The following is a 57,671-nucleotide window of genomic DNA, read 5'->3' on the forward strand; positions in this document are numbered from 1 at the left end:
TTCCAATAGACCGCTCTGATTCTGCGTCTTGCCCATTCGTCCGTTTTCTGGAGAAGTTTCTTCATGTCTGCAAGTCTAAAATATTCTACCCATCCTCGCACATACTCTTGATACTTCTTTTCTCGCACTTCATTGCTTATCCCTTTGTTCCTGTCAGTAAGTTCTCTGATTCTATTCTTCATCTTTGCTACTGACTTCGGGTGTACTCTAAATCTGCATTTACCTTTATGTCTATAAAAGCTATATCCGAGGTATTTGACTGTGCTGATATGAGCCACCTCTGTTTTCTTCCGATTTACTTTAAGAAATAGTTTCTTTTCAATAAATGGAATGATGTTCTTCAAGGTTCTTTCTGCGCTTTTTCTGCTCTTGCAGAAAATCATACAATCGTCTGCGTATCGGACAAATCTATGTCCTCTATTCTCCAGTTCCTTATCCAACTCATTTAGCATTACATTACTAAGCAATGGGCTAAGCGGACCGCCTTGTGGCATTCCAACCTCTGTACGTTCAAACATTCCTTTTGCGATTACTCCCGCATTCAGATATTTGTGTATTAAGGATATAACTCTGCCATCTTTGATGGTTCTTGACAATACTTCTATCAGCTTATTCTGGCATACTGTGGCGAAGAACCTTTCCAAGTCCATATCTACCACATATACATAGCCATCATTTACGTTCTTTTGGCATTGTCTGAGAGCATCGTGTGCTCCTCGCTTTGGTCTGAAACCGAAACTATTTTCTGAGAATTGCTCCTCATAGATTGGCGATAATTCCTGTGCTATTGCCTGTTGAATAACTCTATCAACAACAGTAGGAACTCCTAACTTTCGAAATTCGCCTTTTGTTTCCTTGGGTATTTCTACCCTTCGAACTGGGTTAGGCTTATACTTTCCTTCCCTTATCTCTTGGATTAAGGAATCTTGGTTTTCTCTAAGGAAGGGCAGAAGTTCATCCACCTGCATACCATCGATTCCACCTTTTCCTTTGTTTTTCTTGACTTGTTTATAGGCATTGTTTAGATTGCCTTTTCGCAAAATCAAATCCAAAAGATTGTTCGTCCAATAGTCTGTGATGACACCGCTCTTTTCAGCAATCTTAGAGTAGTCGAACACTTCTGCATACTCTTTCTGTTCCGCAGATACCATTTGCAGATAGCCTTCCATATGAAGTTGTCTGTTCTTAAATCTACTTTCAGTTACATTCATTGCTTGTGTCTCCTAAAGTTCAGCCCTTCGCCAGTGTTTGCAACCACTGGTTTACTATGGCTTCTGCTGACTTCTCGCCATTCGTTGTTACTGACGGATTTCATACTCTGTTTTCATCCGCTGACGAGACCTCCCTTGGTACCACACGTTTCTTTCTCTCCATATATCTGCCACATTTACTACTGTTAATTCCGGGTAGTTATTGGACTTTAGTTTGTCGTGCAACCTTATCCTTAACTGTAGCCTGATGTGATTTCTGTTCGTCAGACCAGAGATTTGCCTCCACCTTCCTTCAGATTCCCCTCACGTTAATCATAGCAACTCTATGAATAGGACACCCTTGGTCTTGGCTATATCCTTCCCACTACTAGGGTGGATTAGGGACTTTCACCCATTAGAAACGTGCGCCGCAAGGCGCACACGAAAAAAAGAACACACAACACTCTGTATGTTCTCTTTCTGTATGTGAAGTCCAATATTATACTTTGAAGTAGCTATCCAATCCTTTGAACTCTTCCGCTTTCATTTCTTTTGTAACATCAGCATAGATGTTCAGTGTAGTTCCTATCATTACTGCAAAGACCGGATACCAGTGTTCATATACAGGGTGGGTTTTCAGGAAATGTACTTCTGCTAAACTGTTATTCATAGCCAAACCTCAACCTCCTTGTGCTTAGAGTAGTAGTAATGTCTATCAAAAGGCTTTTACATATTAGATAAAAGCATGTAAAATTTCTTTTACATAGCTTAATTGCGGTCTATTTAGCTTGTTTCTTGACTACTCAGGAAAAATATTTCTACCCTCGCCCCACCTGTATTTTCAGAATTTGAAAGTTTAATACCTCCACCATATTTTTCAGCCACAGTTTTTGCAAAAAATAGTCCCATCCCATAATGGGCTTCGCCATTTCTACTTGTATCATCCATAAAAAACTGCTCTGTGCCATGCAATAATGCTTCTTTTGTAAATCCTGATCCGCTATCCTCCACAATGAATGTCAGCCGGCCATCCTGCTCCTTTGCGTCAATATAAATGATTCCATTTTCTTTTGTATGCTCCACTGCATTCTGAATCACATTCATTACGGCTCGGAACATTGGATCATAAGCAATCGTTACCTTTTTATCACTTTGTTCCGCCTTCCAATCTATCTTCTGGTGATAGCTTTCTACCAGTCCGAGTGCCTGTTCCTTTATATCTGCGAAAAAATCTTCTAACCTCACCGTTGTATAGGTAACATCACTGCAATTCCATGATTTTGTGACATCTATCAACTGTTTTACATAACTTTGTATCTGTGTTGTGCCGTTCAAAACATAAGTGATATTTTTCTTCTGTTCTGTGGTCAGTTCAGTCTCTGAAAGTAGTTCTGCATTTCCCCGTACAATCGTAAGAGGTGTTTTAATATCATGCGCCAAAGCAGACATCTGCTGTTTCTTTTCCTGCTCTGTTTTCCACTGCTTTTCTAAAGATTCTCGCAATGCATCTCGCATATCATCGATTGCCGATAAACAGTCATCAAACTCTTTGATACCAGAACAGGATGTCTCATATTCCAGATTTTGATCCTTTATTTGTCCGATTGCGTCTAATACAGGCTGCATCTGCTTTTTGATTCTTTTTCCAAAACGTATGGACGGAATGATGATAATCGCTACCGCTCCAATCACAGACATAATAATCATCACATTCTGTGGTCCTATAAAATGCTCCCTCAAAAAAGCTGAATGATATTGAGGTGTCAGGCGATATTGCAATACAACATATTCATTTTCCCTTACAATTACTTTATAAAAATATTTCCCGGATGCGTTTCCGTACTTTGCAACATTCCATGCTATCTGTTCGTATTGTTCTGACAGATCTCCACCTATTTTCTCTCCATTCTCTGAAAAGATTACATAATCACAAAGTGCGGGAATCATCTCAGCAGTCACTTTATCTGCACGTAGAATCGTATCATATGCTTCATTAATCTTTTGCTCTGCATAATTTGCCGGATAAATACAGCCCACACTAATCAAAAGGTACAGCAGCAGATAAGCAACAATCACCAAACCAACTAATGATCCAAGCATGACCAGTACATATCTCATAAAAATCCTGCTGAGTGCATTGCTTCTCTTTACTCTTCCCATTTATATCCAATCCCCCAGACTGTTTTTATCGGTGTATAATCATAATCCGCAAATTTTGCTCTTATATTTTTGATATGCGTGATTATAGTACTGTCATTACTCTCATTGTCAAAGCCAAAGACCGCTTCCAATATCTGTTCCTTCGAGAAAACCTGTCCTCTGTTTTTAGCTAGAAATTCACAGATTTCGTACTCCGCTTTCGTAAGAGGAAGTTCCTTATCATCAACCAATAGTTTCTTTTGAGATATTTGAATACAGACCCTCCCCAAAACCATCCGGACAGAATGTTCCCTGTGCTCTCTTCTAAGATGTGCATTGATCCTTGCCCGAAGTTCCATCACTCCAAATGGCTTTGAAATATAATCATCTGCTCCTAAAGAAAGTCCGTTTACCAGACTGTTTTCCTCCGTTTTTGCCGTAAGAAACAAAATCGGACAATCCACAAGTGCCCTGATTCTTTTGCATAATTCGAAGCCATCAATTCCAGGCATCATAATGTCCAGTAAAATCAGGTCATAACGATGTAATTCTTCCATATTAATTTTTAGTGGATTACTTACTTTGGTAACCAGATGTCCATCCTTATTCAAAATGCTTTCTATCATTTCCAAAATTGCCGGTTCATCATCAACTGCCAGTATTTTTGCCATAGTTTCCCTCGATTCTATTCCGATATTCTGTTTCCTTCCCAGTGGTTTACCCACCAAAAATAGTATACCATACTAATCCCTGTAAATATTAAGCAACCTGGTATGAATGACAACCATTCACCTACATTAGTTTCTCCCAATACAGATTGCAGATAAGTATATGGTACTCTACCCGTCCAGCAGACAAATACATATTTCCACACATAATCTCCAAGTCCGGTAAGCATCAATGCACTAATTAGTCCTGATATAATCCCTGCTCCAATGGATACCCCTTTTCCAAACTGAAAAGCCAGAATCAGCTGCCACAGATAAAGTGGAACACTGCTTCCCCACAGCAGCAATGCTGCAAATATACATCCTTTCATGATTTCGATATCGCTTGATGCGATTCTTCCAAATCCAATTCCGAATATGATTGCTGTCAATAGGATAGAGCACAGACACAAAACCAGTAGCATCAACAGTTTCGATAAAAATGCTGCAGGTTTATCCGGTAAAGACAACAGATTTTGAAAATCACCTGCATTTTGTTCCTGTTCCATCACACTTGCTGTAAAAATTCCAATAAGTACCGGAAGTCCTGCTCCTATTGCCTGATAAAATGCAATCACTTTCATATTTTCATTCCATGGTGAAAAAAAGTAATATATTAAAAATATAACGCTGGTTATAATCGGAATCAGTAAGTGTGCCAGAATCACAGATGTTCCTTTCATCTTTCGCAAGTCTGCATTAAGAGATCTTCCAATCATCTTATTTCACCTCTCTTCTCTCAAACCATTTCAAAAACAGAACCGTTACAAAAACAAACCAGATGATTGAGAGACACATTCCCGGAACAATGACTCCCGTATCCAAAAGAGGATTCCCTGCTTCTGCGGCAAGTCCATTTGGTAAAACATGAAGCAACGGGCACATCATTCGCATAGGGATTGCAGAAACAAGTACATACCAGATTCTGGTTTGTGATATTACCACACCGCTGACGGTAATAAATAGGCAGACGAACAGGTTTACAATCATTCCAAATCGTTCACTTAAAAATAAAGCTACCGGAATCTCCCATAACTCAGAAACCGTCAGAAACAATACTGCAATCAACGCTCCTCCAACTGGAACATGTGTCGTTAGAAGAAAGCCTCCAAGCGTTGCTCCTGCAAACACAATCACATTAGAAAACAAAATCATGTACCCAATATAAATAATTTTCCCCAGCAACAATTTTCTTCTGTCTGTGGGAATAGTCATTAAATGATAGTATTTTATCTTTTTCTCCTGCGCCACAGAAAGATAACAAAATAGAGCAATCATCCCCGGCAGCAAAAGTGTATTCCACCAGTTCCAAACACTTTCCGCATAAGCATTTGTCATCCCAAGAGTAAATATAAATGCCATGACAAATGTAAGAAGAGGAAATCCCCAGATAAACTTTTTTCGCATGGTTCTTTTGGCTTTTTGATGTTCTGCTTTTATAATATTAACCATGGATTTCACCTGCTTTCTGGTTTTTTCTTACCACATTCATAAACAAATCTTCAAGATTATCTCCCTGCTTTAATGCTCCTTCGTATCCTAAGATTCCACCTGAAATAATCCCGACTTTATCTGCAAGTAACTGTACCTCTGAGAGAATATGACTGGAGAGAATTACAGTGATTCCCTGTTCCGGAAAAGACCGGATCAGCTCTCGTAATTCCTCGATGCCTATTGGATCTAATCCATTCGTAGGTTCATCCAATATCAAAAGTTCCGGTTCTCCAAGCAATGCCATTGCAATGCCTAGTCTTTGCTTCATCCCCAAAGAAAACTGTCCTGCTTTCTTCTTTCCGGTGTTTGTAAGTGATACAATCTGCAAGACCTCATCAATTCTGTTTTCATCTGTACCAAGCAATAATTGTCTTACCTTCAAATTCTCTCTGGCGGAAAGATTTTCATAAATAGGCGGATTTTCAATTAACGCTCCTATTTTTGATAAATCTTTCCTATCCAAAAGTTTTCCATCAAAGTAAATCTTTCCTGCAGTTGGTTTCATCATACCGGTCAGCATTTTCAATGTGGTAGATTTACCAGCGCCATTCGGTCCAAGCAGTCCATAAATCTGTCCCTTTTCGATATTAAGTGAAACATTATTTACCGCTTTCTGTTTTCTAAAATATTTACATAGATTTTGTGTCTGTAACATCATTTCCATCTTTACTATCCTTCCTTCTATATTTCATTTCTTACTGAAATATAACCTAACAGAAAAAAATAAAGATTTGATGAAGATTTATTCCCGTATGGAATAAACCATCAATTGAATATCATTATCAGAACTCGGCTTTCCACTGAAATCAGCAAAGCTGTTACAAATACGAAGTCCTAATTTACAGAATATCTCCGTGATTTCATCCAAACTATATAACTATTATAAAAAAAGTAGCAGGCATTAATTGTCTGCTACTTTTAACTAAACGTGTTCTCTTTAAATCAATGATTTTATTTTTCTGAATTTTGATATCTTTTAATTCTAGTATAACTTTGCGCCTGCCGGAATGTGATTATCAACCATAATAAGATGCAGTTCTTCATCCTCTGAATCTTTCAGATTATTCACTGCTGAAAGCAACATACCACAAGATTCAATTCCCATCATTTTTCTCGGTGGCAGGTTAGTGATCGCAATAAGTGTCTTTCCAACTAATTCTTCTGGTTCGTAATATGCATGAATACCAGAAAGGATTGTTCTATCAATACCTGTTCCGTCATCCAGTGTGAACTGAAGGAGCTTCTTGCTCTTCGGAACTGCTGCACACTCTTTAACCTTTACGGCACGGAAATCAGATTTGCTGAATGTATCGAAATCAACCTCTTCTTCAAATAAAGGCTCAACCTTTACGTTGGAGAAGTCAATCTTCGCGTTGTCTTTGAAGAATCCGTTGTTGTCGTTTGCAGTTGCTTCTTCTACTGCTCCGGATTTTCCTGCTTTTTTGTCAGAGTCAAGACTCTTCATTGTCGGGAACAGTAATACATCTCTGATTGCCTCTGCTCCTGTCAGCAGCATACACATTCTGTCGATACCGAATCCGATACCACCTGTAGGCGGCATACCGATCTCCAGTGCGTTCATGAAGTCTTCATCTGTTGTGTTGGCTTCATCATCTCCCTGTGCAAGCAGTTCTTCCTGCGCTTTGAAACGCTCTCTCTGATCGATCGGGTCATTCAGCTCGGAGTAAGCATTTGCCATCTCCCATCCATTCATGAAGAACTCGAAGCGCTCTACATATTCTGGATTCTCTGGTTTCTTCTTTGTCAGTGGAGAGATCTCAACCGGGTGATCCATAACGAATGTCGGCTGAAGCAGATGCTCCTCTACGAACTCCTCGAAGAAGAGGTTGAGGATGTCACCTTTCTTATGTCTCTCTTCAAATTCTACATTATGCTCTTTTGCAAGTTCTCTTGCCTGCTCCAGAGTCTCAACTTCATTCCAGTCAACGCCTGCATATTTCTTAACTGCGTCAACCATTGTGATACGCTCGAACGGTTTACCGAGATCCATCGGGATTCCTTTGTAAACGATCTGTGTTGTTCCAAGGACTTCCTGAGCAACAAAGCGGTACATGTTCTCTGTCAGATCCATCATGCCGTGGTAATCTGTGTATGCCTGGTAAAGCTCCATCAGAGTGAACTCTGGGTTATGTCTTGTATCTAGACCTTCGTTACGGAATACACGTCCGATCTCGTATACTTTCTCAAGTCCACCAACGATCAGTCTCTTCAGGTACAGCTCAAGTGAAATACGAAGCTTCAGATCCTCATTCAGTGCGTTGAAATGTGTCTCGAACGGTCTTGCAGCTGCTCCACCAGCATTTGCTACAAGCATCGGAGTCTCAACTTCCATGAATCCTTCTCCGCTTAAGTACTTACGGACTGCTGCAAGGATCTTGGAACGTTTGATAAATGTATCTTTAGAGTCTGCATTCATGATCAGGTCTACGTATCTCTGACGATAACGTGTGTCTGTATCTGTCAGGCCGTGGAACTTCTCCGGAAGCATCTGTAAGCTCTTGGAGAGAAGTGTCATCTTCTCAGCATGGATAGAGATTTCTCCTGTTCTTGTTCTGAAAGCGAATCCTTCAAGTCCGAAGATATCACCGATATCAGATTTCTTGAAATCAGCGTAAGCATCTGTTCCGATTGCATCTCTTGCTACGTATACCTGGATATTTCCCTGTAAATCCTGAATGTTACAGAAAGAAGCTTTTCCCATAACTCTCTTGAACATCATACGTCCTGCGATTGCTACGTGGATCGGGCTTGCATCCATGATGCTTCTTCTCTCTTCGTAATCATTCTTGAGAGCCTCTTTTGCCTGCTCTTCATCCATACCTTCTACGTTCGGCTGCTGGTGATCTTTTAAAATCTCAGCCTCATGTGCCTCATAGAGATCTTTTACTTCGAGTGAATGGTGTGTCTGGTTAAACTTTGTAATCTGGAAAGGGTCTCTTCCGTTCTGCTGCAGTTCTGCAAGTTTCTCACGGCGAACCTTTCTCAGCTGATTCATATCTGGTTCCTGTGTGTTCTTCTGATTCTGTCCCACTGTCTGTTCTCCTTCCGTTTCTATCTGCTTCCGCATTGATTTTTACATAAATCACTACAGAAATAGTCACTTTTTATATTGTCTTTTTAAGCGAATTCAGACCTCTTAATAGTAAGAGGTCTGTCCTAAGCTGATTATGAACGTTTGATATCAAGTACTTTGTACTGGATAACTCCTGCCTGTGTCTCAACGTCAACGACATCATTGATTTTCTTTCCGATCAGTGCGTGACCTACCGGAGACTCATTGGAGATCTTTCCTTCCAGACTGTTCGCCTCTGTAGAACCAACAATCTTGAACTCCATCTCTTCATCAAATGTGATGTCGTAAACCTTTACTGCACATCCAACATTGATCTTATTAAGATCAACTTCATCCTCTACTACAACTTCTGCATTCTTCAGGATTGCCTCAAGCTCCTCGATACGGGCTTCGATATCTCTCTGCTCGTCTTTCGCTGCATCATACTCAGCGTTCTCGGAAAGGTCTCCCTGCTCTCTTGCCTCTTTGATCTTACCTGCAACTTCTTTTCTCTTTACTACTTTCAGATTCTCAAGTTCATCCTCAATTGCCTTTAATCCGGCATAAGTAAGTAATCTTTTTTTTGCCTCTGCCATTGTTCCTGCTTCCTTTCTACTTCCTTACCGTCACTGCCTGTTGCAATAACGTTTCGTTTCCTACAACATTTACAGATTCTCTGCAAATCATTTTCTGTCTATACTTTTCATGCATTCAAAGTTCCTTCTCTATATTTTGTCTACAAATATTATAATGTGAGTTTTAAAATGCATGTCTGCTGTCTTTTTCTCCTGGGCGCCAATCGTTGTATCAGCGTCCGTCCGCAATTTCAATATTATACTCAAACTCGCGCTTTCTGTCAAGCAATTTCACTCTCACAGGTCACTTCTACGCAGTGTATGAAAAGCCTTTAAAACCGCCTTTTTCCGAACTTTTTCCATTCTGTTTTCCAACTGTTTTCCGAAGTCCCGGAGCTTCTTTTCCTATAGTCTCTGAAAGAGCAGTTCTTCCAGTTCCTGATAGGACTCTACGCGATTGATTTCTTCACGCAATTTTGCAGAACCTTTCAATCCCTTTGTATACCATGCCACATGTTTTCTCATCTCGCGGATACCAATGAATTCACCTTTGTATTTCAACTGTAATCTGGCATGACGAAGCATCATATCTCGAACTTCTTCTTTTCCCGGACGTTCTGGTAATGTGCCTGTCTCTTCATATGTGATCATCTCGGAGAAGATCCATGGATTCCCCTGTGCTCCTCTTGCGATCATGATTCCGTCACACCCTGTCTGTTTTACCAGCTCCTCTGCTTTCTGTGGGCTTGTCACATCTCCGTTTCCAATTACCGGAATAGAGACAGCTTCTTTTACCTGACGGATGATATCCCAATCTGCCTGTCCGCTGTAATACTGTTCTCTTGTCCTTCCGTGCACGGCTACAGCTGCTGCCCCGGCCTCCTCAATGATCTTCGCGATCTCAACCGCATTAATGCAGCTGTCATCAAATCCTTTTCTTATCTTCACAGTAACCGGCTTATCAATTGCCTTTACCATTGCACTGACGATTTCATAAACCAGCTTCGGATTCTTCATAAGTGCAGAGCCTTCTCCGTTACGTACAACCTTCGGCACCGGACATCCCATATTAATATCCATAATATCAAATGGACGCTCTTCCACACGTTTTGCCATCTCACTCATAATCTTCGGATCTGATCCAAAAAACTGCAGTGACACCGGCTGTTCATCCGGGTGGATCTCCAGAAGTGATTCTGTATTCTTATTATTATATAAAATCGCTTTTGCGCTGACCATCTCCATACACAAAAGACCTGCTCCCTGTTCTTTACACAACACACGGAATGGAAGATCTGTCACTCCGGCCATCGGTCCTAAGATGTAACGGTTTGGCAGCGTCACATTTCCTATTTTCAACTGTTTCATCATATTCTATTCTTTCTAATCTATAACTATTCTTCTTATTTGACTTTAGTATCATAGTAAATAACTGCCGAAAAGTCAACGTACACGATCTGTTCTTTCGCATTCACACAAAAAAGTCTGAATAAATCCGGCAATCACAAAGCTTTTGCAATCCTCCATTTATTCAGACTTTTTTATCTGTCTTTTAATATCTCTTGATTTTTCTTGAAGCTGTCTTCTCAAATTCTTTCTCGCGAATGATCAGACTATAAATCTTTTTATATGCCGGTGCACCCTGATTGTATTCATCAATCAGTTTTTGGAGTTCTACACGGACTTCCTCTTTTCTTTCAAGTCCCTGCTTTTTTGCGTACTCTTCATCCGGATATATTTCTGCCTCGATCACTCCTTTTGCTTCTCTTACTAATACTTCCTGTACGAGTCTTGAAGAACTTAATTTATTCTCCAGTTCTTCCGGTGAGACATTTTCTCCATTCTTTGTAATGATCAGGTTTTTCTTTCGTCCTGTCAGATAGATAAACCTTTCTTCATCTACATATCCGAGATCCCCTGTGCAAAGCCATCCATCTTTCAGTGCGGTTTTTGTTTCTTCCGGCATCTTGTAATATCCTTGCATTACACTGCTTCCGCGAACCCACAGTTCTCCATCTACGGTCTTTGCCTCGCAGTTTGGAAGAAGTTGTCCTACTGAATTCTTTTTTACATTCCATGCAACAGTTGTACTGATGACCGGTGAACATTCTGTCATTCCATATCCCTGGAGAATCTGGATTCCAAAACGTTCGAACAGCTCAATATAATCCGGGTTCAGGTATGCACCTCCACTGCAGATCGTATGGAACTGAGATCCAAATACTGCTTCTTTTACCACTTTTTCCGGAAGGTCTTTTACATCTTCTAACTTTTTTGCAAAAGTTTCAATCATAAGCGGTACCATCAGAATCATATTCGGCTTAAATAATTTGATATTTTTTGCTACACGCATCAAAGAGTCATTGATACAGATAATTGCACCGAGAGAAATTCCTTTCAGGATATCCATACTCAGGCAGTATGCGTGATGAATCGGTAAAACTGACAGGATCACATTTCTCTCTGGGAGCTTCATATCCAGACATGTCGCGTTCTCAACGAGATTTCTGTGTGTCAGCATCACACCTTTGCTCTTTCCTGTTGTCCCTGATGTGAACATGATCGTACAGAGTTGATCCGGAGTAATCTCTGTTTTTTCTACTCCTGTGTCCTCATCTATCGTTTGTTCCATCATTGATTTTGTAAGAGAAAGTATATTACCCTCATTCGCTTCCTTCTGCATAGAAAGGATGTACTTCAGTTTTGTACACTTTTCTTTCGCTGCTTCAATCACATCTTTACGGATCTCATCCACAATCAGGATTGTTACATCTGCACGGTCGATAAGTTCACACAGTTCTTCTGCCGGAAGTGACACATCCAATGGTACTGCAACATTTCCGCCGTCCACAATTCCAAAATAGGAAGCAATCCATAGATAAGAAGTCGCACCGATCAATGCGATATGACTTTTTGGATCTCCCAATTTTTTCAATAATGCTGTTATTCTCTCACTGTCTTCTCTCAACTGTGTGTATGTCTTTGCCGCAATTTCATTTTTTCCTATTTTGTAACGGATTGCGTCTTCATTTCCAAAACATTTTTCTGCATTTGTAAGAATATCGCGAATTGTTCTATATTCCATTTTCTTTTCCCTCTACTTCAAAGACTCAAGATACGCTACAGCTTCTCCGACTGTTCGGATATCTGCTGCCTTGTCCTGTTCAATCTCCACATCCATCTCGTCTTCTATTTCACCAAGCATGCTCATAAAATCAAAGGATGTGAATCCAAGATCTTCCATAAAACGTGATTCCGGCTTGATGTCTTCCTGTTCAATTTCTACATAATTACAAATAATATCTACTAACTGCTCAAACATGATTTTTTCCTTTCCATTCTGTCCTGATCGTGATTCTCAACATGATCCGGATCATCTTTCTTTTATACAAGCTTTATAATTTCTCCAATTGTAAGTTCAGGATTTTCTGCTCCCTTGAACATAATTTTACATAAATAGTAATACAGATATTCCAACTCTTCTCTTGAGATTGCTTTTTTCTGATGTTCAAAGTTGAAATCCAATCCATTATCCTCCGGTCGGTGCATGACTGTCAGATACATTGCCTGTGTTGTCATTCCATTCGGATACCATTTTGTCTTATATTGAATTCCTCCAAGATCTTCCAGTCCTTTCTCCTGCAATGTCATAGGCTGGTAAGTCAAAGACATCGGCTCATACGTCAGTCCATTCTGTGGCTGTGGATATGTCCTGGAGCGATATGCGAAATATTCTGTCGGATCATAATTTGCATGACGGAATAATTCATTCTGCTTATCACGGATTTCATATACTGCATCGATAAACTTCACATCTTCTGAAAATACGGTACGAAACGGGAAAGAATGAATTCTTGTTCCACCGGATTTCTTTTCTTTTAATGTAGCCCTTCTGGCAATCGCATTATTGATCGATACATCCTCCTGTCCATTCATTTTCTGGAAATAAGTACGTAATCCCATCAATAAAAGACATGCCAGGGATACCCGGTACTTTTCGCAGAAATCCATCAGACGTTTGGTCGGTTCTGCTTCCAAATGAAAGATATCCAATGCAGAACTCACATCATCTGTCGCATTAAATGCGGAACGAAGCTTTGGATTTTTAAACATTTCCCTCGCTGCATCCAGCTTATCTGTTCCATTAACACCGTTATAAACCGGCTCTGATGCTTCAATCAGTTCCCTGAAAAATTCTCTGTCTCGCTGCTGTGCTTTACTTCCAGCTTCATATGCGAGATCCTTCTTTACCTGATCTATGTAAGAACACATATCCTTTGGATATGGGACACCTTCATATTTTGCATTACAGTACAGCTCAATAATATCCTTCAGAAATGTGATCAGCGACTGAGCATCTACCACCATATGATGTCCGAGGAAATACACTCCGTTGAATCCATCTGAAGTGCGGATCATTTTAATTTTCGTCATCAGTGAATCCTCGAATGGAAATGGGACAGTTGTCCATTTCTGCATCGTATCAGCTGCCTCTTCCATAGTCACATTGGAGAAATCAACGAACTCTATCTCCCGTTCTTTTCTGTCCTGCTCTGCACTTACAACATACTGATATACATTCCCCTCTTTGTCCTTTGCAAAGCGTATCCGCATCCCTTCATTTCTCTCATATGCTTTGTAAATGGACTCTCGGAGTACATCCCAATCCAGATCTGTGCCAATTGTCAGGCTTGTGCCAATATTCAGTACTGCCGCATTCGGACAAAATGGCAGATAATACAAATGAAATTTTTGCGCTACCGTCAGTGGGTATACAGGATATCCTTTTCTTGTTTTCATCATTCTATGATTCCTCCTATAAATGAATCCATTGCTCCTTCATAAGCTTCTCTGTCTTTATAATAACTTTCGCAGTGTCCTGCCCCGTGGATGATCAGCTTCTGTTTTGGAGATTTACAATTTTTATAAATTTCTTCAGACATACTGCATGGAACAAATGTATCTGCGTCTCCATGGATCAAAAGGACAGGAACTTTTGCTTTTCTGACTTCACGGGCAGAATTGCACTCATCCAGTCCATATCCTGCCTGTTTTTTATTCACCGCATCCGCAATCTGTATTATTGGAAACGCCGGAAGATGATACATACTGTGAAGTACATGTGTAAACACTGCCTTGGGCGAAGTAAACGGACAATCTGCAATAATTCCTTTTACCTGCTGCGGCAAATCAAGCCCGCTTGCCATCAATACTGTGGCGCCTCCCATAGAATTACCATGCAGGAGAATCTGAACATTTTCTCCTTCCTGTCCGATCACCCATTCAATCCATCGATATGCATCATAACGGTCCTTACATCCGAATCCAATGTATTTCCCTTCACTTTGTCCATGTGATCTCTGATCAACAAGAAGAACGTTATAACCACGCTTCAAATAATAATTTGAAATACTTCCATAATCTGCAAGCCCCTGGCTCGTGTAGCCATGAAAACAGATCACTGCTTTTTTGCATTTCTTTTCTTCGACATTTCCTGATCCCCGGAAATACGTTCCATGAAGCTTCAAACTGTCTTCCGACCGGATCCAGACATCTTCATGAGGCTGCTCCATCATCCACTCCCTGCATTCCTTCATCTTTGAGAAATACTGTTCCCAGTCTACCCCGGACATCTTCATCGTGCGTTCTGTCTTTGCGTTATAACGCATCATTGTTCTTCTGTAAAAGTATGCACTTCCACCTGCCTCTGCTGATACGATTCCCACCAGACCTGCAAGTGCAAGAAGTTTTCCGTAATGCATCATCTTTTTCACCTTTGCTTCCTTTTTACAGTTATTTCTGTTTCTGTGTTTTCTTTATTGCATTCTGTTCTGCTTTTCTGCTATCAATCAGTTTTTTCAGATACAAAGCTTTATCAATGTTGCCTTCTACTTTCAATTTTCCCAGTGTTACTGCCAGAACCGGATCCAGCTTTCCCTCATTGATCTTAAATAATGTCTCTGCCGAACAAGTAAAAATCGCATCTCTGTCATAATACTCGTATGGTTCCACATACAGCTTTCCTTCTTTTACCTCTGCATAAAAGATTCCCTCTGCTTCTCCTGTTACATTGAACTGATATGCAAGATGTTCATTCACAGTACTTACGTCTGCTTCCATCATCATCCCTTTTACTTTTGAAAACATGTCTGCGTATGTCATTCTTCTCTCCCTCTCCTTTTCAGCTTTTCTTCTTTCGACCGGTGGTCGATTCTCTATGTTTTTAATCTATCACTTTTTCGACCCGTGGTCAATTATCTATTTCAGACAATCTTTTGTTTTAAAGTGTCCTTTTTTTGTCCTCTTTTTTATTTCTATTTTATTGGTTCTTCCGACTTTATTGTGCTATACTTAAAAGGATATCGGTCAATTCCCGTAATCTGGAACTGGCCAAATATACTTACGAATATACGAGGCGGACTTCTATGCCAAAACAATTAAAATACGATAAGATTCTGGATGCTCTTCAAAAGCTTCTGGAAACCAAAGAACTTTCTAATATCTCTGTCAGTGAGATTGCTCAGACTGCTGAAATTGGAAAAGGAAGTATTTATTATTATTTTTCTTCCAAAGATGCAATTCTTGAAGCACTGGTAGAACGCAATTATGAAGTTCCAATAACAACAGCAAGACATCTTGCAGAGCAAAGAGAGATTTCACCTTTCACACGCATGGCTCTGATCTTTCAGGCCTGCCGAAATTCCTCTGCGGCTTTTTTAAAAACACAGCCATCAACTACAAAGGCTGCACCGGAGCGGGCTTTTCTTCATCAAAAGTACATGAATCATCTCATCGTTTCACTCAAGCCGGTTCTTGCTTCCATTATTGAACAAGGGATTGCACAGGATTTAATCCTCTGTGCTGACCCTGTTTCTCTTGCTGAGATCGTACTGATTGTACTGACTGTTAAGATGGATAACACCTTAGTACCTTCAACAGCAGATGAGATTGAACAGACAATCTCTGCTCTTGTCTCTCTTTTGGAAAAAGGAACTGAGAATCCTGCGGGATCGCTAAACTTTCTGATGGCACAGCTGTAAGCAGTTTTCTGTTCGCGGCACCTGCATTATACAACATATCCCACCATTTTGAATCGCTGACGGTGATATGATAAATCATGAGACGAAAGGAGTGTTTTTATGATTATTCGTCCTGTTTTTAATATATTATTACTCCCTGATATCACTTATTTTTTTAAACGTGATTTCTTTCCGGGGGCTGCTGCAGACCAGATTGAGGTCGGTACAGATATTCTGTTTCCATTTTTGAAAAATGAAGTGGATGAGACTACTGTTACTATAGATGATATTTACCCGGTCGGTATGTCTGCGAGAGTCGAATCCATCGGTGATGATGACAGCATCCAGATTCGTACATTAGAACGTGTCAGTCTTGATGATATTGAGCTGGATGAGAACGGACAGATTACAGCTACAGCTTCCATCCGTCCGGAGGTAGATGATCTTCCTTTAGAAGAAGAGAAGCAGACTTTCACAAACCTGCGGAACTCGCTTCTGAAATTTGTTCAGAATTATCAATGGGGGATCTGGGCAAGAAGCTACATTATCCAGAGAAAGAATATCTATGACCTCGGTTCTGCTCTTTCAGATTATCTGAACATTACTTCCGAAGAAAAATATGCAATTGTTGAGACAGATTCCCGCCGTGAGCGCTGTGAACTGATTGAGAATGCGATCAAAGAATTCATGGAAGTTGCCAAAGTTTCTTCTGAAGCACAGGAGGCACAGAAAGGTGACCAGGAGCAGCTTTACAGAGAGGTTGCAATTAAGAAGCAGATCGATTACCTTCAGAAAGAATTAGATGAGATGCACCCGGAAAACATTTCCGATGTCCGCGCTTTTGAAAAAAAGATCCAGGAATCCGGCATGAATGAAGATGCCCGTAAGGAAGCGGACAAAGTCCTGAATCGTATGAAGCAGGAAGGAAAAGACAGCCATGAATATGGGCTTCTCTATGACTATCTTGATTTTGTCACCAGTCTTTCCTGGAAGCATCCGGAATTTACACCGATTGATTTAAACCGGGCAGAAGAGATTCTTGATGAAGATCATTATGGACTTAAGAAAGTCAAAGAACGTATCATCCAGCAGATTGCTGTTATGGCACTGAACCGGAAACAGTATGGTTCCATCCTCCTTTTTGTCGGTGCGCCTGGTACCGGTAAGACAAGTATCGGACAGAGTATTGCCCGTGCGTTAAACCGCGAATATGTCCGCATCAGTCTCGGCGGTATCCGAGATGAAGCTGAGATCCGCGGTCATAGAAGAACTTATATCGGCGCTATGCCGGGACGGATCATGGAAGGGATTAAACGCAGCGGCGTTTCCAATCCTGTTGTAGTTCTTGATGAAGTAGATAAGCTTGCGAAAGATTATGGCGGAGATCCGGCAAGTGCATTGCTTGAGGTGCTTGACCCGGAGCAGAACAGTACATTTACAGACCATTATATGAATGTTCCATATGACTTATCCAATGTTCTGTTCGTCTGCACAGCGAATTCTACAGATACGATTCCTGAACCGCTTCTGAACCGTATGGAAGTGATCGATTTTCCAGGATATACGGCGGTGGAAAAATTCCATATTGCCAGAAAGCACTTACTTCCAAAAGCAATGGACGCTATGGGAATCCAGAAGAAAATGTTAAAGATAACGGATGGTGCATTGCGCAAGGTCATTGAAGATTATACGATGGAATCCGGAGTCCGTGGACTTAAGAAACAGATTGATATGCTTTGTCGTTCCGCTGCTGTGCGTCTTGTAAAAGAAGAGGGGCAGACTCTGACAGTAAATAAATCGAATCTGAAAGACTATCTCGGCCGTAAGAAACTGCATCATGACCAGAAATTAACTTCCACACAGCCTGGTGTTGTCACCGGACTTGCATGGACACAGGCAGGCGGTGAGATTCTGTTTATAGAGACAAAGCTGACAGAAGGGGAAGGAAAGGTGATCATCACCGGACAGCTTGGAGATGTCATGAAAGAATCTGTACAGATTGCACTGACACTTGTGAAGTCTCTTTATCCTAAAGAAAGCAAGGTTTTCCAGGATCATGATCTGCACATTCATGTGCCGGAAGGAGCTGTTCCAAAAGACGGTCCATCTGCCGGCATTACATTAACCACAGCACTTGCTTCCCTTGTTACCGGAAAGGCTGTCAGCCCGGATTATGCCATGACCGGTGAAGTTTCCCTCCGCGGAGGTATACTTCCGATCGGTGGGCTTCCTGAGAAACTGATGGCTGCCCAGAGGGCCGGTATTACAAAAATACTGATTCCTTTTGACAACGCAGATGATCTCGAAGATGTAGCTGCTGAAGTAAAGGATAAGCTGAAAATCACTCCGGTGAAAAAGGTCAGCGACGTTCTGAAGTTATTGCTCGGATAAAAAGTGACCTATCGTTAAACGGAAACTATGAGAAACAAAAGCCCATAGCAGGAATTCTGATAAGTTCAACAAACTTACCATTCAGATTCCGCCATGGGCTTTTTTATAGTTTTAAAATTCGACAGATAAACCGTAATCTATTTATCTGACTATTTATTCCTCTGTCTCTTCTCCAAGATAGAATACTTTGTAAAACATTTCAAGAGACTTGAAAAGCTCTTCCTTTGTGTCCTGCAGCTCTTTGATCTTCAGTACACTTCCGATCTCATCGAATGAGAAATCACCCTCGTTGTGCTCTACTTTCAACTCAAGGTTTCCATTCTCATCAAACACCAACAGGAGAACTCCTCCAACATCCGCTGTATACAACACACACATGATCTGCAATTCCTGTTTCACTGCTTCCGGAAGAGATTCAAATTCCGGGTTCAGATAATATTTCTGCTCATAGGAGCTGGCCGCACACAATACCATTTCTTCATCCATAATTTTTACACCTTATATCACTGCCCACAGTTTCTGTAAACAGTACTTACCTTTCCATATTTTCCACATTCACTGCATAATCCCGATGACTTATTCACATTCCGTAGGTCTTATCCACCTGGTTATACATATCCATATACGCCGCGCACCGAAACTTCTCCGGCATACACCGCCTCTTCGGTTCCATCTTCTTTCCGAACGATCAATTCTCCTGTCTGATTGATTCCAAGTGCGTAAGCATTGTACTGTTCTTTCGCGCCAAGAATCCGGACCTCACGGTCTTTATTAACCAGTAATTCGCTGTAACGTTCTTTCAGACCGGACAGATCTCCATGTTCAAGGAAAACCGTGTAATTCTGTTCAAAGCGTTTCATCACTGCTGCGATCAACGGTGCTCTCTTTACCACATGTCCACATTCCAGTCTGAGTGATGTCGCTGTCTCACGGATCTCCTCAGGGAACTCTGTCAGGTTCACATTGATCCCTACACCAATCGTTACATGATTAATGTAATCGATCTGAGTGCTCATCTCTGTCAGGATTCCGACGAGCTTCTTTCCATTAATGATAATATCATTTGGCCACTTGATCTTTACATCTGGGTTTCCACAGGAATCTCCGCAATCCATGATTCCCTCTGCTACACTTAATGCCATCACAAGCGTCAGCATCGGCGCCTGATCCGGTTCAATCTTCGGACGAAGCAACAAGGACATGTAAATGCTTGAACCTGACGGTGAATCCCAGGAACGGCCCCTTCTCCCTCTTCCGGCTGTCTGCTTATCTGCTACCGCAAGTGTACCTTCCGGTGCACCTTCATCTCCCATCTGCTTGATCCTCAGATTTGTAGAATCTACCGAATCGTAATAAACGATGTTTCTTCCGGCCCACTGCGTATCCATCAGGCTATCGAGCTCTTCTTTCGTCATCACATCCGGACTATCTACAATATGATAACCTTTATTCCGCACAGCTTCAACCTGATATCCTTCTTCCTGCAGCTGACGGATCACCTTCCAGACTGCAGTTCTTGACACCCCGAACTTTTCACAAAGCTGCTGGCCTGACACATATCCGTCCGCTTCCCTCAATAATTTTAATATTTCAGCTTTCATTTTAATTCCACCTCTCATCAGACCTATATAGGAAAGTATTGTCCTAATAAGAAAGGTGTCTGTCCCATCTCTGGAATAACAGACACCTTCTGCTCTTTCTTATTTTCCACAGAAGCCGGTCTGATCTTTAACTCATTTATCATACCAAACTTCTGCTGATTTCTCAAGTTCATCAAATACATTGCGCGTTACTGTTCACACGATGTGCGATTACGTTCTCTTAGAACTCGCCAAGTGTTGCAACCATTACCGCCTTGATCGTATGCATTCTGTTCTCTGCCTCATCGAATACTTTGGACTGTGCAGACTCGAATACTTCGTCTGTTACTTCCATATCTTCGATTCCGAAACGCTGTCCCATCTCTGCTCCGATCTTTGTCTTCAGGTCATGGAATGCCGGCAGGCAATGCAGGAAAATAGCTGTATCTTTTGCATTTGCCATAACTTCTTTTGTTACCTTATATGGTGAAAGTTCTTTGATTCTCTTCTCCCATACTTCATCCGGCTCGCCCATGGATACCCATACATCTGTATAGATAACATCTGCGTCCTTTGTTCCTTCTTTTACATCTTCAGTCAGAGTAATTGTTGCTCCGGACTGTGCAGCATAACCTTTGCAAGTTTCAACAAGCTCTTCGTTTGGGAAATATTCTTTCGTTGTACATGCTACGAAATGCATTCCAAGCTTAGAGCATGCGATCATCAGGGAGTTGCCCATGTTAAACCTTGCATCTCCCATGTATACAAGCTTGCGGCCTTTGAGTTCTCCGAAATTCTCACGGATTGTCAGCATATCTGCCAGCATCTGTGTCGGATGATATTCATTTGTCAGACCGTTCCATACCGGTACTCCTGCATATTTTGCAAGATCTTCTACGATTTCCTGACCGAATCCACGATATTCGATTCCGTCATACATTCTTCCAAGTACACGGGCTGTATCTTCGATGCTCTCTTTCTTTCCAATCTGAGAACCTGATGGATCAAGATAAGTTGTTCCCATTCCCATATCATGCGCTGCCACTTCGAATGCACAACGTGTTCTTGTACTTGTCTTCTCAAAGATCAGTGCAATGTTCTTGCCATGATAATGATCCACCGGTACTCCGCTTTTCTTCTTCTCTTTGAGGTCTGCTGCCAGGTCAAGCAGGTATGTAATCTCCTCTGGTGTAAAATCCTTCAGTGTCAGAAAATTTCTTCCTTTTAAATCCATTGTTCTCGTCCTTTCTATTCTATAACTATATGAATCAGAACCCTCTCTGTCCTTCTCTTCTTCATATCTTTGAACCTACATTGTAACCGATGAATTTAGTATACTACATCCATGTATAAAAATGCAACTAAAACTTTATTTTACTCTGTTTTATACATATTCATTCAGCGTTTATACATTCTTTTATGCATTTTTATTATTTCTTCTCTGTCTTCCTGCTTCGAACATCAGGACCGCCGCTGCCACTGCCGCATTTAGAGATTCTGCCTCGCCTTCCATTGGGATACGGATGAGACAATCCGCGCAGTCTGCAACTTCATCACGAAGTCCGTTTCCCTCATTTCCGATCAGAAATGCACAACCAGTTGTATAATCTTCCTCGTCGTATGCATTTTCTCCACGCAAATGTGCTGCGTAAGTTTTAATGCCCTCCTTCTGCAGCTCTTTGATCTTCTCCGGAAGATCTTCCACATAGAGGAACGGCATACGGAATACAGCCCCCATCGTGGAACGAATCACCTTTGGATTGTAGACGTCCACGCAATCTTTGCTCAATAAGATTCCGGTTACACCTGCTGCCTCAGCTGTTCTGAAAATAGTTCCGAGATTTCCCGGATCCTGCAGATTATCCAACACAACCAAGTGCGGTGCCTTCTGATTTTTCATCTGCATCAGGTCATTCATCGTATAATTGAGTCTCTTCACAATCGCCAGAATTCCCTGCGGTGTCTTTGTATCTGACACGTAAGCGAACACAGTATCTGTCAGAAGCTCGACCGGCGCCTGTAATTTCTCTAAAAATTCTTTATTCTTCTTTGCAAAGCTTTCTGAAGCATATACTTTCTCAATTCGTTCCGCCGGAATCTCTTCTGTCATTCTTGGTCCTTCCACGAGAAAGATTCCTTTTTCATCTCTTAAGCGGCTCTTCTTCTGCAGCTTCGCCAGTTCTTTGATCTGTGCATTCGATGTACTTGTTATCATAATCTATTTCTCCAATTTTCCAATTTTTTCGAGTACTTTATTTGCTCCAACCAAAATCAATAGTGCATTCTCCGGAAGCGGCATCTGTGGATTAAACTCTACATTAACATTTCCGTCCTGCATGATTCCTACAACTGTAACTCCATATTTCGTACGTATACCCAGTTCTGCCATACTGTGATTGATCCACGGTTTTGGAACAGCGATCTCAACCATACTGTAATCATTTGACAGTTCAATCCAGTCTGTGAATTCTGTTGCCAGAAGGCTTTTGGCAACCCGGCTGCCCATCTCAATCTCAGGATATACAACAGTATCTGCCCCTACTTTCTTCAATATAGTTCCCTGTAACTTATTCTTTGCTTTGGCAACAACCATTGGAATTCCTATTTCTTTACAAAGCAGAGTCGCCATGATCCCTGCTTCAAGATTCTCCGCAACTCCAATAATTGCTCCGTCCAAATTCCTTGTTCCCAGTGCACTCAGAGCTTCTTTCTCTGTGATATCTGCCGTAATAGCATAAGTTACTCTGTCCGAGATCTCCTGAATTGTCTCCTGTGATTTATCTACAACAATCACATCACATCCCATACTCTCAAGTGTCAGGGCCACACTCCGTCCAAAGCTTCCAAGCCCCAGAACTGCAAACTGCTTTCTCATCGTTTTCTCCTTCTCATATACTGTTCCTTGTTTTTATCGCGTATCTCTTGTTTTCTCTTTTATCTTTTCTTAGCCAACCATAATCTTCGCTTCCGGCAAAGTACGGAACTGATTCTTCTTATCCACATGACCGGAAAATATAAGTGCCATCGTCATTGGTCCGATTCGTCCAATATACATCATGAGCATCAGAACGACATGACTGATATCACTAAGCACTGGCGTCAGATCCGCTGTCAGACCAACCGTTGCCATCGCAGATGTCGCCTCAAACATCAGATCAAGGACTTTCTGCTGTGGCTCGATCACTGTCATCACCGTCACCCCAAACAGCCAGAAGACAAATGTCACAAGTGTGATTGTTATCCCTACTCTTATAATTTCGAATGTAATTTTTCTTCCATAACATTCCGTATCTTTGTTTCCTCTCAAGACAGAAATTGCTGTAAGCAAGAGAACAGCAACTGTTGTTGTCTTGATACCACCTGCAGTTCCTGCCGGTGAACCACCGATGATCATCAGCATGCTGGCCAGCAGCTTCGAACCATTCGTAAGACCTGACTGAGATATGCTGGCAAATCCTGCCGTTCTCGTCGTCACAGACTGGAAAAAAGCCGCCTGGAATTTCCCTGCAGCGTTCAATGTTCCCATCGTTGCCGGATTATGATGCTCCAACAGATAGAATCCCAAAGTTCCCAAAGTAAGAAGGAACAACGTCATTGTCAGAACAATTTTACTCTGCAGGCTCAGTCTTGTGATCGTTCTTCCGACTGGCCGTTTTCCCTTGGACTGTATTGTCATCTTTATATTCTTCGCAAGATCGATCCATACCGGATAACCAAGACCGCTGAGAATGACAAGCATTGTTGTCGTAATTGTGATCACTGGTGTATTGACATATCTCGTAAAGCTTGAATCTCCAAGAATATCTACACCCGCATTACAAAATGCAGAGATTGAGTGAAACACGGAATAGAAGATTCCCTTCGCAACACCATACTCCGGAATAAACTGAAATGAATATCCGATTGCGCCAATTCCTTCTACAAGAAATGTTCCCCACAATACTCTTTCAATAAACCGGATCATTCCTTGAAGTGTGGACAGACCATAGGCTTCTTGAATGACAACTCGTTCCTTCATATTTATTCTTTTTCCAACCAGAATTAAAAATGCAGTTGTACATGCAATGATTCCAAGTCCGCCGATCTGGATCAGAATAAGCAGAATCACTTTTCCTGCCACTGTAAATTGCGCAGCCGGCACAACTGTCACCAATCCTGTCACGCAGACACATGTTACAGCTGTAAACAGTGCATCGATATAACGAATCGGCTGATGATTTGAAAATGGAAGCCATAAGAGCAGACTGCCAAGCAGAATCACGCCAAAGAATCCGATTGATATGATCCTCACTGTATTCCATTTTGCTCTTCGTGCTTTTCTCCTGTCTTCATCTATATAAAATCCATACATGTCTATCTTTCCTCGCTCTCACATGACAATTATTAACCCCCATGTTACCACTCCCTTTAATCATCTGCAAGTAAAAGCTGATAAAACGAAAGATACGCCACTCTGATTCGTCCTCAGAACAGCGTATCCTTCGTTTTAAATTATAGTAACTGTTCAGAGCCAACCTCCAAAATGCTACGCATTTCGTCGGTGTGGCGTATCCGCCAAATAAAATTTCAAAAACAGTCTTAAAAATGCAAGCATTTTACATCTGTTTTTTGAAATTTTGCTTGGCTCTGAACAGTTACAAATTATTAATTTTGAAACATATTTAGTGATCTGTAGACTCGATTTCTCCATCGAATCCCGCATCTTTTATCATTTTCATTGTGTCATCGATTCCCTGGCCTCCGGCTGTCAGATAACCTGATGCAAAGATAGAATCAACAACTTTGAAAAGTTCCGGTTCCAATCCCTTGAAGTAAACTTCTCTTCCTGCTGCACAGCGGATATCGGACTTTGGAATCATCAGTCTTGCCAGACAAAGAACTTTCAAGCAATACTCCGGTGTCAGCTCTGAGATATCACGATCTGCCAGTCTTGTTCCCGGAATCGGAAGTAAGAAATTGATCGGAACCGATTCCGGATTGATCTCGCGAAGATCCATCAGCATATCAACGATATCTTCCTTACTCTCACCCATTCCAACAATTCCACCACTGCAGATCTCAAATCCAAGACTCTGAAGCATCTTGATATTATTCACACGCTGATCATAAGTATGTGTTGTACAAATCTCCGGATAGAAAGAACGGCTGCTGTTCAGATTATGGTTGATACGGTCCAATCCGGCATCTTTCAGGATTCTCGCCTGCTTCTCTGTCAGGAAGCCGATGGAGCAGCAGATCTGTGTATCTTTCTTCTTCATCTCGCGGATACGGTCTGCAAGATCTTCAATCTCCTCGTCTGAGAATCCGATTCCACTTAATCCGATACAATGTCTTGCAAGATGTTTCTCATCTACCAGATCATTATCACCATAAAGCTTTTCATCTGATACTCTCTTGTACTTCTCAATCTCTGCCTGAGAATCCTTAGACTGTGCACAATAAGCGCAGTTCTGTGTACAGTTTCCACTACGAACATTTGTCAGAAGCTGAACGCTTACTTTCTTCCCTTTGTATTTTGTACGAAGTGCATAAGCACACTCCATCAGACTGTCCATCTCCTCCTCTGGAAGATTCAGCACTTCAACTGCTTCTTCTCTTGTAAGCGGACATTCTTCATCCCAGCTTTTCAGTAATGTATGAATTGATCTGTTTGACATGGTATATTTCCCTTTCTTCTGTTTCTATGATATGAGTCTCAAAAGTAATTTTTGCCATTCACTGATGCAACCGGATTACTCCATTGCTATGTAATTCCCGCAATCCTCAAATATCTCCAATGCATCTTCTGCATTATTATTCTGTTGATCTTATTTACAACATATGAAAATAGTATAGCCATGTCTTTTTCGATTGTCAACCTTTTCTTTATTCGAGTTGACATCTTTATTATTTCTAGAACAAAGAATGTGCCTTGCACATTCTTGCGCCTGCGGCGGTCGCTTGCGACATCTACATTGTACGCCGCAGTGCGCATCCTTAGCGGAGCGTTTTTTATATATTAGGAAAGCACTTTCCTAATATACAAAAAAGAACCCCACCATTCACTGGCAGAGTCCTCTCTTTCTTCTTATACTTTAAATCTGTATCCCACACCCCAGATTGTCTCAATATACTGTGGATGTGAAGTATCATACTCAATCTTCTCACGGATCTTCTTAATATGTACTGTAACAGTTGCAATGTCTCCGATCGACTCCATATCCCAGATCTCACGGAAAAGCTCTTCCTTGCTGTACACATGATTCGGATGTCCTGCAAGGAAAGTTAAAAGGTCAAATTCTTTCGTTGTGAAAGACTTCTCTTCTCCATTCACCCAGACACGACGTGCTGTCTTGTCAATCTTCAATCCACGGATCTCGATCACTTCATTCTGCTCTACATTACTTCCGATCAGTCTCTCATATCTTGCAAGATGTGCTTTCACACGCGCTACAAGTTCACTTGGACTGAACGGTTTTGTCATATAATCATCTGCGCCAAGTCCAAGCCCACGAATCTTATCAATATCATCTTTCTTCGCTGAAACCATAATGATCGGTGTATTCTTCTGGCTGCGGATCTGACGACAGATCTCAAATCCATCTACTCCCGGAAGCATCAGATCCAGAATGATCAGATCAAATTCTCCTTCAAGTCCTTTCTTAAGTCCTATCTCACCATCATTCGCAACCTCGACTTCAAAACCACTCAGCTCCAGATAGTCTTTCTCAAGATCTGCAATGCTTTCCTCGTCTTCTACGATTAAAATACGTTTACTCATCTTCTACGGGTACCTCCTGATATTTTCTTATTACAAAATACATCGTGGTTCCAACGCCCTCTTCGCTGGTTGCCCAGATCTTTCCTCCGTGCTCTTCCACAATCTTCTTCACGATAGAAAGACCGATGCCGCTTCCTCCCTTGGAAGAATTCCTTGAAGCATCTGTCCGGTAGAAACGGTCAAAGATATTCGGCAGATCCTTTGCCGCAATGCCCTTTCCGTTATCTCCCAGTTCTACCTGAATAAAGTCTCCCACGTCCTTTACATCCATCGTAATCTTCACCTTCGGCTTATCTGTATATTTGATAGAATTTGATACGATGTTATTGATGACTCTTCGAAGCTGCTCCGGATCTACGATCACCTTGCTATCCTCTTCCATAAAGTTCCTGTAAGTAAATTCAGCTCCCTTTGATTCCAGTTCTACACTTAAATCCTCCGCACAATCTGCAAAATATCCCTTCGCAGAGATTGTTGTGAAATTATACGGAATTCGATTCGTATCGATCTTTGAATAAAGCGTCAGTTCATTGATCAGAAGATTCATCTCATTAGCTTTATTATAAATGGTTCTGATGTATCTGTCCATCTTTTCCGGCGTATCTGCTACTCCATCCATGATTCCTTCCACATAACCTTTGATCGCTGTGATCGGAGTCTTCAGGTCATGTGAAATGTTACTGATGAGCTCCTTATTCTCTCTGTCAAATGCGACCTTCTCTTCCGCCTGTGCTTTCAGTCTGAGACGCATCTCTTCAAAGTCCTGACAGAGTTGTCCGATCTCGTCATTTGATTCTGCCTTGATTTCAAAGTCAAGATTACCCTCTTTGATATTGCGTGCAGCTCTCTGAAGTTTCTCCAGCGGGACCGATACCGATCTGTAGATCCACAAGATTAGAAATGCTGTCGTAAGGACAACTGCGATCAGATACAGCTGCTGTATCTCTGCCCCTCTTCCCGGAACAAATGCATGCATTGCGATCAGTGCAAATGTTACAGGAAAGATCATAACGACTACAAAAGCAATAATCAGTTTGGTACGTAATTTCATAGAAGCATCTCCTTTCCGTATTGAAAAAGGTGCCTGACACTTTATGACGGGTGTCAGACACCTTCCGGTGCTTGTATCAGATATTTCTATCTTACAGATATTTCTTTAAATCGTCAACCTTGTCCAGCTTCTCCCATGGAAGATCCAGGTCGTTGCGTCCAAAATGTCCGTAAGCTGCTGTCTGTTTGTAGATCGGTCTTCTCAAATCCAGCATCTTGATGATTCCTGCCGGACGGAAATCAAAGTTCTCACGAAGGATCTCAACCAGTTTTGTATCAGAAAGTTTTCCTGTTCCGAATGTATCAACTGCGATAGATGTCGGCTGTGCAACACCGATTGCATAAGAAAGCTGAATCTCACATTTCTTAGCAAGTCCTGCTGCTACAACATTCTTTGCTGCATAACGTGCTGCATAAGCTGCAGAACGGTCTACCTTTGTACAGTCCTTTCCGGAGAAAGCACCGCCACCGTGACGAGCCATTCCGCCGTAAGTATCAACGATAATCTTACGTCCTGTCAGTCCACTGTCTCCGTGTGGTCCACCGATCACGAAACGTCCTGTCGGGTTTACGAAGAACTTTGTCTCTTCGTCTACGAGTTCTGCCGGAATGATCTCATCGAATACATATTTCTTAATATCCTCATGAATCTGCTCCTGAGTTACATCCGGGTCATGCTGTGTAGAAAGAACAACTGCATCCAGACGCTTTACAGAACCGTCTTCGTTGTACTCTACTGTAACCTGTGTCTTTCCATCCGGACGAAGGTAAGTAAGTGTTCCGTCTTTACGAACCTTTGTCAGCTGACGTGCAAGCTTATGAGCCATTGCAACCGGGTAAGGCATATACTCTTCTGTCTCATCAGAAGCATAGCCGAACATCATACCCTGGTCTCCTGCTCCGATCGCCTCGATGTCTTCATCTGACATCTTGTTCTCTTTCGCCTCAAGTGCTTTATCTACTCCGAGTGCGATATCTGCTGACTGCTCATCCAGTGTTGTGATCACGCCACATGTATCAGCATCAAATCCATATTTTCCTCTTGTGTATCCGATCTCACGAACAGTGTCACGAACGATCTTCTGGATATCTACATAAGCCTGTGTTGTAATCTCTCCCATAACCATTACAAGACCTGTTGTACAGCATGTCTCACATGCCACACGGCTCATCGGGTCCTGTCTCATCAGTTCATCAAGGATCGCATCTGAAATCTGGTCACACATCTTATCCGGGTGTCCCTCAGTTACTGATTCTGATGTAAATAAAATCTTTTCTCTTTCCATATCTGTTCTCCTTTCCGATTGCTGTCCCCACAGCAATATCTCACTTTCTCTCGCTTGTGCTGTCTTCATTTGCTTACATTGCCAATAATGAAAACAGCCCGCATCAAGCGGACTGTCAGTTTATCTTAACAATCCTCTTATTGTTCGAAATAACTCGCTCAGGTTGGCACCTTCCTATTACGAGGGGTTGCCGCAGCTTCTTAGATCCTTTGTATCTCCACTGCTCTGAATAAGAGAAAGTATCATCTATTTAATTTTGTTTCGTATCAGACTATACAACACCTTGTTGATTATGTCAATACCGTTTTCTGAAGTTGATAAAACTTTTATATTTCTATGATTCTGCATCAACATCTTTCAACTCCGTGATCACACCTGTATCATCAATCGTAATATTCGGTGAAATCTCCTGCAAGTGATCAAAAAGTGCTCTCTGGGACTCTGCATTATTCAGATACTGTGTCTGGCTGTCTTTCTGCTCACACGGTGTAAAGGACATCTGTTTCAATCCTTCTGATGTAATCTCAAGATTCAGAAGTCCTGTGTATTTTGTCTCATCATTAAACCAGAAATCGCCCAGACTGTATACAATAGGTCCATCTTCTGTATATTCAATTCCCTGAAGTACATGCGGATGACCTCCGATCACGATATCTGCTCCTGACTTCAGGAATTCTTTTCCATGCTCTGTCTGTGTTGAATTATACATATCCTCATCTTCTGTTCCCCAATGAACATATGCGATCAGATAATCACATTCCTTTGATGCATCCGCGATCACCTGATTATACTCTGTTGTGTCGTAGGATGTAAGAATACCTGTCGTTGAATCTGTTGCTTCCGGTGTAAATTTATACTGTTCTCCCTCGGAAGCTGCCACAAATCCGATCTTGATTCCGTTAATGATATAATAAGTCGGCTGCTTTGCCTCATCCAGATTCGTTCCGCCTCCAACATGAGTGATCTTCGCTTGATCTAACAGATCGATCGTATCATCCATCGCATCTGCACCATAATCGTAAATGTGATTATTCGCAATTGAAACAATATCTGTTCCCATCTGTTCCAGCAACTTCATGCGTTCTGGTTTTGCACGGAATACATAATACTTATCCTCCAGCGGGGTTCCACGGTCACTGATACAATATTCATGGTTCAGGAAGAAAATATCTGCTGCATTTGTCTGATCCAGAATTGTCTTGGAAATGCATTTGGATAGGTCATTTACCGTATCATAATAATCGAGAACATATCCATCTTCCTCCAGACAGAGGTCACCTGCTGCTGTGATCTGCACGGTTCCGTTCTCTGCTGCCTTCTTCTCATAGATATGATTCTTCGCAGCGGTAGCTTCATCCTTTAATTTTCCCTCGTATGTATCTGACAGAACATGCAAAGTTGCTCCAAAGGAATCATAAATATCCTGCGCTGTTATCTTTTTATTCTTCTGATAGACTGGAAATAAATCATCCATCTCTTCAGAATAGTTCTTTTCCAGCCATTTCGTAAATGCTGTAACATCAGACTTTTCCGCTGACACTCCATTATCCGTCAGGAAAGTGTTGTAGCAGTCATTCAGCGATTCATTCATCTGTGCAATTTCCTGCTCCAGCTGCTTTTTCTGTTCTGCTGCCAGTTTCTTTTTCTTAGCCACATTGACTGCAAAGGCTGCCAGCGCTATGATTATGCACAACAAAATACAGCCGGAAATAGTCATTCTTCGTCTGAGCTGTCTGATCCTCTTTTGTTTGATTTCTTCTCTCTGTCTTTTTCTCCGTTCTTCTGCCTGTTCAAATTCATTCATCGTTCGTTGCTCCTGCTGTTTTCTTATTAATATCCCGCCACTGTTTCATTCGACCTGCCTGATCGCCTATTACGCCATAACTCCTGACATATAAACTGAAAACAGGTATCAGAACTTTCGTTCCGACACCTGCATACGTTCCCACATCATATTTCTTCGGATTCTGTCTGTATCGGCTCGCTGCCGGCCGCAGCTTGTTGTAAACAGTAACCTCGGTTTAGCCAACTTTTAATTTGAATTTCTGAATCTCTTTTTCACTGGACACTTTCTCGATGATTCCACCCAGACTTCTGAGTTTCTCTTCAAAGCGTTCGTATCCTCTCTGGATATAAACAATATCATCTACGATCGTAATTCCTTCTGTTGCAAGTCCTGCGATGCAAAGCGCAGCTCCTGCACGAAGATCCGGCGCGCTGACTCTTGCTGCCGTAAATTTCTCAACACCCTCGATCGTTGCTGAATTGCCTTCAACTTTGATATTCGCACCCATACGTGCCAGCTCATCTAAATATTTAAAACGATTCTCGAAGATACTTTCTGTGATCGTACTTGTTCCCTTCGCGAGTGCAAGCACAACCCCGATCTGTGGCTGCATATCTGTCGGATATCCCGGATATGGTAATGTCTTCACCTGTGTACTTTTCAGACGTCTCTTAGCCACTACACGGACTGCATCGTCAAATTCTTCCACTTCACATCCGATATCTACCAGCTTGGAGATCGTTGCATCTAAATGCTTCGGAATCACATTGAGCACTGTCACATCTCCGCGTGTTGCTGCAGCGGCAAACATAAATGTTCCTGCTTCGATCTGATCCGGAATGATGGAGTACTCTGCCTTATGCAGGGACTTCACTCCACGGATCTTAATCACGTCTGTTCCTGCACCACGGATATTTGCTCCCATGCTGTTCAGGAAGTTCGCTACATCTACAACATGTGGCTCTTTCGCTACGTTCTCCATGATCGTAAGACCGTCAGCCATAGCTGCTGCCATCATTACGTTGATCGTTGCACCTACAGTCACAACATCGAAATAAAGATGTGTTCCCTTCAGCTCTTCCGCCTCTGCAACAATCTTACCATACTCAATGTCTACATCTGCTCCAAGTGCACGGAATCCTTTCAGATGCTGATCGATCGGTCTGCTTCCGATATTGCATCCTCCCGGAAGTGCTACTTCTGCTCTCTTGTATTTTCCAAGAAGTGCACCTAACAAATAATAAGACGCTCTGATCTTCTTAATATAGTCATAATCAATACTGAAATCTCCGATTGTATTTCCATTGATCTTTACTGTATGTCTGTCAATTCTCTGTACCATTGCACCGATTCCCTCGATTGCCTCCAGCATGACATTAATGTCATTCACATCCGGAAGATTCTCAATCAAAACCGGTTCATCTGCCATGATTGCAGCTGCAAGAATTCCAAGTGCCGCATTCTTAGCTCCACCGATTTCAACTTCCCCAACCAGCGGATTACCACCCTTAATAATATATTGCTCCATTTTGCACCTCAATTGTCCGATTCTGTATTACTTCCCACAGATCCTGTGTTCAGTAACGATTTATTCTTGTGTCTTTATCTATACGAAAAGAACTATCTATCTTAATTACAATATAATCCATACATAACTATAACACAAAATCTTTCATTGTGGAATCCCCTTTTTCTATGACGGTAATATTCACGCTTTATTTTGAGAGTAATTCTCAATAGTATCAAGTACATTTTCTATTGTTTCTTCAATCTGACAGCCCTCTTCACTGATTGTCACATCTGCATACTTCTCAAAAAGGACTTTTCGCTCGTCATACAGGTCTTTTAATGTCTGACCGTCCTTCAAAACAACTCCTCTTTTTTGAGGATTCCTGATTCTCCTCTTTATTGTCTGATAAGAAGCATGAAGATATACAACAATTCCGATTTCTTTGAAATGTTTCATTGCTTCCTCGCAATAGACAACACTTCCGCCCGGAGAAATAACCGCATTTTCTGCTTTTATATCACGATTTACCTGATTTTCGATTTTTAAAAACCCATCATCACCGACTTCTGCTATAATTTCACGCAGAAGCTTTCCTTCTTGTTCCTGAATCAGAAGATCTGAATCTATGAAACCTTTTCCAAGTCTTTTTGCTACTACAATACCAACTGTACTTTTTCCGACAGCCGGCATACCGATAAATATAAGATTACTTTTCATCTGTATCTGTTCCCTTCTTCTGAATCCGTTTCTTTCGTTGTAATCTGAATGATTATATCATAGATTTTCCTGGCAATGAACAATAACTGTAAATTTTTTGTTTCCTTTTTCTCTGTTCTCCCCTGCGTCGGTAGATTTCCTGATATAACAAAACTTCCGCCAGGTCTCTTAACATCCGCTCTTCCCCGGCAAACATTTTCTCCTGTTTTTTTACATTTTCGCAAATTCTGCTGCACATGATGCGTAACTGCAATTTATCCGGATAAACATCAAATATCACACTCCCCGTGTATTCCATCCTGTCACACTCTTCTTCGACATAAGGCAGTATTCTCTTTGGAAGATCCGGATACAGGCTTTTCATATACTCCAGGTCTGTCCTTTCCGCTCTCTCATCATATTCTGTCTGTATCGGATAGGCCATATAATAAGGCAATTTCTGGTACATGTTGCTCACTCCCACTGACAATAAGTTGTGCCGTCCCTGCTGTCCGCATTCCTGTTGATTGCAGTTTATAAATCCGGCGGCTATATAACGTTACTGTTCACACGATGTGCGACCAGCAACGCATCTCGCCATTTTAAATCGCCTTTGGCGATGGGGCGAGATGCATTCAAATCAAAACACGCATCCTCCGTGTCAATCAGCGGAGTGATTGACACGGGAGTGAACAGTAACTATATAACTACTATATGATCTTCCTTACTCAACTGTTACTTTCACACAGACTCTTCATTCTTCGATCTAAAGAAAAAGAAGTCCTGACTTTTCCGCCGGACTTCCTTACCTGTAATTTCATTATTCACTTTCTCTTAAAATTCTGAGAATCTCCAGTCTGGTCTCCCCAACACCAATCACATCTTCTCTCTGAACCTCTGTCGGACGATCTACCAGGATTCCGTTCAGATATGTTCCATTCTTGGAACCATCATCCATCAGATACAAACAGTCACCTCTCTGTATGATCACACAGTGCTGCTTGGATACTCTTCCATCCTCATGCAGTGGAAGATACTTCTCATAATTGTCATTCCTCTTTGCTCTTCCGATTCCCACTTCATCATAGAATATGAAGCTATATTTCTGCCATGTATCCAGATCTTCCAGGATAATCTTCCACTGTCTTCTTTTTTTAGAAGAACGCTTCGCTGAATCCATAGAGCCGTTCTGCCCTGAACTGCGTCTCTTCTTTCCCTGCGGCTGATCCTCTTCTGGATCATATTCCTGATCTGCCTTGTAACGCTTTCCGTTCCTGGACTGCTTTCTCCGCTCTACGTCCTGTGCCTTATTCTTTTTTACACTTATAAATGTACTGCAAAGAAGTGCGATACTTCCTAAAATCAGCAGTACCATAATCGCCCAATACCACATATGCATTATCACTCCTATCTGAATCTTAATCGTACTATATTTTTACGTTCTCGGCAAGCATAACATGTATCTTTTTGTCGAATTTTGTGATAAAATAAGTAGAAACTGAGAAAATAAGTGATTTTTAGAAGAGGTAATATCATGGAAAGAAATGAATTGTGCTGGTGCGGCAGCGGCAAGAAGTATAAGAAATGCCATATGCCGATTGAAGAAAAGATAATGATGCATGCTGAACGTGGTGAGATTGTTCCGACACGTAAGATTTTAAAAACTCCATTCCAGATTGAAAAGATCAGGAAAAGTGCTGAGCTTAATACAGCGATCCTGGATGAAGTAGCAAGACAGATCCACATTGGAATGAGCACACAGGAGATTGATGACATCGTATATCGTTTCACAAAAGAACACGGTGGTATCCCGGCTCCGCTCAATTATCAGGGATTCCCTAAGAGCGTGTGTACTTCTATTAATAATGAGATTTGTCACGGCATTCCGGATGAGAATATCATTCTGGAAGAGGGAGATATCATCAATGTTGATGTATCCACTATTCTTGACGGATATTTTTCTGATGCATCCCGTATGTTCAAGATGGGAAAAGTATCTGAACGTGCAGAGCGCATCGTCCGCGTCACAGAAGAGTGTGTGAAGCTTGGACTTGAGGCTGCGAAGCCTTGGGGACATTTAGGTGATATCGCAGATGCGATCAATACACATGCCCGTGCAAACGGATACTCTGTTGTAGAGGATATCGGCGGACACGGTGTCGGTCTGGAATTCCATGAAGATCCTTTTGTCAGCTATGTGACACCAAAGGGAAGTGAGATGCTTCTCGTTCCAGGTATGATGTTCACGATTGAGCCTATGATCAACGAAGGCAGCCCTGACTTCTTCGTAGATGAGGACAATGACTGGACTATTTATACAATGGATGATGGTCTTTCTGCCCAGATTGAGTACATGGTACTCATCACAGAGAATGGGGCAGAGGTTCTGACAAAATAATAATAGTAACAAATACGGGATGAGTAGATATTAAAACTGCTCATCCCGTATTTTTATTATTCTTGTATAATGCTCTTTCTTTATCTGCAAAATACCGTTCCACTTCTTACGGCATCAATCTCAATGCTTCTGCCGGCTTTAATACGATTGCTGAATGAGATCCCATATTCAGGACAATCTCTCCATCTTGTACAATATACTCGTCATATTCTGTCGTATAACCGTTTTCATAAGAGTAGATCAGTCGTTTCATCCGTCCTTCCATCTCTACACCCGCATACCATACCGGTACGGTCACTGTACGAAGTTCATCACTGTTATTCACAACAACGACAATCTGTTCATCTGCTTCAAATCTTCCATAGGCCAGCAGATTTTCATCCGAAGCCAATAGCTTGATAGAACCCTTTTTCAACGGCTTCTCTTCCTTGTGGATACGGATCACTTCTTTGTGGAATGCCTGAAGTTCTTTGTCTTCGTTCCCCCATGGGAAAGTTCTCCGGTTATCCGGATCGGTGAATCCACAAAGTCCTGCCTCATCACCATAATAAATCGTCGGCGCACCGATCCAGGTCATCTGCATAATAACCGCTTCTCGTAAGATTGCCTTATTCACATCCTTTTCAGCTGCTTCTGTTCCAAGCTGTGCCACACGTCCTGCCTTGTGGTTCGTACGTGTCAGGAAACGAGAATGGTCATGGTTTGAAAGTTCATTCATTGCCACCTGAAGAGATGGTGTCAGCATACTTGCCATAAAATGACGCATCGCTCCGACAAAGTTATCAGCATTTCCACACAGATCCGGACGATATTCATCACTATGCTTCTCCATACCGGTCAAAAACCAGGTCAGCGGTTCCATAAATGCGTCATAATTCATAACGCTGTCCCACTCATCTCCCTGAAGCCAATCCTGCGGATCTCCATAATGTTCTGCTAATATAATTGCATCCGGATTCGCATCCTTAACTTCCTTTCGGAATCGCTTCCAGAAGATATGGTTGTATTCATTACTGAATCCAAGATCCGCTGCAACATCAAGACGCCATCCGTCTACGTTATACGGCGGTGATACCCATTTTCTTCCGATATCCATAATGTACTGCTCAAGCTGTGGTGAATCCTCATAATCGAGCTTTGGCAATGTATCATGTCCCCACCAGCCATCATATGTTCCGTTGTAAGGCCAGAGCTCATTTCTCGCATCATGGAACAGGAAAAAGCTATTATATGGACTTTCTTTACTTACATATGCTCCCTTCGGATAATCCGGCTGCGGCTCATAGATACGTTCTCTGTCCATCCATTTGTTAAAAGAGCCACAATGATTGAATACACCATCCAGAATTACACGCATTCCACGCTTATGCATCTCTTCTACCAGTTTGATAAACAACTGATTACTTGCCTCAAGATTGCGGATATCTCCTGTGCGTTGCTGATACTTTGTCGCATGGATATTATCCTTTGCACCTGCCGGAAGTACTTCTCCGTCATCCACAACAATCTTTCCATAATGCGGATCTATGTAATCATAATCCTGAATATCATACTTATGATTCGACGGAGAAACAAACAACGGATTGAAGTAAATAACTTCAACTCCAAGATCCTGCAGATAATCCAGCTTATCTAAAACACCCTGTAAATCCCCGCCGTAAAAATTACGGATATCCATTGCCTCCGGTGCCTGATTCCAGTCCTTCACCTTGCGGCTTGGTGCCCCAATATAAATATATTCGTTATCCTCTACATCATTTGTCGGATCTCCATTATAAAAACGATCAACAAAGATCTGGTACATCACAGCACCTTTCGCCCACTCGGGTGTTTTAAATCCCGGCGAAATAATAAAATCATAATAGTTTTCTTTTTTCCCCGTTATTCCATACCTACTATAAAAACAGATTTCTGCTCCCTGCTTGATTTCAAAACAATATCTTAAGATATCCTCACCAAGCTGATACTCAATCTCGTAAAAGTCAAATTCACCGTTCGTACGTGTCTTCCACATAGGATACTCCTGTTCTCCGATGTGAAGTTTCACTTCGTCAACATCATTGTGTGCCGTACGAAATCGCAACACTACTTTTTCATTTATCTCAGGCTCTGCCGGACAGACATAATCACCTGTACCGTCACAAAACAGTGCTTCTCTATTCACCTGTTTAGCCTCCTTTAACTCAATTCTTAAAACTATTCTAAAATAGAACCAAAATACCCCCGGCCAACACGGGATCGCCCGCCGGCAGAGGGTATCTTATCCTAAATACATATAATAACTACTATCCTTCAACCTCACTGTCTGCAAACAGTGCTTCGAATTCACTTCTTGTTATCTTTTCCTTCTCAAGAAGCAGTTGTGCACACTTCTCGAGTACCGGATGATACTCCTGAATAAGTGTACGCGCTTTCAAATAACACTCATCAATAATACGTTTCACTTCTTCATCAATCGTTCCGGCCACTTTTTCGCCATACCCTCTTGATGTATGACCGAAATCACGTCCAATGAATACTTCATCGCTGTCATTATCATAATTGATCAGCCCCAGTCTTTCAGACATACCGAACTTCGTGATCATTGATTTTGCAATTGCTGTTGCCTGCTTGATATCCTGGGAAGCTCCCGTTGTGATATCATCAAAAATCTCTTCTTCTGCAACACGTCCGCCAAGGGAAACTGTAATTTCCTGAAGCATATGCCCCTTTGTATTGAACATATCATCCTTCTCCGGAAGCGGCATCGTATATCCGCCGGCTCCGCCTGTCGGAATGATAGATACGCTGTAAACCGGTCCTACATCCGGAAGCAGATGGAACAAGATCGCGTGTCCGGCTTCATGATAAGCTGTAATCCTGCGTTCTTTCTCAGAAACGATACGGCTCTTCTTCTCCGGACCGATTCCGACCTTCACAAATGCATGACGGATATCAGACTGCTGAATGTACACCCTGTTCTCCTTCGCTGCCAGAATTGCAGCCTCGTTGAGAAGATTCTCAAGATCTGCTCCTGAAAATCCTGCCGTTGTCTGGGCAATCTGCTTCAGATCCACATCATCTCCAAGCGGCTTATTTCTCGCATGAACTTTCAGGATCTCTTCTCTGCCCCCTACATCCGGACGTCCGACAAGGACATCACGGTCAAATCTTCCCGGTCTTAAGATTGCAGGATCCAGAATATCCTTACGGTTTGTCGCTGCCATTACGATAATGCCTTCATTTACACCAAATCCATCCATCTCTACAAGGAGCTGGTTCAGGGTCTGCTCACGCTCATCATGACCACCGCCAAGACCGCTTCCGCGGCGTCTTGCGACTGCATCGATCTCATCAATAAATATGATACATGGTGCGTTCTTCTTCGCATCCTGGAACAGATCACGGACACGGGAAGCACCCACACCAACAAACATCTCAACGAAATCTGAGCCCGAAATGCTGAAAAATGGTACTCCTGCCTCACCGGCTACAGCCTTTGCAAGAAGTGTCTTACCGGTTCCCGGAGGTCCTTCTAAAAGAACCCCTTTTGGGATACGTGCTCCAACCTGGATGTATTTCTTCGGATCTTTCAGAAAATCTACGATCTCCTCCAGTTCTTCCTTCTCTTCTCTCAATCCTGCAACATCACGAAATGTAACCTTGATCTCATTCTTCGTACTCATCTTTGCGCGGCTCTTTCCAAAGTTCATCGCCTTAGAATTTCCCCCGCCGTTCTGACGGCTCATCAGGAAAAAGATCAGAAATACTCCACCAAGTGTGATCAGCATCGGAACTACAACTGTTGTCAACATAGAATCCTTCGGTACATCCGAAAGCCTGTACTCCACCTGATTCTCTGTCAGAAGCTTCTCTACCTGCTCAACATCTGACACATTCACTTTCCTTGTATTACCATCATCTTTCAATGTAACAGAGACGGTTCCTGTCGGAACTGCACTGTTCTGATTGATGTAAACATCAGAAACATTTTTTCCCTGTACTGCAGAGACAAAGGAGGTATATGTCATCTCCTGCTGATGCATCTGAAGCTGGTTCGCCATCCACAGAACCACAACAAGGATCACAACAAAACTGATGATCGTTGCCCCACTCAGACCTCTGCTTTTTCTGTCATTATTCAATTTATTATTGCTTCCTTTCTATTCTGCGACTTCTACTACTCCGATGTATGGAAGATTTCTATACTTCTGTGCATAATCCAGTCCGTATCCAACTACGAACTCATCCGGAATCTCAAATCCTGTCCAGTCTACGTGCACATCTTTCACACGGCGGTCTGGTTTATCAAGCAATGTGCAAAGACGGAGACTTGCCGGCTTTCTCTGACGAAGTACGTCCATCAGATAATACAGTGTATTACCGGAATCAATGATATCCTCCACGATCAATACTTCCTTATTCTCAATAGACTCATCCAGATCTTTCGCAAGTCTTACAACACCACTGGATTTTGTTCCGTCTCCATAGCTTCCAACACACATAAAGTCCATAGATACCGGAACTGTAATTCTCTTTGCAAGTTCGCACATAAAGAATACTCCACCTTTCAGAACACAGATCAGATGGATCTGCTTTCCTTCATACTCTTTACTGATCTTTTCTCCGAGTTCACGAATTCTTGCATCTACTTCTTCCTCTGAAATTAACACTTTAATCTTCTCAGCCATTGTTCTATTCCTCCATAATCTTTATCTTAAGAATCTTTTTCGTCTGGTCTCCCACCTGGTAGTACGAACTCATCCTTCTGCCCGGAATCCATACGATGTGGCTTTCCTCTGCGATCAGAAGCTGTCTGTCCCGTTCTTCTTGCGGAATCTTCTCATCAATAAAGTAACTCTTCAGCTTCTTTTTCTTTCCTTCCCCATCAATTGTAAAATAATCTCCGGGTCGTCTGTATCTCACACAGAGACTGCTTTTTATTATATCATAATCAAAGCATTTCGTGTAGCTTTTTTGTGGTATCGCTTTTGCTGAATTCTTCTCATTTTCACCGCTGATTGTACAGCAGATTTTCAAATTTGTTCCCGGGATCTTTGTTTCTCCCGGAATCTGAAGCTGTAGAACAAAATTACTCTCTTCTTTTCTTTTCTCTTTCTGATGTACAGATGTAACTTTTTTATCACCTTTTGCAAGCAGAACTCCCTCATACATTCTTTTGGCTGTAACACTATACGGAAGATCGATCTGCCGTCCTGTCTGCCGTTCAAACAGTTGCAGTACCGCCAGGATATGCCTGCTTTCAATATCTTTCTGTGCCCCTGCCACTTCACTTACTGATCTTTGGATCAGTAATTTCTTTATCACAGGATCAAGGTGTTTCATTTCCTCTGCCTTGAGAAATATTTCTTTCCTGCTTTGAAGTCCGTCTGTCTGTTTTACACAGATATTCCATGCCTGATCTGTCTGTTTTTCCAGATATTCATAGATTTCTTCTGCCTGTTCACTGAGCTTCACAAAATGTTCTACCGTCCTTGTATTAACCTGTTCTTCTAATGTCGGAATTACATGATGACGAATCCGGTTCCTTGTGTATTCATCTTCCTGATTCGTTTCGTCAACACAATATCTGATATCACAATCTTTCAACCACTGTTCAATCTCTTCCCTGGACAATTCCAGAAGTGGGCGAATCCATTTTCCATACACTGGTCTTATCCCACACAATCCGCGAAGCCCGGTTCCTCTTGCCATGTTAAGAAGCATTGTTTCTGCATTGTCATTACTATGATGCGCTGTTGCAATCTTTGTCCCGCCCTGTTCTTTACAGAGTTGTTCAAATGCCTGTCTTCGCACATATCTGCCTGCTTCCTCCAATGATTCTTTCCGCTTTTTTGCAATTAATTCCACATTTTCATGAAATGCAAAAAAAGGAACCTGCATTTTATGACAAAGCATTTCCACATATGCCTCATCCTGTGCAGCCTCCTCCCCGCGCAGTTCATGATTCACATGGCAGACAAGCACCTGAAATCCCAGCTTTTCCTGCAATGAACAAAGTGCCATCAGCAGACATACAGAGTCTGCGCCACCCGATACACCTATGACAATCCTGTCCCCTTTTTCTATCATATGATATTGTCTGATATAGTTTTCAATCTTTTCTAATCTTTTATCCATCATACCTCAACTATACGTTAACGGTTACTTCTATGTCAATGACTACTTTCTGCATTTCCACAAAGCTGCAACCAAAACTGACATATCATCCTCCGGTTCTTTTCCTGTCCAGTTAAGTACCTGCTGTAAAATGTGTCTGGCCAGTTCCTTTGGGTTTCGTATTTCCGTTCCTTTTATGATTGTTTCAAGAAGGAAGTCCTGCTCTCCTACCGGAAGTGCATCCAGCACTCCATCTGTCAGCATGATTACATACGTTCCATCCGTCAACTGCCGTTTCACTGAATCTATTTCAAGTGAATTCATCACTCCGATCGGAAGGCTTGTCGATGTCAGATGCTCAATCTGATCCTTTCTTCGGATAAAAGTTGAGGATGCGCCTGCCTTGATCAATTCACATTCCCCTGTATACAGATCAAACACTGTAAGGTCGATCGTAGAGTAATGGATTTCTTCTCTTCCGCAGACCAGTGTTGTATTGATCATCTGGATCGCAGTCTTTTCCGGAAATCCCGCTTCCAGAAGTTCTTCGAGAAGTTCTATCACAAGTGTGCTTTCCCGACAGGCAGCCTGCCCACATCCCATGCCATCTGACAATGCAACTCCCCTTTTACCACCCGGAAGATCCATCATCGTAAAACTGTCCCCTGAAATATTACTGCAGCCTTTTCCGATTCTTGCTATTCCGGATATTGTGTAATAGGATGGTCCTTCTCGGAAGACCACTGTTGTATAATCCGCTCCGATCAACTGCGCCCCTTCTTTTCCCGGAATCAATCTTCTTCCTGTCAGATTACTCAGAATCCCTGCCAGACTTTTTACCGGAATCTTTTCCGCTTTCCAGGTGCGCATCGTCAGATGCAATTCATATTTTCCCTCTCCATTCACAAGAAAATGCATGGAAAGTACACGTATTCCTTTTCTTTTTAATTGAGACAAGATCCGTTTCCCCAACCTTTCATCTGTAAATATGCTGTCTTCTAGATTTTTCGCCATATTTTGCAGCATATCTGCAAATAGATCAAGCTGGGCTGCACACCCTTCCCGGCTTCTTGCGATACGATTGATCCAGATCATATTTTGTCTTGCTTCGTGAAAACTATCAAGCATCCCCCGATAAAACCGCGGAGCCATAATGCATCGCTGCATCAGTTTTCTTTTTGTCTCTGCATCCAGTTCATTTCCATACTGATCTACTGCTGCAAGAATCTCGTATCCCATCTGATACATCTGAATATAGTTTTCCCCCCAGCACCAACTGTTTTTCTCACATTTTTCACACACTTCTTCTCTTACGCAGGCAAACATTTCATCAATCTCTTCTTCTGAAAATGTCTGCTTTTTTTCTTCTAATTTCAAAAATGTTTTCGCTAACTGTTTTAATGAAACTGCAAACTTATCAATCTGTTCCACATATAGACTACTATGTAATACCTGTCCATTTTCCATTTCCATCCCCCCTCGTTACTCAAACTGTGAAAAACACACTCCGCGAGTTTCTCAAGTTATCGCGACAGTCGCCAAGGTCTCGTGCAAGCACGAATTTTGGCTCGTTGTTTGCGTAAAAAGAAAAACTCCAGGAGAACTTTCTCTCCCGGAGTTATCTTTCGTAAAATTCTGTATCCGTCTTTCACTGACTTTGCAGATTCGATTACTATTCACTTGATTGGTTTAAATACGATTTCATTCGGATCAACAAGATTCAGCTTATCTTCTGCGATCTCTTTCATGTAATCATCTGTCTGTACATACTGCTCGTATTCTTTGATCTCTTCTGCTCTTGCCTGCTCACTTTTGATCTGTGTCTTCAGTTCTGCTTCCTGCTGTTTATACGCTGTATTCTTTGCATGAAGCTTTACTGCATTCACTCCCAGCACACCGGAAAGAAGACACAATACTGACAAAATCATAAGAACGCTTCTTTTGTACGGACTCGGACGTCTCTGCTTTGTATGGCTGCGCCGTCCAGTCACTCTTTTTTTCTTTGCCATCTAAAATTCACCCTAAAATAATACACTCTTAACGTTACCGGGAAATCAATCCTGCCTTCACTGACGGAGTCCCCCTATAAACTTCCCAATTATCAACATTCTATCTGTTTTTTCTAATAATTTCAAGGTTTTTCCTTGTTTTTTTGTGTATTTTTTCTCCAGACGAAATCAGTTTCTGAATAATGGCAACGCCAAATACAAGACCTAGTAGAAAATACCATCTGATACTACCATACGTAGTTGCATATATCTGTGAGAAAATATATGCACTCATAAATATCCAGTAGAACAGATCCTCGATTCCTTTCACCAGATTATTATGTATTATCATTTTCCTTAAGAAAATCAGGATCTCGTACCCAGCCCGGACATTCACACCTGTAAGACAGGCACAGAAGAAGACAAGCAGTTCATTTTTTATATTTAGCATCTTCTTTCTGCCTCACTTGAACATCTTTGTCCAAAAGCTTTCTTCCTGTTTCTTTGCCTGTGAAATATTAGAATATGAAACACTGTCTATTGTTCCCGACAAATCTACTTCTCCCTTTTCCACACTGAGACGGTTCACATGCAAGTCTGTTCCTTTTACTAACAGCATTCCCTGCTCTGTTTCCAGAAGAATCGCATTCAAATCAAAAGACAATACATCCAGAACACCTGTCACCATACTTGTCTTCCGGTTATTAACCACCAGCTTATGAGCCTTTACAGTCTTTTGCTGTTCCTCCATCCGCTGCACCTCCCTCTTCTCTGGCATACCCCACAGTATATTACTGGAACCAGATAACAGTTCCCTGTACTTTTCTATATATATGTCAGAGCTTTTCTACTTATTCCTGACAGATAAAGGTTTTATAGATGTGTCTTCAAAACTGCTTTATCGTATTATCGTACAATATACAGAAAGGCAGGGAATATCTCACTTTGTAAAATATTCCTTGCCTTTCTAAGATTACTGAAAACAATAACCATTGATCGACTTATAGATTCCTGTTGTCTGACAGACTTTACAGGTATTTGAATAAGTCCTTTGCTTCTTCTTTTTTTGTTGTCTCCTGTAGTTCAAGAACCTCAACCTTAACGGTTCTCGTTCCAAACTGAATCTCGATCACATCACCCGGCGTTACCTTCACAGATGCTTTCGCCGTCTTTCCATTCACCAGCACACGTCCTGCATCACAGGCCTCGTTTGCTACAGTTCTTCGCTTGATCAGACGGGAGACTTTTAAAAACTTATCCAGTCTCATATATTCTTCTACAAAATCCCCTGAACTAGTTGATAGCGTCCTTTAATGCTTTTCCAGCTTTGAATTTAGGAGCCTTGCAAGCTGCGATTGTCATAGTTTTTCCTGTCTGTGGGTTTCTTCCTTCTCTTGCTGCTCTCTCGCTTACTTCAAATGTACCAAATCCAACAAGCTGTACTTTATCTCCTGCTTTCAGCTGCTCTGTTACAACATCAACAAATGCCTTTAATGCTTTCTCGGAATCTTTCTTGGAAATCTCTGCCTTTTCAGCTACTGCTGCAATAAATTCTGTTTTGTTCATGGATTATGTCCTCCTTTATTGTACTCAAATACAATTCTATTCCTAATTTTATTTATTCAGGTTACAAGTCTGCACGATAACTTGCCTCAAACCCTTATGTACTGTTATAACGGTTTCCCTGTTGTTTGTCAAGATAAATCCACATTTTCCGCGGTTTGCGGAGCTTTTTTTATTCGAAGACCTCTCTCAAAAATACTTCTTTCTCCTTCGTCTGTTCTACTGCTGTCTGCAGCTTCTCTACACTCTTTTCCGGAAGCCATGCTTTATTTGATCTGGAATAAGCACTTGCTGTCTTCCAGAACTTTTCCGGATAGGCCAGGCGAAGGCAAAGATACTCTCTTTCATCTGGTTTTAATTGCCGTACGCTTTCATATGCTTCTAATATATTTTGTCCTGTTTTTTGTTTCCAATGGTATTTTTCCATTACTTTTCTCAAAAGGTAATATAAATCATCTACTTGTATTCCGATTCGCATCCGCTCAAAGTTTGTTATCACCTCATTTTCCGGAAGGATCATGACATTATGATAATTATAATCTCCATGAAGCATTTTCCTTTCCCGTATACTTCTTTCATATAGATTCTGGCAACCAGACCGCTCTATCTGCTCTGTCACCTTTTCTGCCTGCCATGCAATTTCTTCATAATGCTTCAGATAATAGGATTCGAATTCATTTTTTGCAACCCGTTTTCTGATAAATGACCGCACTTTTTTCATTTCCCTGTTACGACGTTTCATTTCTTCCAATGGATTTTTACTTAACAATGGTGACAACTTTGTCCAGTCCATTTTCTTTTCTTCACAAACTGACTGCTGTGTATTCTGTGGGATTTCCTGCACCTCTTCTTTCTGGAATTTCTGAAATATTTCTTTCTCCTGCAAGTCCGGCTCATACCACTGAAATCCCAGATGAAGCTCTCCCAGTTTTCTTGCTGCCCGGAAAATATCTTCCTCTCTCTTCAGATTGCACTCTTCCCCCGGATACCATTTTTTCATCAAATATCTTGTTCCATCTCTGGAATTCTGCACCAGATTCCCTTCTTTACTGAACACAGGTGTATCCACCAGATATCCCTGCTTTTCTAATCGGTTTAAAATAAGATACAATAAAGGGACGCGCCTCTCCGAGATCTTTGTCTCTTTCAGAAGCATCGTCCCTTCTTTTGTATCGCAATAAAATGCACCTCTGATCCGCCGGGTGCTATTCACTTCAAGTTCGTACTTTTCCAGTACTTCCATCTCATATTCTCTCATGGCTGCCCCCTGTCCCATTGACCTGGATTATTATTCTTTTCCAGTTACCAGACTTTTTACTGTCGGTTTTAACAGCAACCGACAACGATTTCTTTCTAATCTATGAAAAGGACAACCTGAGTATTCTCTTTTTCTTCCGGTATTTTCTACTTTTCTTTTTCCATTTTTTCTTTCACGTACTTACAGAGATTCTCTTTCGTGTTCCGTTCCGGATCATCCAGCACATATTCCAGCAGTTCACTGAGCATTGCACCGAGTTCGCGTCCCGGCTTCATCCCCAGTTCCATCAATTCTCTTCCGCTCACCGCAAGCTGTCGAAGAGTCACGCACTGATTCTCCATCAGGATCTGTTTGTAAAGATTTCTTATCTCTACGATATTTTCAATCTTTTCCCTTCTCATGTAAGTGCTCTGTGATTTTGCATCTGCAAGACGCACTGCGAGATAGTATGGGAATAATTCAACACCGATCCGATTCATTGCACGACGTACATTCGCCGGTGTTGCTTCCATCCGGTAATCATGATAGCAGACCAGCTTCGTTACAATGCGAATCGTCTCATTGTCAAATTTTAACCGCTTCAAAACTATACGGGCAATTTTCTCGCTTTCCAGAGCATGTCCTTTGAAATGATCGTTTCCTTTCTCATCTGTTGTCTTCATTGCCGGTTTTCCCATATCATGGAACAACATTGTAAGACGAAGGTATTTATCTCTCTTCACATGCTTCAATGTATGAAGTGTATGCTCTGCCACATCGTACTTATGATGTATTGTATTCTGTTTTACTCCTACCATGGCGTCCCATTCTGGAAGGACCACCTTTGTAATTCCAAGTTCACAGGCATCCTGAATGCGCTCCGGATGTGGAGACGTCAGAAGTTTCACAAGCTCTGTCTGAATACGTTCTGCACTAATATTCTTAAGGTTTGGTGCAAGCTCCTTCACTGCTTTGGCAGTATCAGGTTCAATCGGGAAATCCAGCTGTGCTGAGAAGCGTACCGCACGAAGGATACGAAGTGCATCTTCTGAAAATCTTTCCCTCGGATCTCCAACGCAACGGATCAGATGATGATTCAAATCCTGCATTCCACCAAACACATCTACCAGCCGGACATCATCATTATATGCCATCGCATTGATCGTAAAATCTCTTCTGCGAAGATCTTCTTCCAGACAATTGGTAAAGCGGACTTCCTTCGGATGACGGCTATCCTCATATGCACCGTCAATTCTATAAGTCGTCACCTCATAACTGTCTTTGCCAATCATTACTGTAACTGTTCCGTGTTCTATTCCTGTATCAACCGTCCGGCGAAATATTTCCTTGATTGCTTCTGGTTTTGCCGACGTTGTGATATCCCAGTCCTGCGGTTTTCTCGCCAAAATAGAATCTCTCACGCAGCCACCTACTGCAAATGCATCATATCCTGCAAGTTGCAGATTATTAATGATAAACAATACCTTCTTTGGTAATTCTATCTTCATTTACTACTTCCTTCCTATATTAGTAAAAGTTCCTTTTTCTCTCTATTAACAGATTAATATTATAACTGTTCTTTCTTGTTGTCTCAACTATTTTAGCACAGTTTTTCTTCTTTTATCAGCATAAATCAAAAGGATTTCCATGAATAGGCACCAACTCTTATTTAATAAACTATGAGAAACACGCTTTGCGAGTTTCTCAAGTTATCGCGACAGTCGCCAAGGTCTCGTGCAAGCACGGACTTTGGCTCGTTGTTCGCGTAGATAGAAAACAGGCAAACTCTCTTCTATTGAAAGTTTGCCTGCTCATAATAAAATTCGTTACTCCGTCTCTTTTAAAAATGTGCTGAATCTCACTCCGTCCTCTGCCGCATCTGCCAGATTCACACAGCTGTTTCCGATTCTTTCCACATTATGTAGAATCTCATTGAATGCAGCCGTAAGTCCTGCCTTACATTTTCCTTTGTGTACACGTTTAATATGTCCTTTTCTGATATCTCCGTCCATCTTGCGGATCTTTTCTTTCATCTTGACAAGATTTTCAGCCTCATTTGCCTCTTCGTTATTAACCATTTTCATGACCATGTTGTACATTTCACTGACAAGTTCCATGCTCTTCTGTATATCCTTTGATGCTTCTTGTGAGAACTGTACTCTTTCTTCTTTTGCACTCTTCTTGTCCTTTTTCACAAGCTTTTCTGTCTGCATGGAAACAGCGACATTTTTCGTAAGTTCACTGATTCTGTCAATATCGATCAATACATACTGAAGCTCTGCGGCTCTTGCTGCCTGCTGCTCTGTCATAACCCCAGCCGCTGCCATTTCTGCAAGATAATCTGTGATTTTTCCTGTAAGTTCAGCTGTCACTTCTCTGCTTTTTACAAATTCTTCAACAGAAGCACCATCTCCACTATCAATCTTTTCTGCTGCCTTTTTCAGCATCACGCCTACCTGCTCTCCGCAATTCATCAATTCTCTTACTGCAAGCTGTAATGCAACTGTCGGCTGACTGATCAGTTTGTTATCAAGAAATTTTGGCTGCACTGCATTGACTTCTTTCACTTCTCCGTCCGGGATCAGACGCATTACGATTTTCACCATAACTCCAACAAGCGGTACCCAGATCAGCGTCATCACAAGGTTGAAAAATGTATGCGTATTCGCAATCTGTCTTGAAATCACTTCAATCTCCGGTCCCTTAGGGGAAATATACTGGATAAACGCTGCCAGTGGTTTTACGAACCAGATAAACAGGAAGCATCCTGAAATATTAAAAATGCAGTGTGCAAGTGCTGTTCTCTTCGCATCCTTTGGCTGACCAATACTTGCGAGAAGTGCTGTAATCGTCGTTCCGATGTTATCACCAAAAAGAATCGGGATCGCACCTGCAAGACCGATGATACTTGTCACTCCATCAGCTCCCGGCTGAGCCGCAAAATTCTGGAGCACTGCGATTGTAGCACTGGAACTCTGTACTACAAGAGTCATTAATGCACCAACAGCAACTCCAAGAATCGGAATGTCTGCCACTTTGCCGATCAGTTCTGTGAAAATAGGGCTTGATGCTAATGGTTTCATAACTGTTCCCATCGTCTCAATTCCAAGGAACAGTAAACCGAACGCAAAAATCGTCATACCAATATTTTTTACACGTTCTGATTTAGAGATAAAATATACGATAAATCCAATAAAAATGATTGCATAAATGTAGTCACTTAACTTAAATGCAATCAGCTGTGCTGTCATTGTTGTACCGATATTGGCACCAAAAATAATAGAAATTGCCTGTGGCAGTGTCATCAGTCCTGCACTTACAAAACCAATCGCCATAACCGTCGTTGCACTTGAACTTTGCAGTACGGCTGTAACAAGCATTCCCGCAAGTGCTCCCATTACAGGATTTCTCGTTAAAAGTGACAGGATTTTCTTCATTTTTTCTCCTGCCGCTTTCTGAAGACATTCACTCATCATATTCATTCCATAGATAAAAACCGCCAGGCCACCAAGCAGCCCGAAAACAATCTGTATGTTTTCCTTCATTTTTCTTCCTCCAGATCCTCTCTCATGTCTGTTTTCAATTACAAATCACTGTCTTGCATCTGTTTTTCAAACGCAGTGCTTTTTTCTTCTTTACATATCCGAGATTATCATGGCTTTATAAAAAACTCTGTGAAGTTATGTTAAATCTATGTTAAATAGCGAAAATTTTATTAAAATCCCTTTTAAATAATGTTAAAACCAGGTTAGTTATCTATAACTTTCTTATTCTTTGCAGTCTTTCACTTCAAACGATAAACCGGACTGGTTTTCCACATTCGATATAGAAAAAAAGAGTGTTATCCACACACTTTACTGTTCATGTGTGAATAACACTCTAAAACTTCTTTATATTATTACAGTTCGCAGTTGTTTACTGTTCTTGGGAATGGAATGACGTCACGGATATTGGACATTCCTGTCAGATACATTACGCATCTCTCGAATCCAAGTCCGAATCCTGCATGTCTTGTAGAACCATATTTTCTCAGATCAAGGTAGAATCCATAATCTTCTTCCTTAAGTCCAAGTTCTTTCATTCTTCCAAGAAGCTTGTCATAATCATCCTCTCTCTGGCTTCCTCCGATGATTTCTCCGATTCCCGGTACAAGACAGTCTACAGCTGCTACTGTCTTACCATCTTCGTTCATCTTCATATAGAAAGCTTTGATTTCCTTCGGATAATCTGTAACGAATACAGGACGTTTGTATACCTGCTCTGTCAGATAGCGCTCATGCTCTGTCTGAAGGTCGCATCCCCAGGATACTTTATAATCAAACTTATCATTGTTCTTCTCAAGGATCTCTACTGCCTCTGTATATGTTACACGCGCAAAGTCAGAGTTCACTACATTATGAAGTCTGTCAAGAAGTCCTTTATCAACGAAAGAGTTGAAGAAGTTCATCTCTTCCGGTGCATTCTCAAGTACATAGTTGATCACATACTTCAACATAGCCTCAGCCAGTTCCATATCATCTTCAAGATCTGCAAATGCGATCTCCGGCTCGATCATCCAGAACTCTGCTGCATGTCTTGTTGTGTTAGAGTTCTCTGCGCGGAATGTCGGTCCAAATGTATAAATATTACGGAATGCCTGTGCATAAGTCTCTCCGTTAAGCTGACCACTTACTGTAAGGCTTGTCTCTTTTCCAAAGAAATCCTGTGTATAATCTACAGTTCCATCCTCATTCTTTGGAACATTATCCATATCCAGTGTTGTAACACGGAACATCTCTCCTGCACCCTCACAGTCACTTCCTGTGATCAGCGGAGTGTGCACATATACAAATCCTCTGTCCTGGAAGAACTGGTGAATCGCATATGCTGCCAGAGAACGAACTCTAAATACAGCCTGGAATGTGTTTGTTCTCGGACGGAGATGAGAAATTGTTCTAAGATACTCAAAGCTGTGACGCTTCTTCTGCAGTGGATAATCCGGTGCGGATGCTCCTTCGATCACAACCTCTTCTGCCTGGATCTCAAATGGCTGCTTAGCCTGTGGTGTTGCTACCAGTGTACCCTTAACAATGATTGCTGCCCCTACATTCAGCTTGGAAACTTCAGCGAAGTTCTCCATCTTATCATGATATACAATCTGTAATGTATCAAAATAAGATCCATCATTCAATACGATAAATCCGAATGTCTTAGAATCTCGAATGCTTCGAATCCAGCCCCCAACTGTTACCTCTTTGTCCAGATATGCCTCTCTGTTCTTAAATAACTCACGAATTGTTGTCAGTTCCATACCATTTACTCCTTCAAATAATTCTTCTATCTTTTTCTATTATCAAAATCTTCAAACAGATGCCTCCCGGCAGTCTTAACAGTTATTATAACACTCCAGGAGCGCAGAGTAAATAAGAAACAACTGATATCACTATGTATTTCATCTATTTTCTCAGTTTTTCCAGTTCTGCCCTCAACCGGATCAGTTCCTTTTCCGCCTCCTCAGCACGTTTTCTTTCAGCTTCCATCTCATCTTTTGTTCTCTGCATCTCTGTCTCCAGCGATTCTTTCTCCGCTTTCGTCTCCTGCATTTCTGCCTTCATTGTGAATGATGTCATCAAAAATGGCAAGGCAAATAAACGTGTACTCCTGTAAAAGGTTCAGTTCTATTCCTGAATCACTTTGTTGCTGAAACCGATGAATATAAATGTCCTTTGAAAAACTCTTGAAAACACTATTACTTTTTTCAAATAGAACTATCGTATATACTTTTTTTATGTCTCGATAATGAAACTTTTTTCCTAATTCTCTTCTTACTCTTTTATACTGTCTTAATAACATATCAGCCGAACAACATGCACTACGCTCCCCTGGAAAAAGATATCCGATAGTGTTTCTCCTTCTGTTTTTTATTCCCGGCCAGAAGTAGATATAGAATAATTTGATGCACTTGAAATTTCAATGTGTTTTTTGTTCGTAACTCATCTTTTTTGTTGATAAAATGAGGATATCTTTTTTCTACACAAAACAATATTTTTCTAAAATTTTCCAGGTGAATAACTTTATAAACATATTTTGCATAATTACTATTGCTTACGGATGCTTATAAACCGTACAAATAACTGTCCTAAAGCAATAAAAATCCCGAATTTTGTATCTATATATAAACATGCCTTTCCACTCTTGAAATCCAATATTTTCTAGTATAAAATATTCTCGTTAAATTCTTGACGAATAGCAATATAACAACGGCAGTTCTCTTACTGTGTTACCATTCACAGCAGGAGAGCTGCCGAATTACAAAAGAATAAGGAGTTATATCATGGACAATCATTTTAACACTCCCGCAGAAGTCATTGATCTGAGTATCAAGGCCTGCGAGAACAAAACCCGTCTTCCACTTGGAAAAATGATTCTGCTCGGCATCATGGCCGGTGCGTTTATTGCTTTCGGCGGTGCTACAAGCAGCACAGCAGCACACGCAGTAGAAAATGTTGGCGTAGCAAGAGCTCTTGCCGGATGTATCTTCCCTGTCGGACTGATGCTCATCGTATTTCTCGGCGGCGAACTTTTCACCGGAAACTGTCTGATCATCATGGATGTATTTGACAAACGTGTCACATGGGGCGGATTATTCCGAGATCTTTTCATCGTATTTTTCAGTAACCTGATCGGTGCTCTTTGCGTGGATCTGCTCATTGTATACAGTGGAAACCTGAACTACTCAGGCGGACTTCTCGGTGCTTATACAATCAAAGTTGCTGTTGGAAAGATCGCAATTTCACCACTGCAGGGAATCACTTCCGGAATCTTATGTAACATCCTGGTATGTCTTGCAGTACTGATGGCTACTTCCGCAAGAGATATTGCCGGTAAGGTATGGGCAATTTTCTTCCCAATCTGTGCCTTCGTAGTCGGCGGATTCGAACACTGCGTTGCCAATATGTTCTATATCCCGGCTGGTATCCTTGCTTCACTTAATCCGGCTTATGTTGCGAAAGCAGAAGAAGCTTACGGAATTACAGCTGAACAGATTGCAACACTGACACCACTTCACAGCCTTGCAAACTTTATTCCGGTTACACTTGGAAATATGCTCGGTGGTATGATCTTTGTCGGACTTCCGCTGTATCTGATTTATAAAAAGAACTGGGAAAATAAATAAGGACTGTTTTAAAGAAAAACTCATGTGAATCTCTTCTAACGAACTCACATGAGTTTTTTCTATCTCTGAGATTGTTGGCGTAGGTGCTCAAAAAAAGAACCTGAAACAAATCAGTTTCAGGTTCTTCAGAGGCGCAGACCGGATTTGAACCGGTGAATCAGGGTGTTGCAGACCCACGCCTTACCGCTTGGCTACTGCGCCGTATTTATTTAACTATTAAAGTATAGCAAAATACATGCAGTACGTCAATGGTGTTTTCTTTGATTTTTAACTTCATTATTCAACTTCTACAGGAATGAATGAAAATGTTGTCACATCAAACAATCCCATATCTGTCAGCTTAATCTCCGGAATTACTGCAAGTGACATAAAGCACAGTGTCATTACCGGCTCCACATCTCCACAGATTCCAAGTTCTTCATATGCTTTCTCGTGAATATCTGTCAGTTTCTGATCTACCCACTCACCACTCTGATCACTCATTAGTCCGGCAATCGGCATTGGCATGCTCTCGATCACTTTTCCTTCCTTCACAAGAACAATACCACCTTCCTGCTCGATCAGACTGTTCACGGCAAATTCCATCTCCTCATCATTAACTCCAACAACAATGATGTTATGAGAATCGTGAGCCACTGAAAGTGCTACAGCACCTTCTTTGATTCCGTATCCTTTCAGGAATCCACAAGCTACATTTCCTGTTCCCTGATGACGCTCAACAACAGCTACTTTTACAAGATCAACTCCTGGATTTCTTACGAACTCTCCATTTGCATCCAACTCAATCTCTGCTGTATCTTTCGCTGTTACAACTCCACCCGGAAGAATCTTGATTACATTTACTTTGTTTGATTTCAAATTCATTTTAAATTTCTCTTTGGAGAAATCTTTTACAATCACACTTCCCTTAACAGAAGAGATATCACATTTTTTGATCTCTGGCAGATATTTTCCTTCTTCTGCCACCAGCGTACCTTCTACAAATACACGGTTTACATGGAAATCTTTCAGATCATCCAGAAGAACAACATCCCCACGGTATCCCGGTGCAATTGCTCCTCTGTCTTTCAGGTCAAAGCATTCTGCTGCGTTAAGTGTTGCCATACGAATTGCTGTCACAGGATCAAGACCTTCCTCTACACAGATACGCAGATGATTATCAAGATGTCCTTCGTGAAGGATTGTCTTCGGCTGACGGTCATCAGAACAGAGCAGGCATCTTCTGCTGTTCTCTGCTGTCATTCCCTTGATCAGTGTGCGAAGATTGTGACATGCAGAACCCTGGCGGAGAAGAATGTACATTCCTCTTTCCAGACGGTCATTCATCTCTTCTACTGTAGAACATTCATGATCTGCTGCGATTCTTGCAGCGGCATATGCATTCAGCTCTTTTCCTGTGATTCCAGGTCCATGTCCATCAATAAATTTTCCTTCCTGTTTTGCTACAATGATCTTATCCAGATCACTGTCTGCCGCATTGATCACGCCCGGGAAATTCATGAATTCACCAAGTCCGGCAATTCCTTCTCTTGTGATCGGCTCTTTCATTGCTTCTGCATCGATCACCGCACCTGAATGCTCGAATGGTGTAGCCGGTACACAGGATGGCAGCTCATATTTCACATCAAGCACTGTGTTCTCAGCTGCTTTCATCATATAGTCCAGACCAGCGATTCCACATACATTTACGATCTCATGTGGGTCTGCCATAATTGTTGTTCCTCCATGTGGAACTAACAGGCGTCCAATCTCTTCAGGACTTACATAAGAAGATTCAATATGGATGTGGCTGTCGATAAATCCTGGCGCTGCATATCTTCCTTCTGCATCAATCACTTTCACGCCTTCATACTCACCGATACCTGCAATCTGATTACCTGAAAATGCAATGTCTCCTTCCTGGATCTTTCCTGAAAATACGTTTACAATCTTACAATTTTTAATCACCAGATCTGCCGGAATTCTTCCTGCAGCTGTATCAATAAGTTTCTTTAATTCCACCTTCATTGTTGCTACGTCTTTCACGTCAGAAGTCCTCCTCTTTATTTTTCATCTGAATCCTCTTTGCTTTTAAATGGAATCACTTCGCATTCATTTAAAGCTTCTTCGTCTTCGTCTGAATCTTCTTCGTCATCTTCTTCGTCATCTTCTTCCTCAAGAAAGCTTTTGATTTTTGATAAACAAATTTTGATTTTCCTGAACGAATTTTCACTCTTTACATCGGTTTCATCTTTCTCTGCATCCGGCACAAAATTCTCTGATGACTGTTCCTCTGTGTCCTCTGTAATCACAGGCATCGCGATTGTCTCACCCAAAGCTTCGGACTCTTCTGAGCTATCTCTGTTTTCGGTCACTGCCTCTGTTTCAGTCGCCGCATTTATTTCTGTAACTCCTTCTGTCTCAGCCGTTTCATTTATTTCAGATGTTACTTCTGTCTCAGCTTCTTCTGTAGTTGCATCTGTCGCAACTGCTCCTTCTGCTTCTGTAGTCAGATCTGCATCCGTCTCCTCTTCTGTTTCGTCCGCTCCATCAATTCCTTCTAACAGCGCATCAACTGTCTTCTCTTCCTCTGACACTTCTTCTGCCTCTGGCTTCGGTTCGCACGGCATCCCCACTGTAAAGCAGCTTCCGGATCCCAGGATACTTTCTGCATCCACCCATCCATCGTGTACTTCAGCAATCCATTTTACAACAGAAAGTCCCAGTCCAAAATGACCTTCTCCAGCACCTAAAGGATCTCCTCTGAAAAACCGATCCCATACGTGCGGCAGATCCGTCTCCGAAATTCCAATTCCCGCATCTGCAATCTTACAGGTAAATTCACTGCCTTTGCTTTCAACAACAACTTTGATCAGTCCAATCTCCCGGCTATAATCAATGGAATTCTCCAGCAGATTTAACAACATCTTCCGATAACAGTTCTCATCCACTTCTGCGTAAATCTCCGGTTCAATCTCATAGTCTATCTGCACCGGTTCATCTGCCTCCTGAAGTCTGCTGATCTGACCTTCTATAATTCCTGTTGTCAGTTCACTGATATTCATGCGTTTTTTATAAGCCGGCTGGCATCCCTGATCTGCCTTTGCAAAAAATGAGACTTCCTGAATAAAATCTGAAAGAATCTGTGCCTTCTTCTGCACCAGTTCAATCTGCCAGCGCTGACGCTGGGACAGTCGCCAGTCGCCAAGGCACCATGCGCTTCGTGTAAGGATCACACTGACCGGCATCCACATCTCCTGTACAACATTTTCTGCAAAATGTCCCTCCTCGCGCACATCCTCAAGTAATTCATTCAATGTCAGCTGCAGTCTCTCCAATTCCGCATCAGATTCTTCCAGTTCCAACTGTCTGGAGAAATCTTTTGTTCTACAGATTTCCGCCGCTGACTCTGCCATATCTGCAGTCCGTTTCAGAACCTCTCTTACCAGAAAGTATCCAATTGCAAGAGATGCGATGAAAACGATTGGAAGTACCACCTTCGCCATCGCTTTTGCTGACTGCGCATCTGTTCCACTTATCACTGTAGCAAGAAACAACGCAATGCCTGTTGCCACGAATATGCACCCTGTATATTTTAGTGTTAATTTTATTTTCAAAGATATTTTTTTCATTCGTACTCCTCCAATGGAATCTCTGACATTCCAAATTAGATTATAGCACATTTTAAAACAGTATGTTGTGAAATTCTTCTTAAATAAAAAGTTTTTATTATGCTTTTCCGCCTTGTATTTCTCTCTGATTTGCCCTATCCTAAAAAGTAAATATATCAGCAAAAAAAGATTTTTAAAACAATTTGAAAGAAGGAAATATCTATGAACAATTCAGTTTCTCAAGAACTATTAAAATTTCTTCAAAAGAGTCCCACAGCGTTTCATGCAGTTCAACAGATGAGATCAGAGCTTCTTGCAGTTGATTTTACTGAACTAAAGGAAAATCAGCGTTGGAATATAGAATGCGGCAAACACTATTTTGTT

At 41.6% G+C, this 57,671-nt stretch carries 53 protein-coding genes, 1 tRNA gene and 1 riboswitch (2 of these 55 cut by a window edge); of the genes, 5 read left to right on the plus strand and 49 right to left on the minus strand.

Features of this window, described 5'->3' with window-relative positions:
• The 15 genes from ltrA to LI162_RS05495 form a co-directional block, all read right to left on the minus strand.
• Positions 1-1,211, minus strand: the 5' portion of a protein-coding gene (gene ltrA, locus LI162_RS05425; RefSeq protein WP_227155945.1) for a group II intron reverse transcriptase/maturase. The gene continues 202 nt to the left of window position 1, outside the view; 1,211 of the gene's 1,413 nt are visible here — the first part of the coding sequence; the start codon lies at positions 1,209-1,211; the stop codon falls past the left edge of the window.
• A 478-nt stretch (positions 1,212-1,689) separates the two neighbouring features.
• Positions 1,690-1,860 (minus strand): hypothetical protein, encoded by a 171-nt coding sequence (locus tag LI162_RS05430; RefSeq protein WP_015530079.1) that lies wholly within the window; start codon positions 1,858-1,860, stop codon positions 1,690-1,692.
• 113 nt (positions 1,861-1,973) lie between these two features.
• Positions 1,974-3,350 (minus strand): sensor histidine kinase, encoded by a 1,377-nt coding sequence (locus tag LI162_RS05435; protein ID WP_155204543.1) that lies wholly within the window; start codon positions 3,348-3,350, stop codon positions 1,974-1,976.
• Positions 3,338-4,000, minus strand: coding sequence for a response regulator transcription factor (locus LI162_RS05440; protein WP_006858444.1), 663 nt, complete (start codon positions 3,998-4,000; stop codon positions 3,338-3,340). The genes LI162_RS05435 and LI162_RS05440 overlap by 13 nt, the downstream gene beginning before the upstream one ends.
• 14 nt (positions 4,001-4,014) lie before the next feature.
• Positions 4,015-4,755 (minus strand): lantibiotic immunity ABC transporter MutG family permease subunit, encoded by a 741-nt coding sequence (locus tag LI162_RS05445; protein ID WP_155204545.1) that lies wholly within the window; start codon positions 4,753-4,755, stop codon positions 4,015-4,017.
• 1 nt (position 4,756) lies between these two features.
• Entirely contained in the window at positions 4,757-5,488 is a 732-nt protein-coding gene (locus LI162_RS05450; protein WP_227155952.1) for a lantibiotic immunity ABC transporter MutE/EpiE family permease subunit, read from the minus strand.
• The gene (locus LI162_RS05455; RefSeq protein ID WP_005609481.1) at positions 5,481-6,194 is read right to left on the minus strand and encodes a lantibiotic protection ABC transporter ATP-binding protein; all 714 of its coding nucleotides are present in this window, start codon (positions 6,192-6,194) and stop codon (positions 5,481-5,483) included. Before LI162_RS05455 ends, LI162_RS05450 begins: the two co-directional genes overlap by 8 nt.
• A 318-nt stretch (positions 6,195-6,512) precedes the next feature.
• Positions 6,513-8,546: a lysine--tRNA ligase gene (gene lysS, locus LI162_RS05460; protein WP_227155963.1), complete on the minus strand. Its 2,034-nt coding sequence runs from the start codon at positions 8,544-8,546 to the stop codon at positions 6,513-6,515.
• Between the two features lie 170 nt (positions 8,547-8,716).
• Positions 8,717-9,199 (minus strand): transcription elongation factor GreA, encoded by a 483-nt coding sequence (gene greA / locus LI162_RS05465; RefSeq protein WP_015530013.1) that lies wholly within the window; start codon positions 9,197-9,199, stop codon positions 8,717-8,719.
• A gap of 384 nt (positions 9,200-9,583) precedes the next feature.
• Positions 9,584-10,546: a tRNA dihydrouridine synthase DusB gene (gene dusB, locus LI162_RS05470; protein WP_055157160.1), complete on the minus strand. Its 963-nt coding sequence runs from the start codon at positions 10,544-10,546 to the stop codon at positions 9,584-9,586.
• Between the two features lie 184 nt (positions 10,547-10,730).
• Entirely contained in the window at positions 10,731-12,263 is a 1,533-nt protein-coding gene (locus tag LI162_RS05475) for an AMP-binding protein (RefSeq protein ID WP_226866031.1), read from the minus strand.
• 12 nt (positions 12,264-12,275) lie between these two features.
• Positions 12,276-12,500, minus strand: a complete 225-nt coding sequence (locus LI162_RS05480; RefSeq protein WP_015530009.1) for an acyl carrier protein — start codon at positions 12,498-12,500, stop codon at positions 12,276-12,278.
• A 62-nt stretch (positions 12,501-12,562) separates the two neighbouring features.
• The gene (locus tag LI162_RS05485; protein ID WP_055147301.1) at positions 12,563-13,978 is read right to left on the minus strand and encodes a condensation domain-containing protein; all 1,416 of its coding nucleotides are present in this window, start codon (positions 13,976-13,978) and stop codon (positions 12,563-12,565) included.
• Positions 13,978-14,943, minus strand: a complete 966-nt coding sequence (locus tag LI162_RS05490) for an alpha/beta hydrolase (protein ID WP_055147304.1) — start codon at positions 14,941-14,943, stop codon at positions 13,978-13,980. The genes LI162_RS05485 and LI162_RS05490 overlap by 1 nt, the downstream gene beginning before the upstream one ends.
• A 28-nt stretch (positions 14,944-14,971) precedes the next feature.
• Positions 14,972-15,340 (minus strand): SCP2 sterol-binding domain-containing protein, encoded by a 369-nt coding sequence (locus LI162_RS05495; protein ID WP_015530007.1) that lies wholly within the window; start codon positions 15,338-15,340, stop codon positions 14,972-14,974.
• Between the two features lie 263 nt (positions 15,341-15,603).
• On the opposite strand from LI162_RS05495, the gene LI162_RS05500 reads away from it, so the two are divergent.
• Both LI162_RS05500 and lon read left to right on the plus strand, forming a co-directional pair.
• The gene (locus tag LI162_RS05500) at positions 15,604-16,218 is read left to right on the plus strand and encodes a TetR/AcrR family transcriptional regulator (protein WP_055157045.1); all 615 of its coding nucleotides are present in this window, start codon (positions 15,604-15,606) and stop codon (positions 16,216-16,218) included.
• A 99-nt stretch (positions 16,219-16,317) separates the two neighbouring features.
• Positions 16,318-18,588, plus strand: coding sequence for an endopeptidase La (lon, locus tag LI162_RS05505; RefSeq protein ID WP_196021852.1), 2,271 nt, complete (start codon positions 16,318-16,320; stop codon positions 18,586-18,588).
• 153 nt (positions 18,589-18,741) lie between these two features.
• Here the strand turns inward: lon and LI162_RS05510 are convergent, their stop codons facing one another.
• From LI162_RS05510 to LI162_RS05585, 16 genes are all read right to left on the minus strand, one after another.
• The gene (locus tag LI162_RS05510) at positions 18,742-19,074 is read right to left on the minus strand and encodes a DUF6145 family protein (RefSeq protein WP_020436573.1); all 333 of its coding nucleotides are present in this window, start codon (positions 19,072-19,074) and stop codon (positions 18,742-18,744) included.
• Between the two features lie 122 nt (positions 19,075-19,196).
• A complete protein-coding gene (locus LI162_RS05515) occupies positions 19,197-20,189 on the minus strand; it encodes a biotin--[acetyl-CoA-carboxylase] ligase (protein ID WP_020436572.1) in 993 nt (330 codons plus the stop codon).
• A gap of 220 nt (positions 20,190-20,409) precedes the next feature.
• Positions 20,410-21,402, minus strand: a complete 993-nt coding sequence (gene argF, locus LI162_RS05520) for an ornithine carbamoyltransferase (RefSeq protein ID WP_020436571.1) — start codon at positions 21,400-21,402, stop codon at positions 20,410-20,412.
• A gap of 183 nt (positions 21,403-21,585) precedes the next feature.
• Positions 21,586-22,383, minus strand: a complete 798-nt coding sequence (rlmB, locus tag LI162_RS05525; protein ID WP_020436570.1) for a 23S rRNA (guanosine(2251)-2'-O)-methyltransferase RlmB — start codon at positions 22,381-22,383, stop codon at positions 21,586-21,588.
• A gap of 3 nt (positions 22,384-22,386) precedes the next feature.
• Complete coding sequence (locus tag LI162_RS05530) at positions 22,387-23,043, minus strand: potassium channel family protein (RefSeq protein ID WP_015529999.1); 657 nt, start codon at positions 23,041-23,043, stop codon at positions 22,387-22,389.
• Between the two features lie 69 nt (positions 23,044-23,112).
• Positions 23,113-24,519 carry a TrkH family potassium uptake protein gene (locus LI162_RS05535; RefSeq protein WP_020436569.1) on the minus strand — a complete coding sequence of 469 codons (1,407 nt, stop codon included), beginning with the start codon at positions 24,517-24,519 and terminating at the stop codon, positions 23,113-23,115.
• A 310-nt stretch (positions 24,520-24,829) separates the two neighbouring features.
• Positions 24,830-25,825, minus strand: a complete 996-nt coding sequence (bioB, locus tag LI162_RS05540) for a biotin synthase BioB (RefSeq protein WP_020436568.1) — start codon at positions 25,823-25,825, stop codon at positions 24,830-24,832.
• Between the two features lie 410 nt (positions 25,826-26,235).
• Positions 26,236-26,928: a response regulator transcription factor gene (locus LI162_RS05545; protein WP_015529995.1), complete on the minus strand. Its 693-nt coding sequence runs from the start codon at positions 26,926-26,928 to the stop codon at positions 26,236-26,238.
• On the minus strand, positions 26,921-27,979 hold the full coding sequence (locus tag LI162_RS05550; RefSeq protein WP_015529994.1) for a sensor histidine kinase: 1,059 nt from the start codon (positions 27,977-27,979) through the stop codon (positions 26,921-26,923). Before LI162_RS05550 ends, LI162_RS05545 begins: the two co-directional genes overlap by 8 nt.
• A 91-nt stretch (positions 27,980-28,070) precedes the next feature.
• Positions 28,071-29,264 (minus strand): methionine adenosyltransferase, encoded by a 1,194-nt coding sequence (gene metK, locus LI162_RS05555; protein WP_020436567.1) that lies wholly within the window; start codon positions 29,262-29,264, stop codon positions 28,071-28,073.
• Positions 29,265-29,398: 134 nt separating this feature from the next.
• Positions 29,399-29,500: riboswitch (SAM riboswitch) on the minus strand.
• A gap of 98 nt (positions 29,501-29,598) precedes the next feature.
• Positions 29,599-31,068, minus strand: coding sequence for a CapA family protein (locus LI162_RS05560; protein WP_055157051.1), 1,470 nt, complete (start codon positions 31,066-31,068; stop codon positions 29,599-29,601).
• A complete protein-coding gene (locus tag LI162_RS05565) occupies positions 31,061-31,213 on the minus strand; it encodes a hypothetical protein (protein WP_155204844.1) in 153 nt (50 codons plus the stop codon). Before LI162_RS05565 ends, LI162_RS05560 begins: the two co-directional genes overlap by 8 nt.
• 72 nt (positions 31,214-31,285) lie before the next feature.
• Positions 31,286-32,578: a UDP-N-acetylglucosamine 1-carboxyvinyltransferase gene (locus LI162_RS05570; protein WP_055157053.1), complete on the minus strand. Its 1,293-nt coding sequence runs from the start codon at positions 32,576-32,578 to the stop codon at positions 31,286-31,288.
• Positions 32,579-32,758: 180 nt separating this feature from the next.
• Positions 32,759-33,277: a shikimate kinase gene (locus tag LI162_RS05575; protein ID WP_055157055.1), complete on the minus strand. Its 519-nt coding sequence runs from the start codon at positions 33,275-33,277 to the stop codon at positions 32,759-32,761.
• A 52-nt stretch (positions 33,278-33,329) separates the two neighbouring features.
• Positions 33,330-33,725, minus strand: coding sequence for a hypothetical protein (locus LI162_RS05580; protein WP_055157057.1), 396 nt, complete (start codon positions 33,723-33,725; stop codon positions 33,330-33,332).
• Positions 33,726-34,076: 351 nt separating this feature from the next.
• The gene (locus LI162_RS05585; RefSeq protein ID WP_227155954.1) at positions 34,077-34,655 is read right to left on the minus strand and encodes an FHA domain-containing protein; all 579 of its coding nucleotides are present in this window, start codon (positions 34,653-34,655) and stop codon (positions 34,077-34,079) included.
• Positions 34,656-34,790: 135 nt separating this feature from the next.
• Here LI162_RS05585 and LI162_RS05590 point away from each other — a divergent pair, with 135 nt between their 5' ends.
• On the plus strand, positions 34,791-35,654 hold the full coding sequence (locus LI162_RS05590) for a methionyl aminopeptidase (protein WP_055157061.1): 864 nt from the start codon (positions 34,791-34,793) through the stop codon (positions 35,652-35,654).
• Between the two features lie 106 nt (positions 35,655-35,760).
• On the opposite strand, the gene LI162_RS05595 is transcribed toward LI162_RS05590, so the two are convergent.
• From LI162_RS05595 to LI162_RS05665, 15 genes are all read right to left on the minus strand, one after another.
• On the minus strand, positions 35,761-37,818 hold the full coding sequence (locus LI162_RS05595) for a glycoside hydrolase family 13 protein (RefSeq protein WP_173021139.1): 2,058 nt from the start codon (positions 37,816-37,818) through the stop codon (positions 35,761-35,763).
• Positions 37,819-37,939: 121 nt separating this feature from the next.
• Positions 37,940-39,778: an ATP-dependent zinc metalloprotease FtsH gene (ftsH, locus tag LI162_RS05600; protein ID WP_055171710.1), complete on the minus strand. Its 1,839-nt coding sequence runs from the start codon at positions 39,776-39,778 to the stop codon at positions 37,940-37,942.
• A gap of 18 nt (positions 39,779-39,796) precedes the next feature.
• On the minus strand, positions 39,797-40,324 hold the full coding sequence (gene hpt / locus LI162_RS05605; RefSeq protein WP_015529986.1) for a hypoxanthine phosphoribosyltransferase: 528 nt from the start codon (positions 40,322-40,324) through the stop codon (positions 39,797-39,799).
• Between the two features lie 4 nt (positions 40,325-40,328).
• The gene (tilS, locus tag LI162_RS05610) at positions 40,329-41,777 is read right to left on the minus strand and encodes a tRNA lysidine(34) synthetase TilS (protein WP_055157065.1); all 1,449 of its coding nucleotides are present in this window, start codon (positions 41,775-41,777) and stop codon (positions 40,329-40,331) included.
• A 39-nt stretch (positions 41,778-41,816) separates the two neighbouring features.
• Complete coding sequence (locus LI162_RS05615) at positions 41,817-43,220, minus strand: SpoIIE family protein phosphatase (protein WP_020436559.1); 1,404 nt, start codon at positions 43,218-43,220, stop codon at positions 41,817-41,819.
• A gap of 209 nt (positions 43,221-43,429) precedes the next feature.
• Complete coding sequence (locus LI162_RS05620; protein WP_020436558.1) at positions 43,430-43,762, minus strand: FtsB family cell division protein; 333 nt, start codon at positions 43,760-43,762, stop codon at positions 43,430-43,432.
• A 100-nt stretch (positions 43,763-43,862) separates the two neighbouring features.
• The gene (gene yabQ / locus LI162_RS16060; protein ID WP_055147009.1) at positions 43,863-44,192 is read right to left on the minus strand and encodes a spore cortex biosynthesis protein YabQ; all 330 of its coding nucleotides are present in this window, start codon (positions 44,190-44,192) and stop codon (positions 43,863-43,865) included.
• Positions 44,193-44,204: 12 nt separating this feature from the next.
• Entirely contained in the window at positions 44,205-44,492 is a 288-nt protein-coding gene (gene yabP, locus LI162_RS05630; RefSeq protein WP_227155956.1) for a sporulation protein YabP, read from the minus strand.
• A 277-nt stretch (positions 44,493-44,769) separates the two neighbouring features.
• The gene (locus LI162_RS05635) at positions 44,770-45,009 is read right to left on the minus strand and encodes an RNA-binding S4 domain-containing protein (protein ID WP_020436556.1); all 240 of its coding nucleotides are present in this window, start codon (positions 45,007-45,009) and stop codon (positions 44,770-44,772) included.
• Between the two features lie 25 nt (positions 45,010-45,034).
• On the minus strand, positions 45,035-45,307 hold the full coding sequence (locus LI162_RS05640) for an HU family DNA-binding protein (protein ID WP_015529979.1): 273 nt from the start codon (positions 45,305-45,307) through the stop codon (positions 45,035-45,037).
• Between the two features lie 169 nt (positions 45,308-45,476).
• Positions 45,477-46,562, minus strand: coding sequence for a hypothetical protein (locus LI162_RS05645; RefSeq protein WP_020436555.1), 1,086 nt, complete (start codon positions 46,560-46,562; stop codon positions 45,477-45,479).
• Between the two features lie 146 nt (positions 46,563-46,708).
• The gene (locus tag LI162_RS05650) at positions 46,709-48,049 is read right to left on the minus strand and encodes a CCA tRNA nucleotidyltransferase (protein WP_020436554.1); all 1,341 of its coding nucleotides are present in this window, start codon (positions 48,047-48,049) and stop codon (positions 46,709-46,711) included.
• Between the two features lie 318 nt (positions 48,050-48,367).
• Positions 48,368-50,086, minus strand: coding sequence for a Na/Pi cotransporter family protein (locus tag LI162_RS05655; RefSeq protein ID WP_020436553.1), 1,719 nt, complete (start codon positions 50,084-50,086; stop codon positions 48,368-48,370).
• 353 nt (positions 50,087-50,439) lie between these two features.
• Positions 50,440-51,831, minus strand: a complete 1,392-nt coding sequence (gene asnS / locus LI162_RS05660; protein ID WP_020436552.1) for an asparagine--tRNA ligase — start codon at positions 51,829-51,831, stop codon at positions 50,440-50,442.
• A 145-nt stretch (positions 51,832-51,976) separates the two neighbouring features.
• Positions 51,977-52,135 (minus strand): hypothetical protein, encoded by a 159-nt coding sequence (locus LI162_RS05665; protein WP_155492233.1) that lies wholly within the window; start codon positions 52,133-52,135, stop codon positions 51,977-51,979.
• A gap of 719 nt (positions 52,136-52,854) precedes the next feature.
• On the opposite strand from LI162_RS05665, the gene LI162_RS05670 reads away from it, so the two are divergent.
• Positions 52,855-53,697, plus strand: a complete 843-nt coding sequence (locus tag LI162_RS05670) for a formate/nitrite transporter family protein (RefSeq protein WP_020436550.1) — start codon at positions 52,855-52,857, stop codon at positions 53,695-53,697.
• 129 nt (positions 53,698-53,826) lie between these two features.
• On the opposite strand, the gene LI162_RS05675 is transcribed toward LI162_RS05670, so the two are convergent.
• From LI162_RS05675 to LI162_RS05685, 3 genes are all read right to left on the minus strand, one after another.
• Positions 53,827-53,898, minus strand: a tRNA-Cys gene (locus tag LI162_RS05675).
• Between the two features lie 75 nt (positions 53,899-53,973).
• Entirely contained in the window at positions 53,974-55,704 is a 1,731-nt protein-coding gene (gene ade / locus LI162_RS05680; protein ID WP_055157164.1) for an adenine deaminase, read from the minus strand.
• Between the two features lie 35 nt (positions 55,705-55,739).
• On the minus strand, positions 55,740-57,308 hold the full coding sequence (locus LI162_RS05685) for a sensor histidine kinase (protein ID WP_227155957.1): 1,569 nt from the start codon (positions 57,306-57,308) through the stop codon (positions 55,740-55,742).
• A 201-nt stretch (positions 57,309-57,509) separates the two neighbouring features.
• Here LI162_RS05685 and LI162_RS05690 point away from each other — a divergent pair, with 201 nt between their 5' ends.
• A protein-coding gene (locus tag LI162_RS05690; RefSeq protein WP_055147024.1) for a M18 family aminopeptidase crosses the window boundary here: on the plus strand, positions 57,510-57,671 show its start. It continues 1,113 nt past the right edge of the window; 162 of the gene's 1,275 nt are visible here — the first part of the coding sequence; it begins with the start codon at positions 57,510-57,512; its stop codon lies off the right edge, out of view.

The organism is Mediterraneibacter sp. 210702-DFI.3.120 (assembly GCF_020561005.1).
GTDB classification, from domain to species: domain Bacteria; phylum Bacillota; class Clostridia; order Lachnospirales; family Lachnospiraceae; genus Mediterraneibacter; species Mediterraneibacter faecis.

Bases quoted from the DNA above. Each gene is read 5' to 3' on its own strand.
- LI162_RS05430 (WP_015530079.1), bottom strand. From the start codon at position 1,860: ATGAATAACAGTTTAGCAGAAGTACATTTCCTGAAAACCCACCCTGTA.
- LI162_RS05435 (WP_155204543.1), bottom strand. From the start codon at position 3,350: ATGGGAAGAGTAAAGAGAAGCAATGCACTCAGCAGGATTTTTATGAGA.
- LI162_RS05440 (WP_006858444.1), bottom strand. From the start codon at position 4,000: ATGGCAAAAATACTGGCAGTTGATGATGAACCGGCAATTTTGGAAATG.
- LI162_RS05445 (WP_155204545.1), bottom strand. From the start codon at position 4,755: ATGATTGGAAGATCTCTTAATGCAGACTTGCGAAAGATGAAAGGAACA.
- LI162_RS05450 (WP_227155952.1), bottom strand. From the start codon at position 5,488: ATGGTTAATATTATAAAAGCAGAACATCAAAAAGCCAAAAGAACCATG.
- LI162_RS05455 (WP_005609481.1), bottom strand. From the start codon at position 6,194: ATGGAAATGATGTTACAGACACAAAATCTATGTAAATATTTTAGAAAA.
- lysS (WP_227155963.1), bottom strand. From the start codon at position 8,546: ATGAATCAGCTGAGAAAGGTTCGCCGTGAGAAACTTGCAGAACTGCAG.
- greA (WP_015530013.1), bottom strand. From the start codon at position 9,199: ATGGCAGAGGCAAAAAAAAGATTACTTACTTATGCCGGATTAAAGGCA.
- dusB (WP_055157160.1), bottom strand. From the start codon at position 10,546: ATGAAACAGTTGAAAATAGGAAATGTGACGCTGCCAAACCGTTACATC.
- LI162_RS05475 (WP_226866031.1), bottom strand. From the start codon at position 12,263: ATGGAATATAGAACAATTCGCGATATTCTTACAAATGCAGAAAAATGT.
- LI162_RS05480 (WP_015530009.1), bottom strand. From the start codon at position 12,500: ATGTTTGAGCAGTTAGTAGATATTATTTGTAATTATGTAGAAATTGAA.
- LI162_RS05485 (WP_055147301.1), bottom strand. From the start codon at position 13,978: ATGAAAACAAGAAAAGGATATCCTGTATACCCACTGACGGTAGCGCAA.
- LI162_RS05490 (WP_055147304.1), bottom strand. From the start codon at position 14,943: ATGATGCATTACGGAAAACTTCTTGCACTTGCAGGTCTGGTGGGAATC.
- LI162_RS05495 (WP_015530007.1), bottom strand. From the start codon at position 15,340: ATGACATACGCAGACATGTTTTCAAAAGTAAAAGGGATGATGATGGAA.
- LI162_RS05500 (WP_055157045.1), top strand. From the start codon at position 15,604: ATGCCAAAACAATTAAAATACGATAAGATTCTGGATGCTCTTCAAAAG.
- lon (WP_196021852.1), top strand. From the start codon at position 16,318: ATGATTATTCGTCCTGTTTTTAATATATTATTACTCCCTGATATCACT.
- LI162_RS05510 (WP_020436573.1), bottom strand. From the start codon at position 19,074: ATGGATGAAGAAATGGTATTGTGTGCGGCCAGCTCCTATGAGCAGAAA.
- LI162_RS05515 (WP_020436572.1), bottom strand. From the start codon at position 20,189: ATGAAAGCTGAAATATTAAAATTATTGAGGGAAGCGGACGGATATGTG.
- argF (WP_020436571.1), bottom strand. From the start codon at position 21,402: ATGGATTTAAAAGGAAGAAATTTTCTGACACTGAAGGATTTTACACCA.
- rlmB (WP_020436570.1), bottom strand. From the start codon at position 22,383: ATGATAACAAGTACATCGAATGCACAGATCAAAGAACTGGCGAAGCTG.
- LI162_RS05530 (WP_015529999.1), bottom strand. From the start codon at position 23,043: ATGAGAAAGCAGTTTGCAGTTCTGGGGCTTGGAAGCTTTGGACGGAGT.
- LI162_RS05535 (WP_020436569.1), bottom strand. From the start codon at position 24,519: ATGTATGGATTTTATATAGATGAAGACAGGAGAAAAGCACGAAGAGCA.
- bioB (WP_020436568.1), bottom strand. From the start codon at position 25,825: ATGTCAAACAGATCAATTCATACATTACTGAAAAGCTGGGATGAAGAA.
- LI162_RS05545 (WP_015529995.1), bottom strand. From the start codon at position 26,928: ATGAGTAAACGTATTTTAATCGTAGAAGACGAGGAAAGCATTGCAGAT.
- LI162_RS05550 (WP_015529994.1), bottom strand. From the start codon at position 27,979: ATGAAATTACGTACCAAACTGATTATTGCTTTTGTAGTCGTTATGATC.
- metK (WP_020436567.1), bottom strand. From the start codon at position 29,264: ATGGAAAGAGAAAAGATTTTATTTACATCAGAATCAGTAACTGAGGGA.
- LI162_RS05560 (WP_055157051.1), bottom strand. From the start codon at position 31,068: ATGAATGAATTTGAACAGGCAGAAGAACGGAGAAAAAGACAGAGAGAA.
- LI162_RS05570 (WP_055157053.1), bottom strand. From the start codon at position 32,578: ATGGAGCAATATATTATTAAGGGTGGTAATCCGCTGGTTGGGGAAGTT.
- LI162_RS05575 (WP_055157055.1), bottom strand. From the start codon at position 33,277: ATGAAAAGTAATCTTATATTTATCGGTATGCCGGCTGTCGGAAAAAGT.
- LI162_RS05580 (WP_055157057.1), bottom strand. From the start codon at position 33,725: ATGTACCAGAAATTGCCTTATTATATGGCCTATCCGATACAGACAGAA.
- LI162_RS05585 (WP_227155954.1), bottom strand. From the start codon at position 34,655: ATGCATATGTGGTATTGGGCGATTATGGTACTGCTGATTTTAGGAAGT.
- LI162_RS05590 (WP_055157061.1), top strand. From the start codon at position 34,791: ATGGAAAGAAATGAATTGTGCTGGTGCGGCAGCGGCAAGAAGTATAAG.
- hpt (WP_015529986.1), bottom strand. From the start codon at position 40,324: ATGGCTGAGAAGATTAAAGTGTTAATTTCAGAGGAAGAAGTAGATGCA.
- tilS (WP_055157065.1), bottom strand. From the start codon at position 41,777: ATGATGGATAAAAGATTAGAAAAGATTGAAAACTATATCAGACAATAT.
- LI162_RS05615 (WP_020436559.1), bottom strand. From the start codon at position 43,220: ATGGAAAATGGACAGGTATTACATAGTAGTCTATATGTGGAACAGATT.
- LI162_RS05620 (WP_020436558.1), bottom strand. From the start codon at position 43,762: ATGGCAAAGAAAAAAAGAGTGACTGGACGGCGCAGCCATACAAAGCAG.
- yabQ (WP_055147009.1), bottom strand. From the start codon at position 44,192: ATGCTAAATATAAAAAATGAACTGCTTGTCTTCTTCTGTGCCTGTCTT.
- yabP (WP_227155956.1), bottom strand. From the start codon at position 44,492: ATGGAGGAACAGCAAAAGACTGTAAAGGCTCATAAGCTGGTGGTTAAT.
- LI162_RS05635 (WP_020436556.1), bottom strand. From the start codon at position 45,009: ATGAGACTGGATAAGTTTTTAAAAGTCTCCCGTCTGATCAAGCGAAGA.
- LI162_RS05640 (WP_015529979.1), bottom strand. From the start codon at position 45,307: ATGAACAAAACAGAATTTATTGCAGCAGTAGCTGAAAAGGCAGAGATT.
- LI162_RS05645 (WP_020436555.1), bottom strand. From the start codon at position 46,562: ATGAGAGAATATGAGATGGAAGTACTGGAAAAGTACGAACTTGAAGTG.
- LI162_RS05650 (WP_020436554.1), bottom strand. From the start codon at position 48,049: ATGAAGATAGAATTACCAAAGAAGGTATTGTTTATCATTAATAATCTG.
- LI162_RS05655 (WP_020436553.1), bottom strand. From the start codon at position 50,086: ATGAAGGAAAACATACAGATTGTTTTCGGGCTGCTTGGTGGCCTGGCG.
- asnS (WP_020436552.1), bottom strand. From the start codon at position 51,831: ATGGAACTGACAACAATTCGTGAGTTATTTAAGAACAGAGAGGCATAT.
- LI162_RS05665 (WP_155492233.1), bottom strand. From the start codon at position 52,135: ATGAAGGCAGAAATGCAGGAGACGAAAGCGGAGAAAGAATCGCTGGAG.
- LI162_RS05670 (WP_020436550.1), top strand. From the start codon at position 52,855: ATGGACAATCATTTTAACACTCCCGCAGAAGTCATTGATCTGAGTATC.
- ade (WP_055157164.1), bottom strand. From the start codon at position 55,704: ATGAAGGTGGAATTAAAGAAACTTATTGATACAGCTGCAGGAAGAATT.
- LI162_RS05685 (WP_227155957.1), bottom strand. From the start codon at position 57,308: ATGAAAAAAATATCTTTGAAAATAAAATTAACACTAAAATATACAGGG.